At 74.4% G+C, this 55152-nt stretch carries 52 protein-coding genes and 1 pseudogene (2 of these 53 only partly in view); 24 read left to right on the top strand and 29 right to left on the bottom strand.

Annotation, left to right across the window (positions count from 1 at the left end):
• Positions 1–475, top strand: partial view of an Lrp/AsnC family transcriptional regulator gene (locus ACWEO5_RS01595; protein ID WP_452159076.1) — the 3' portion only. Its footprint begins 8 nt before the window's first position; 475 of the gene's 483 nt are visible here — the last part of the coding sequence; its start codon lies beyond the left edge, outside the window; it ends in the stop codon at positions 473–475.
• 16 nt (positions 476–491) lie between these two features.
• On the opposite strand, the gene ACWEO5_RS01590 is transcribed toward ACWEO5_RS01595, so the two are convergent.
• Entirely contained in the window at positions 492–1454 is a 963-nt protein-coding gene (locus ACWEO5_RS01590) for a TrmB family transcriptional regulator (protein WP_452159074.1), read from the bottom strand.
• A 207-nt stretch (positions 1455–1661) separates the two neighbouring features.
• On the opposite strand from ACWEO5_RS01590, the gene ACWEO5_RS01585 reads away from it, so the two are divergent.
• Entirely contained in the window at positions 1662–2099 is a 438-nt protein-coding gene (locus ACWEO5_RS01585; RefSeq protein WP_452159072.1) for an ATP-binding protein, read from the top strand.
• A 208-nt stretch (positions 2100–2307) separates the two neighbouring features.
• Here the strand turns inward: ACWEO5_RS01585 and ACWEO5_RS01580 are convergent, their stop codons facing one another.
• Complete coding sequence (locus tag ACWEO5_RS01580; RefSeq protein ID WP_452159070.1) at positions 2308–3471, bottom strand: alpha-hydroxy-acid oxidizing protein; 1164 nt, start codon at positions 3469–3471, stop codon at positions 2308–2310.
• A gap of 165 nt (positions 3472–3636) precedes the next feature.
• Between ACWEO5_RS01580 and ACWEO5_RS01575 the strand changes: the two genes are divergently transcribed.
• Together ACWEO5_RS01575 and ACWEO5_RS01570 are read left to right on the top strand one after the other, a co-directional pair.
• Positions 3637–4581 carry a helix-turn-helix domain-containing protein gene (locus tag ACWEO5_RS01575; RefSeq protein WP_452159068.1) on the top strand — a complete coding sequence of 315 codons (945 nt, stop codon included), beginning with the start codon at positions 3637–3639 and terminating at the stop codon, positions 4579–4581.
• A 483-nt stretch (positions 4582–5064) separates the two neighbouring features.
• Complete coding sequence (locus tag ACWEO5_RS01570) at positions 5065–6840, top strand: protein kinase domain-containing protein (protein ID WP_452159066.1); 1776 nt, start codon at positions 5065–5067, stop codon at positions 6838–6840.
• A gap of 54 nt (positions 6841–6894) precedes the next feature.
• Here ACWEO5_RS01570 and ACWEO5_RS01565 read toward each other — a convergent pair whose 3' ends face one another.
• Complete coding sequence (locus ACWEO5_RS01565) at positions 6895–8109, bottom strand: hypothetical protein (RefSeq protein ID WP_452159064.1); 1215 nt, start codon at positions 8107–8109, stop codon at positions 6895–6897.
• 74 nt (positions 8110–8183) lie between these two features.
• Positions 8184–8714 (bottom strand): SigE family RNA polymerase sigma factor, encoded by a 531-nt coding sequence (locus ACWEO5_RS01560; RefSeq protein ID WP_452159062.1) that lies wholly within the window; start codon positions 8712–8714, stop codon positions 8184–8186.
• A gap of 111 nt (positions 8715–8825) precedes the next feature.
• Between ACWEO5_RS01560 and ACWEO5_RS01555 the strand changes: the two genes are divergently transcribed.
• A complete protein-coding gene (locus tag ACWEO5_RS01555) occupies positions 8826–10889 on the top strand; it encodes an MDR family MFS transporter (RefSeq protein ID WP_452159060.1) in 2064 nt (687 codons plus the stop codon).
• Positions 10890–11042: 153 nt separating this feature from the next.
• The gene (locus tag ACWEO5_RS01550; protein WP_452159058.1) at positions 11043–12035 is read left to right on the top strand and encodes a YdcF family protein; all 993 of its coding nucleotides are present in this window, start codon (positions 11043–11045) and stop codon (positions 12033–12035) included.
• On the opposite strand, the gene ACWEO5_RS01545 is transcribed toward ACWEO5_RS01550, so the two are convergent.
• The 4 genes from ACWEO5_RS01545 to ACWEO5_RS01530 form a co-directional block, all read right to left on the bottom strand.
• Positions 12032–12757 carry a class I SAM-dependent methyltransferase gene (locus tag ACWEO5_RS01545; RefSeq protein WP_452159056.1) on the bottom strand — a complete coding sequence of 242 codons (726 nt, stop codon included), beginning with the start codon at positions 12755–12757 and terminating at the stop codon, positions 12032–12034. The two genes, ACWEO5_RS01550 and ACWEO5_RS01545, sit on opposite strands and share 4 nt — an antisense overlap.
• A gap of 58 nt (positions 12758–12815) precedes the next feature.
• Positions 12816–13631 (bottom strand): helix-turn-helix domain-containing protein, encoded by an 816-nt coding sequence (locus tag ACWEO5_RS01540; RefSeq protein WP_452159054.1) that lies wholly within the window; start codon positions 13629–13631, stop codon positions 12816–12818.
• 288 nt (positions 13632–13919) lie between these two features.
• The gene (locus ACWEO5_RS01535) at positions 13920–14864 is read right to left on the bottom strand and encodes an ROK family protein (protein ID WP_452159052.1); all 945 of its coding nucleotides are present in this window, start codon (positions 14862–14864) and stop codon (positions 13920–13922) included.
• Positions 14865–15039: 175 nt separating this feature from the next.
• Positions 15040–15258: a hypothetical protein gene (locus ACWEO5_RS01530; RefSeq protein WP_452159050.1), complete on the bottom strand. Its 219-nt coding sequence runs from the start codon at positions 15256–15258 to the stop codon at positions 15040–15042.
• A 703-nt stretch (positions 15259–15961) separates the two neighbouring features.
• On the opposite strand from ACWEO5_RS01530, the gene ACWEO5_RS01525 reads away from it, so the two are divergent.
• Entirely contained in the window at positions 15962–16243 is a 282-nt protein-coding gene (locus tag ACWEO5_RS01525) for a helix-turn-helix domain-containing protein (RefSeq protein ID WP_452159086.1), read from the top strand.
• Between the two features lie 193 nt (positions 16244–16436).
• On the opposite strand, the gene ACWEO5_RS01520 is transcribed toward ACWEO5_RS01525, so the two are convergent.
• Positions 16437–17369: a 1-phosphofructokinase family hexose kinase gene (locus ACWEO5_RS01520; protein WP_452159048.1), complete on the bottom strand. Its 933-nt coding sequence runs from the start codon at positions 17367–17369 to the stop codon at positions 16437–16439.
• 278 nt (positions 17370–17647) lie between these two features.
• Here ACWEO5_RS01520 and ACWEO5_RS01515 point away from each other — a divergent pair, with 278 nt between their 5' ends.
• A complete protein-coding gene (locus ACWEO5_RS01515) occupies positions 17648–18496 on the top strand; it encodes an EamA family transporter (protein ID WP_452159046.1) in 849 nt (282 codons plus the stop codon).
• A gap of 58 nt (positions 18497–18554) precedes the next feature.
• Here ACWEO5_RS01515 and ACWEO5_RS01510 read toward each other — a convergent pair whose 3' ends face one another.
• The gene (locus ACWEO5_RS01510) at positions 18555–19970 is read right to left on the bottom strand and encodes an aminotransferase-like domain-containing protein (RefSeq protein WP_452159044.1); all 1416 of its coding nucleotides are present in this window, start codon (positions 19968–19970) and stop codon (positions 18555–18557) included.
• Between the two features lie 44 nt (positions 19971–20014).
• On the opposite strand from ACWEO5_RS01510, the gene ACWEO5_RS01505 reads away from it, so the two are divergent.
• Positions 20015–21094 carry a DMT family transporter gene (locus ACWEO5_RS01505; RefSeq protein ID WP_452159042.1) on the top strand — a complete coding sequence of 360 codons (1080 nt, stop codon included), beginning with the start codon at positions 20015–20017 and terminating at the stop codon, positions 21092–21094.
• Between the two features lie 276 nt (positions 21095–21370).
• Here ACWEO5_RS01505 and ACWEO5_RS01500 read toward each other — a convergent pair whose 3' ends face one another.
• Positions 21371–21862: a hypothetical protein gene (locus tag ACWEO5_RS01500; protein ID WP_344550780.1), complete on the bottom strand. Its 492-nt coding sequence runs from the start codon at positions 21860–21862 to the stop codon at positions 21371–21373.
• Positions 21863–22005: 143 nt separating this feature from the next.
• On the opposite strand from ACWEO5_RS01500, the gene ACWEO5_RS01495 reads away from it, so the two are divergent.
• Positions 22006–23346: an MFS transporter gene (locus ACWEO5_RS01495; RefSeq protein WP_452159040.1), complete on the top strand. Its 1341-nt coding sequence runs from the start codon at positions 22006–22008 to the stop codon at positions 23344–23346.
• Here the strand turns inward: ACWEO5_RS01495 and ACWEO5_RS01490 are convergent.
• Positions 23340–24428, bottom strand: coding sequence for a sugar ABC transporter substrate-binding protein (locus ACWEO5_RS01490; protein ID WP_452159038.1), 1089 nt, complete (start codon positions 24426–24428; stop codon positions 23340–23342). The genes ACWEO5_RS01495 and ACWEO5_RS01490 overlap by 7 nt on opposite strands.
• 160 nt (positions 24429–24588) lie before the next feature.
• Positions 24589–25587, bottom strand: coding sequence for an EamA family transporter (locus ACWEO5_RS01485; protein ID WP_452159036.1), 999 nt, complete (start codon positions 25585–25587; stop codon positions 24589–24591).
• A 253-nt stretch (positions 25588–25840) separates the two neighbouring features.
• On the opposite strand from ACWEO5_RS01485, the pseudogene ACWEO5_RS01480 reads away from it, so the two are divergent.
• Positions 25841–27292 (top strand): annotated as a pseudogene (locus ACWEO5_RS01480) (lipase maturation factor family protein); the annotation flags it as partial.
• A gap of 377 nt (positions 27293–27669) precedes the next feature.
• Positions 27670–29694 carry a hypothetical protein gene (locus ACWEO5_RS01475; RefSeq protein WP_452159034.1) on the top strand — a complete coding sequence of 675 codons (2025 nt, stop codon included), beginning with the start codon at positions 27670–27672 and terminating at the stop codon, positions 29692–29694.
• 75 nt (positions 29695–29769) lie between these two features.
• On the opposite strand, the gene ACWEO5_RS01470 is transcribed toward ACWEO5_RS01475, so the two are convergent.
• A complete protein-coding gene (locus ACWEO5_RS01470; protein WP_344550786.1) occupies positions 29770–30231 on the bottom strand; it encodes a nucleoside deaminase in 462 nt (153 codons plus the stop codon).
• Between the two features lie 119 nt (positions 30232–30350).
• On the opposite strand from ACWEO5_RS01470, the gene ACWEO5_RS01465 reads away from it, so the two are divergent.
• Entirely contained in the window at positions 30351–31232 is an 882-nt protein-coding gene (locus ACWEO5_RS01465; RefSeq protein WP_452159031.1) for an EI24 domain-containing protein, read from the top strand.
• 65 nt (positions 31233–31297) lie between these two features.
• Positions 31298–31465 (top strand): hypothetical protein, encoded by a 168-nt coding sequence (locus ACWEO5_RS01460; RefSeq protein WP_452159029.1) that lies wholly within the window; start codon positions 31298–31300, stop codon positions 31463–31465.
• Positions 31466–31537: 72 nt separating this feature from the next.
• Here ACWEO5_RS01460 and ACWEO5_RS01455 read toward each other — a convergent pair whose 3' ends face one another.
• Positions 31538–31795 carry a Prokaryotic metallothionein gene (locus ACWEO5_RS01455; RefSeq protein WP_344550789.1) on the bottom strand — a complete coding sequence of 86 codons (258 nt, stop codon included), beginning with the start codon at positions 31793–31795 and terminating at the stop codon, positions 31538–31540.
• Positions 31796–31991: 196 nt separating this feature from the next.
• Between ACWEO5_RS01455 and ACWEO5_RS01450 the strand changes: the two genes are divergently transcribed.
• The gene (locus ACWEO5_RS01450; RefSeq protein ID WP_452159027.1) at positions 31992–32342 is read left to right on the top strand and encodes an antibiotic biosynthesis monooxygenase family protein; all 351 of its coding nucleotides are present in this window, start codon (positions 31992–31994) and stop codon (positions 32340–32342) included.
• A gap of 15 nt (positions 32343–32357) precedes the next feature.
• Here ACWEO5_RS01450 and ACWEO5_RS01445 read toward each other — a convergent pair whose 3' ends face one another.
• Together ACWEO5_RS01445 and ACWEO5_RS01440 are read right to left on the bottom strand one after the other, a co-directional pair.
• Entirely contained in the window at positions 32358–33281 is a 924-nt protein-coding gene (locus tag ACWEO5_RS01445; RefSeq protein WP_452159025.1) for a hypothetical protein, read from the bottom strand.
• Between the two features lie 113 nt (positions 33282–33394).
• On the bottom strand, positions 33395–33865 hold the full coding sequence (locus tag ACWEO5_RS01440; RefSeq protein ID WP_344550792.1) for an Lrp/AsnC family transcriptional regulator: 471 nt from the start codon (positions 33863–33865) through the stop codon (positions 33395–33397).
• Positions 33866–33989: 124 nt separating this feature from the next.
• Here ACWEO5_RS01440 and ACWEO5_RS01435 point away from each other — a divergent pair, with 124 nt between their 5' ends.
• Positions 33990–34607 (top strand): LysE family translocator, encoded by a 618-nt coding sequence (locus tag ACWEO5_RS01435; RefSeq protein WP_452159022.1) that lies wholly within the window; start codon positions 33990–33992, stop codon positions 34605–34607.
• A 100-nt stretch (positions 34608–34707) separates the two neighbouring features.
• Here ACWEO5_RS01435 and ACWEO5_RS01430 read toward each other — a convergent pair whose 3' ends face one another.
• Positions 34708–36006: a PucR family transcriptional regulator gene (locus tag ACWEO5_RS01430; RefSeq protein ID WP_452159020.1), complete on the bottom strand. Its 1299-nt coding sequence runs from the start codon at positions 36004–36006 to the stop codon at positions 34708–34710.
• A 159-nt stretch (positions 36007–36165) separates the two neighbouring features.
• Between ACWEO5_RS01430 and ACWEO5_RS01425 the strand changes: the two genes are divergently transcribed.
• A complete protein-coding gene (locus ACWEO5_RS01425) occupies positions 36166–37497 on the top strand; it encodes a lipase family protein (protein ID WP_452159018.1) in 1332 nt (443 codons plus the stop codon).
• Between the two features lie 93 nt (positions 37498–37590).
• Here the strand turns inward: ACWEO5_RS01425 and ACWEO5_RS01420 are convergent, their stop codons facing one another.
• Positions 37591–38022 (bottom strand): winged helix-turn-helix transcriptional regulator, encoded by a 432-nt coding sequence (locus ACWEO5_RS01420; RefSeq protein WP_452159016.1) that lies wholly within the window; start codon positions 38020–38022, stop codon positions 37591–37593.
• 103 nt (positions 38023–38125) lie between these two features.
• Here ACWEO5_RS01420 and ACWEO5_RS01415 point away from each other — a divergent pair, with 103 nt between their 5' ends.
• Positions 38126–38722: a flavodoxin family protein gene (locus tag ACWEO5_RS01415; RefSeq protein ID WP_452159014.1), complete on the top strand. Its 597-nt coding sequence runs from the start codon at positions 38126–38128 to the stop codon at positions 38720–38722.
• A 122-nt stretch (positions 38723–38844) separates the two neighbouring features.
• On the opposite strand, the gene ACWEO5_RS01410 is transcribed toward ACWEO5_RS01415, so the two are convergent.
• A complete protein-coding gene (locus tag ACWEO5_RS01410) occupies positions 38845–39444 on the bottom strand; it encodes an HdeD family acid-resistance protein (RefSeq protein WP_452159012.1) in 600 nt (199 codons plus the stop codon).
• A 174-nt stretch (positions 39445–39618) separates the two neighbouring features.
• Here ACWEO5_RS01410 and ACWEO5_RS01405 point away from each other — a divergent pair, with 174 nt between their 5' ends.
• Positions 39619–41442, top strand: coding sequence for an NAD-binding protein (locus tag ACWEO5_RS01405; RefSeq protein ID WP_452159010.1), 1824 nt, complete (start codon positions 39619–39621; stop codon positions 41440–41442).
• A 424-nt stretch (positions 41443–41866) separates the two neighbouring features.
• Here ACWEO5_RS01405 and ACWEO5_RS01400 read toward each other — a convergent pair whose 3' ends face one another.
• From ACWEO5_RS01400 to ACWEO5_RS01365, 8 genes are all read right to left on the bottom strand, one after another.
• Positions 41867–42643 (bottom strand): enoyl-CoA hydratase, encoded by a 777-nt coding sequence (locus ACWEO5_RS01400; protein WP_344550799.1) that lies wholly within the window; start codon positions 42641–42643, stop codon positions 41867–41869.
• Positions 42644–42740: 97 nt separating this feature from the next.
• Positions 42741–43811, bottom strand: coding sequence for an enoyl-CoA hydratase/isomerase family protein (locus ACWEO5_RS01395; protein WP_452159008.1), 1071 nt, complete (start codon positions 43809–43811; stop codon positions 42741–42743).
• Positions 43812–43930: 119 nt separating this feature from the next.
• Positions 43931–44110, bottom strand: a complete 180-nt coding sequence (locus ACWEO5_RS01390) for a hypothetical protein (RefSeq protein WP_452159006.1) — start codon at positions 44108–44110, stop codon at positions 43931–43933.
• Between the two features lie 222 nt (positions 44111–44332).
• Positions 44333–45550 carry a fumarylacetoacetase gene (gene fahA, locus ACWEO5_RS01385; protein WP_452159004.1) on the bottom strand — a complete coding sequence of 406 codons (1218 nt, stop codon included), beginning with the start codon at positions 45548–45550 and terminating at the stop codon, positions 44333–44335.
• Positions 45547–46359 carry a hypothetical protein gene (locus ACWEO5_RS01380; RefSeq protein WP_452159002.1) on the bottom strand — a complete coding sequence of 271 codons (813 nt, stop codon included), beginning with the start codon at positions 46357–46359 and terminating at the stop codon, positions 45547–45549. Before ACWEO5_RS01380 ends, fahA begins: the two co-directional genes overlap by 4 nt.
• The gene (locus ACWEO5_RS01375) at positions 46338–47525 is read right to left on the bottom strand and encodes a cupin domain-containing protein (RefSeq protein WP_452159000.1); all 1188 of its coding nucleotides are present in this window, start codon (positions 47523–47525) and stop codon (positions 46338–46340) included. The genes ACWEO5_RS01380 and ACWEO5_RS01375 overlap by 22 nt, the downstream gene beginning before the upstream one ends.
• A gap of 34 nt (positions 47526–47559) precedes the next feature.
• Positions 47560–48771, bottom strand: a complete 1212-nt coding sequence (gene hppD, locus ACWEO5_RS01370) for a 4-hydroxyphenylpyruvate dioxygenase (RefSeq protein WP_344550805.1) — start codon at positions 48769–48771, stop codon at positions 47560–47562.
• A gap of 133 nt (positions 48772–48904) precedes the next feature.
• Positions 48905–50227 carry a phosphoribosyltransferase family protein gene (locus ACWEO5_RS01365; RefSeq protein ID WP_452158997.1) on the bottom strand — a complete coding sequence of 441 codons (1323 nt, stop codon included), beginning with the start codon at positions 50225–50227 and terminating at the stop codon, positions 48905–48907.
• Between the two features lie 141 nt (positions 50228–50368).
• Here ACWEO5_RS01365 and ACWEO5_RS01360 point away from each other — a divergent pair, with 141 nt between their 5' ends.
• Entirely contained in the window at positions 50369–50812 is a 444-nt protein-coding gene (locus tag ACWEO5_RS01360; RefSeq protein ID WP_452158995.1) for an SPW repeat protein, read from the top strand.
• A 170-nt stretch (positions 50813–50982) separates the two neighbouring features.
• Here the strand turns inward: ACWEO5_RS01360 and ACWEO5_RS01355 are convergent, their stop codons facing one another.
• A complete protein-coding gene (locus ACWEO5_RS01355; protein ID WP_452158993.1) occupies positions 50983–52425 on the bottom strand; it encodes a class II fumarate hydratase in 1443 nt (480 codons plus the stop codon).
• Between the two features lie 195 nt (positions 52426–52620).
• On the opposite strand from ACWEO5_RS01355, the gene ACWEO5_RS01350 reads away from it, so the two are divergent.
• The 4 genes from ACWEO5_RS01350 to ACWEO5_RS01335 form a co-directional block, all read left to right on the top strand.
• A complete protein-coding gene (locus ACWEO5_RS01350) occupies positions 52621–53793 on the top strand; it encodes an acyl-CoA dehydrogenase family protein (protein ID WP_452158991.1) in 1173 nt (390 codons plus the stop codon).
• A gap of 48 nt (positions 53794–53841) precedes the next feature.
• Positions 53842–54198, top strand: a complete 357-nt coding sequence (locus ACWEO5_RS01345) for a hypothetical protein (RefSeq protein WP_452158989.1) — start codon at positions 53842–53844, stop codon at positions 54196–54198.
• Between the two features lie 205 nt (positions 54199–54403).
• Positions 54404–54859, top strand: coding sequence for a hypothetical protein (locus tag ACWEO5_RS01340; protein WP_452158987.1), 456 nt, complete (start codon positions 54404–54406; stop codon positions 54857–54859).
• Between the two features lie 72 nt (positions 54860–54931).
• On the top strand, positions 54932–55152 hold the start of the coding sequence (locus tag ACWEO5_RS01335) for a multidrug effflux MFS transporter (RefSeq protein WP_452158985.1). It continues 1042 nt past the right edge of the window; 221 of the gene's 1263 nt are visible here — the first part of the coding sequence; it begins with the start codon at positions 54932–54934; the stop codon falls past the right edge of the window.

The raw sequence follows: 55152 nt of genomic DNA, 5'->3' as shown, positions 1-55152 counted from the left end.
CATTCCACGGGGCCGCGCGGCGGGGCTCGACGCGGTCGACCGGGCGATCGTCCGGGAGCTGCTGGCCGACGCCCGGACGCCCAACAACGCGCTGGCGGAACGGGTCGGCGTCGCGCCGTCCACCTGCCTGGCCCGGGTGCGGGCGCTGCGCGAGCGCGGGGTGATCGCCGGCTACCACGCGGAGGTGGACCTGCCCTCGGTCGGGCTGGCGCTGCAGGCGATGATCTCGGTGCGGCTGCGGGCGCACACCCGGGAGCAGAACGGCAGCTTCCGGGCCGCCGCGCCGCACCTGCCGGGCGTGCTGGCGGTGTTCCACATGGCGGGCAGCGACGACTACCTGCTGCACGTGGCGGTGGCCGACCCGGAGGCGCTGCGCTGCTTCGTGGTCGACCACCTGACGGCCCACCCGGCGGTCGCGCAGACCCGCACCAACCTGGTCTTCGAGCGCGTCCCGGGCGGCGGCCCGGAGATCTGACCTGCCGTCAACCCTCCTACAGCCAACCGCGCTTGGCGGCCTGCAGCCCGGCCTGGAAGCGGGTCCGGGCGTTCAACTCGCCCATCAGCTGGGCGATCCGGCGGGTCATGGTGCGCTGGGTGATGCCCAGGCTGCGGGCGATCGCCGCGTCCTTCGCGCCCGCCGCCATCATGGCGAGCAACTCGCGGTCCTTGTCGTCGAGTTCGTCACGCGGCCGGTCCGCGGCCAGCGGGGTGGCGCGCTCCCACAGCAGGTCGAAGCAGGTGATCAGGGCGGTCAGCAGCGGGGAGGGGCGGATCCACAGCGCGGCGGTGGACTCGGTGGCCTCGAAGCTCAGCGGGATCATCGCGCAGCGCCGGTCCGCGACCAGCATCTTCATCCGCACCGAGGGCAGGCTGCGGGCCTGCTCCCCGGCGTCCACGCAGCGCAGCACGAACTCCCGCTTGTCGGCGCTCTCCAGGCCCGGCGCGTCGTACAGCACCCGGCACTCCACGCCCCGGGCGAGCAGCTGGAACTCGATCGGGTTGTCGGTCGGGCTGTCGAAGTACGGCGGGCAGTCGATCGCCAGGATCTCCTGCTGGGCGCCGAGTTGGAGCTGTTCGGCGCGGTGCCGCAACGCGTCCTGGCCCTCGACCAGTTCGACGAGTTCGCTGGAGACGGACGGTCCGAGGTCGGCGTACGTGACCGCCAGTTCCCTTACCCGCAGCCGTAGTTGGTCGAGCTCCTGTTGGCGCCGGGTGGCCAGCGCGTCCACCGCGACCTCCGGCGGGGCGGCGGTGTACCTGGTCGGGCTGCCGGCCAGCCTGGTCACCAGGCCGGCCGCCACCAGGCGGTGCAGGGCGGTGCGCAGTGCCCCGGGGGCGGCGTCCACCGAGTCGGCGAGGCGGGCGGAGGTGGAGCGCGGGGCGGCCAGCACCCGCAGGTACAGGGCGCTCTCCAGCGGGCCGAGGCCGAGGGGCTCCAGCAGGTCGTCGGACATGATCCCCAGGATATGGCGGGCGTTGGCGAGTTGTGGCCACTGTCCAGCATCCGCCGCCGCAGTTCAGGGCGTTCGGCCTTACCGTACTGAGTATCGGTAATCTGTCCGGTTCACTCGGACGGGGCAGGGCTGCCGAGCCCCGACGCGGCCGGACAATGGTGCCCTTCCGCTCCCACCCGGTCGCCCCCGTTCGTGAAGGGACCGACCATGGCTGTCGCGGACCCACCCCAGACCGTGCGCTACCGCCTGAGCCTGGCGACCGTACCCGCGTCCGTGCCCGAGGCGCGCCGCGGCGTGCGGGCCGAACTGGCCGCCCGCGGACTGGACGCGGACCACCCGCTGACCGACACGGTGCTGCTGGTGGTGAGCGAACTGGTCACCAACGCGGTCCGCCACGCCGCCCCCCGCTCGCCCCGCACCACGCTTCAACTCGACTTCAGTGAGCGGGAGTTGACCGTCCGGGTGCACGACCGCCACCCGCACTGCCCGCAGCGCCGCGAGGTCCCGCACGAGGACGGCAGCGGTGGCTGGGGCCTGGCCCTGGTGCACGAACTGGCCGCGCTGGCGGGCGGGGCGGCGGAGACCGTCGCGGACGAGGACGGCGGCGGCAAGACCATGCTGGTGCGGCTCCCGCTGGAGTGCTGAGCGCGCGGCGCCGAAGGCTGGCGCGGGGCCGGCGCCGCGTCCCGGCGGACGCCGGTTGGGAAGACGATCGTCGGACGACCCCGCAGCCTCCACTCTGCTGCACGCCCAGAGTTATTGCAAGTAAGTCGCAATAAGGCGGGCCGCCGGGCCCGTCGGGCGCGACGCACCCGGTCGGCGCCCGGTAGGCGCCCGGCGGCCCCGGCGGCGCTCAGCAGCTTCGCAGTGCGCCCGGCGCGCGCAGGCTCTCCAGCGACGGGTACCCGTCCACCGCCATCAGCAGGTCCGTCTCCGCCAGCAGCGAGCGCAGCACGTGCACCACCCCCGCCTCGCCGCCCAGCGCCAGCCCGTACACGTACGGCCGGCCCACGCCGACCGCCGTCGCGCCCAGCGCCAGCGCCTTCACCGCGTCCGCGCCGCTGCGCACGCCCGAGTCGAACAGCACCGGCAGGCCGTCCGCCGCCTCGACCACCTCGGCCAGCGACGCCAGCGCGGGCAGCCCGCCGTTCGCCTGCCGCCCGCCGTGGTTCGAGCAGTAGATCCCGTCCACGCCCGCGTCCTTCGCCCGGCGCACGTCCTCCGGGTGGCACAGGCCCTTCAACACGATCGGCAGGCTGGTCAGCGAACGCAGCCACGGCAGGTCGTCCCAGGTCAGCGGGTTGCCGAAGATCTGCACCCAGTCCATCACCGCACCGCGCGGGTCCCCGTCCGGGTCCTGCAGCCGGGCCCGGAACACCGGGTCGGAGGTGTAGTTCGCCAGGCAGTGGCCGCGCAGCTGCGGGAAGCTGCCACTGCCCAGGTCGCGCGGCCGCCAGCCGGTCACCCAGGTGTCCAGGGTGACCACGATCGCCTTGAACCCGGCCGCCTCGGCCCGGTGCACCAGCGACTCGGCCAGCGCCCGGTCGGTCGGCGTGTACAGCTGGAAGAACCCGGGCGTGCCGCCCAGCTCCGCCGCCACCGCCTCCATCGGGTCCACCGACAGCGTGGACGCCACCATCGGCACCCCCGTGCGGGCCGCCGCCCGGGCCGTCGCCAGGTCCCCGTGCCCGTCCGGCGCGCACAGCCCCACCACCCCCACCGGGGCCAGGAACAGCGGCGAGGCCAGCTCCAGCCCGAACAGCTCCACCCGCAGGTCCCGCTCCTTCGCGCCGACCAGCATCCGCGGCACCAGCCCCCACCGCTCGAACGCCGCGGCGTTCGCCCGCTGGGTGTGCTCGTCACCCGCCCCGCCCGCCACGTACGACCACAGCTCCGGCGCCAGCGCGTGCCGCGCCCGCTCGGCCAGGCCCTCGTACGTCATGGGGAACTTCGGGGCGACGCCGAACAGCGCCTCGAAATAGACCTCGTTCTGGTAGTCGCCGAACTGGGGGGACATGCGCGCTCCTCGGTGGACCGGGTGGGGTGGGGCCACGTTCCAACGGTTACCCGCGGGTAGTCAAGGGTTGGCCGCCCGCCGCCGCCGCGCCCTTTCCCCGGCGCGGTCGATCGCCCTCCCGGTGGAAGATCAACCGGAGGTAGCCTGGCAGCGGATGTGGTGACCATGCGAGCGAACGAACCCCAGACGTCCGGGACGGCGATCCCCGAGGTCCCGTTCACCGCGCCACCCGGCGGACCGGTCGGCGTCGAAGTCATGACCCTCGCCGAACTCCGCACCCGCCGCGCCGCCGCGACGGCCGCCGCGGGCGACTTCCACCGGCCCCAGCGCCCCGCCTTCCATCACCTGCTCACCCTCGACCGCGGCACCCTGCACCACACCGTCGACTTCACCACGCACACCGTCCGACCCGGCAGCTGGCTGTGGGTCCGGCCCGGACAGGTCCAGCAGTGGGGCGAACTCGGCGACGCCGACGGCACCCTGGTCCTGTTCGAACCCGGCTTCCCCGACCCCGCGACGGTCGCCGCCGCCCGCCTCGACGACCCCTTCGCCGCCGCCGTCCTGCACGCCGACGGGCCGGAACGCGAAGCGCTGCGGCACGCGCTGCGGCACCTCCACCGCGAGTACGCCTCCGGCGCGGACCTGCCCGCCGAGATCCACCACGCCCTGCTGCGCCACCTGCTCGCCGCGCTCCTGCTGCGCCTCGCCAACCCGCCCGCGCCGTGCGGCAGCGCCGCGACCGAACCCGGCGAGACCTACCGGCGCTTCCGGCAGGCCGTCGAGCACCACTTCACCCGCACCCGCCGGGTCGAGGACTACGCGAAGTTCCTCGGCTACTCCCCGCGCACCCTCTCCCGGGCGACCCTCGCCGCCGCGGGCGTCGGCGCCAAGGAGTTCGTCGACCGCCGCGTCGTCCTGGAAGCCAAACGCCTGCTCGCCCACAGCGAGAGCTCCGCCGCCCGCATCGCCGACCACCTCGGCTTCGCCGACGCCGCGAACTTCGCCAAGTTCTTCCACCAGCGGACCGGCACCACGCCGATCGCCTTCCGCACGGCGGTGCGAGGGGCGGTGGGGGAGTCGCCTGCGGCGGGCTTGAGAGTGGGGGGTTGAGGGGGGCGGTGCGGAGGGCGGTGGGGGAGTTGCCTGCGGCGGCCTTGAGGGTGGGGGGTTGAGGGGGGCGGTGCGGGTGGTGGTGGGGAGTCGCCTGCGGCGGGCTTGGGGGTGGGGGGGGTTGAGGGGGGCGGTGCGGAGGGCGGTGGGGGAGTCGCCTGCGGCGGGCTCAGGGGAGGGGAGTTGGAGGAAGGTAGGGCAGTCGCCTGCGGCTGGCTGGCTGGCTGGGGCGGGGAGTTGGGGGAAGGCAGGGAGTCGCCTGCGATGGGCTGCGGGGGTGGGGGCGGGGTGGTGGTCGGGGGTGGGGGGACGGGTGGGTTCGGGCGTGTTGTAGGTGCGTAACTGTCCGGTTCCGATCCGGTCCGGAAAAGGTGGACTCGTGCCGTTCGGGGCGGGAGAAGCCCTAGGGTTCCCGTGAAGATCCCGTGCGTGGTGTCGGGAAATTTCCTGATGGTTCGGCAAGCAGCCTAGGAGCGCGGCACGTTGGAGACTCTCGGCGATGGCGATCCGCACGCGATCGGGCCCTACCGGTTGTTGGGGCGGCTGGGGGCCGGCGGGATGGGGGAGGTGTTCCTCGGGCGGACGGCGGGCGGGCGGACGGTGGCGGTGAAGACGGTCCGTCAGGAGTTCGCCGCGGACCGGGAGTTCCGGCAGCGGTTCCGGCAGGAGGTGGACGCGGCGCGGCGGGTCGGCGGGCGGTGGACCGCGCCGGTGCTGGACGCCGACACGGAGGGGGCGCAGCCGTGGGTGGCCACCGGGTACGTCGCGGGGCCCTCGTTGACGGACGCGGTGCAGCGTTTCGGCGCGCTGCCGCCGGACACCGTGCGGGCGCTGGGCATCGGTCTGGCCGACGCGCTGGAGGCGGTGCACGAACTGGGGCTGGTCCACCGGGACGTCAAGCCGTCGAACGTGCTGCTGGCGCTGGACGGGCCGCGGCTGATCGACTTCGGCATCGCCCGGGCACTGGACGCGACCTCCGCGCTGACCAGGTCGGGGTACGTGGTGGGTTCGCCGGGGTTCATGTCACCGGAGCAGGCCAAGGGCCGCCCCTCGGGCCCGGCGGGTGACGTGTTCGGGTTCGGCGCGGTGCTGGTCTTCGCCGCGACCGGGCGGGCCCCGTTCGGCGAGCAGGACAGCGCGGCCGGGCTGCTCTACCGGATCGTCCACGAGGAGCCGGAACTCGGCGGCCTGGACGGCGACCTGCTCGCCCTGGTGCGCGACTGCCTGGACAAGGAGCCGGAGCGTCGGCCGTCCCCGGCGGCCCTCCGGGAGCGGCTGGAGCGCAGCGCGGCGGGGCTGACCCGGCTCGGCGACCGGGGCTGGCTGCCCGGCGCGGTGTCCGAGGAGGTGGCGCGGATGGCCGTCGCGCTGCTGGACCTGGAGTCGCGGCCCGTCACGGAGCCGCCCGCGCCGCCCGCGCCGACCGTGCTCGCCGCCCCGCCGCAGGCCCCGCCGACGGTTCCCCCGACCGCCCCCCACCAGGCGCCCCCGTCGTACGGCCCGCCCGCGGACCCGTACGTGTCCCAGACCCCGCCGGGCGCGTACCCGGCCCCGAACCCGTACGTCTCCCAGACCCCGCCGGGCGCGTACCCGGCCCCGAACCCGTACGTCTCCCAGACGCCGCCGGGCGCGTACCCGTACCCCGCCGTCATCGTGCAGCAGCCGCCCAGGCGGCGGACGGCGCCGCTGATCGCCACCGGGGTGGTCGCGGCGGTGCTGGCGGGGCTGGGCGTGTGGGCCGCGACGGGCGGGCTGGGCGGCGACGAGGAGGCAGCGGGCGGGCCGTCCGGCAGCCCGGCGGCGGTCACCAGCCCGGGCGCCGGGAAGTCCCCGGGGCCGGACGCCTCGGCCACCCCGGCCGGGCGGAAGAGCGATCCGCCCCCCTCGCCCTCGCCCTCGCCCGAAGCCGAGGACGGGGACGCCGTCGCGGACGCGTTCCTGGGCACCTTCGAGGGAACGGCCGCCTCCTCGAACGGGCTGCGGCTCGTCATGCGGTTCACCGTCCACCAGGGCGCGGTCGGTGACCCGGTCGCCTACGTGGAGACCGACGGCGGCCTCGGCACCGGCCAGGTGATGTGCACCAACGAGGCGTCCCTGGTGTCCGCCACCAAGACCCGGCTGGTCGCCCGCACCGTGACCGGGACGGTCAGCGCGGGCTGCGACCCGATCGGCGGGGACGCGGTCCTCACCCCCAACAAGGACGGCTCCCTGCACTTCGTCCAGCAGGGTTTCTCCGGCGACATGGAGCGCAACGACTGAGCCGCGGGCCCGGCCGGGCCGCCGACGGGGGCGGCCCGGCGGCCGGGGCGCGGTTCAGATCGTGCCCCAGACCGGGGCGGAGACCAGGGCGGACAGCTGGTCGGTGGTGAGCACGGGGTCGCCGGGCCGCTCGCCGTCGCGCCCGGTGGTGGAGTTCCAGAGCCGGAGGCTCACCTCGGTGCCGTCGGGGAGCAGGGCGTTGGCGAGGTAGCCGCCGTCGGCGGTGCGCTGGGCGCCGCCGAGGGGGACGGTGCTGCTGACCAGGGTGCCGTCGGGACGGCGGTCGGGGCTGCGGTGCATGGTGGAGAAGGTGAGCTGCGGGTCGGTCGGGTAGCTGCGCCGCCAGCCGGGGGTGACGCTGAGCAGCAGGACGCTGGTGCGGCCGTTCGCGGTGACGTCGACCCGGATCCGGCCGGGCAGGTCGGTGCCGGTGCGGCTGGTGTCCAGCTGGACGCCCTGGACGCCGTTCAGCAGCGGGGTCAGGGCGGAGAGCATCCGGTCGCCGGCCGGGGCGGGCCGGGCCGGCGGCCGGGAGGGGGCGGTGCCCAGCGTGCCGAACACCCACTGCCACTGCGGGGCGGTCACGATCTCGGTCAACTTGGCCTTGTCCAGCGGCAGTTCCTTGACGGTCGGGTCGGCGGAGACCTCGTCGACCTGCACCAGGCGGCCGTTGGCGAGGGTGTACGCCACGCTCAGGCTGTGGTCGTCGCTGCCGGGCCCGCCGTAGCCGGTGGTCAGCAGGTGCGAGCCGTCGGGGCGGGTGGCGGGGTCGCAGGTGGCGCTGCCCGGGACGACCGGCTCGTAGCACAGCAGGCGCTGGGCGTCGGTGGTGACCGGGGTGGCCACCAGGTCGATGGCGAGCAGGAGTTGGACCCGGCCGCCGTGGCCGTCGTCGTAGCCGAGGTACGCCTGCGGGACCTGTCCGGGCGTGTTCGGGTCGGGCGCGCGGCCCTGCCCGTCGCTGACGGTGCCGCCGGCGGGCAGCAGCGAGGTCAGGGTGTCCAGCATGAACGCGTCGTCGACCCGGGGCGGCGTCGCGGCCGGGGCCTGGGCGGACGGCTTCGGGCGGTCGGGCAGCAGGGCCGGGACCACCCCGGCGGCGGCGACCAGGGCCACTGCCGAGGCGACGCCGATCCGGCGGCGCAGCACGCGGCGGCGGCCGCGCCGCTCGGCGCCCAGGGCGAACTCGTCGGCGGACACGGCGGGCGCCAGTTCGGCGCCGGCCCGCAGGACGCGGGCGAAGTCTTCTTCTTCGGAAGGCGAAGGCATGGCGGGGCTCCGTGACGTGCGGTGCGGGAGGTTCGGGAAGGCGGGGAGGGCCGAGAAGGGCGGGAGGGCCGGGCTCAGGGGCGGGCGAGGTCGTCGAACTGGTCGCCCAGCCGGGTGCGCAGCCGCGCCAGGGCCCGGGAGGCGCGCGACCGGACGGCGCTGGGGGTCAGCCGCAGCGCGGCGGCGGTCTCCTCGACGCCGAGGTCCTCCCAGTAGCGCAGCACGAGCACGGCCCGGTCCTGCTGCGGGAGTTCGGCGAGCACGCCGAGCAGGGCGACGCGCAGCGCCGGGTCGTCCCCGGGGCCGGGGGCCTCGGCGAAGGTGTCGGTGACGTGCTCGCTGCTGCTGCGCCGGCGCCGGTGGCTGAGGAAGGTGTTGACCAGGACGGTGCGGGCGTACCCGGCCGGGTTCTCCATCCGGGAGATCCGGCGCCAGCTCCCGTACAGCTTGCCGAGCGCTTCCTGGGCGAGGTCCTCGGCGAGGTGGGCGTCACCGCCGGTCAGCAGGTAGGCGGTGCGCACCAGGTGGCGGGCCTGGGAGACCGCGAATTCCCGGAACTCCGGGGGGCCGCCGTCGGTGCCGCGGGTCGTCGTCGAGCTGTCCATGCCCCTCTAACGCGGCATGGTCGGGTTCTTGTCGCACCATCGGCTGATCATGGATTCTCCCGCCGGGGTGTCGGGCCGGGACAAACCAGGACGAAGTGTGACGATGCCAGGGTGACCACCTCCAGCGAAGTCAGCCAGGCAGCGCCGCCCGTCCTCGACCGGCGGCAGCGGAACGTCGTGTTCGGCACCATCATGCTGGGCATGCTGCTGGCCGCACTCGACCAGACCATCGTCGGCACCGCGCTGCCCACCATCGTGGCCGACCTCGGCGGGGCCTCCCACATGTCCTGGGTGGTGACCTCCTACCTGCTCGCGGAGACCGTCACCACCGCGCTGGTCGGCAAGATGGGCGACCTGTTCGGCCGCAAGGTGGTCTTCCAGGTCTCCGCGATCGTCTTCATCGTCGGCTCCTTCCTGTGCGGCCTGTCCACCAACATGCTGCTGCTGATCATCTGGCGGGCGGTCCAGGGCGTCGGCGCGGGCGGTCTGATGGTCACCTCGATGGCGTTGATCGCCGACGTCATCCCGCTGCGCGAACGCGGCAAGTACCAGGGCGCGATCGGCGCGGTCTTCGGCGTGGCCACCGTGGTCGGCCCGCTGCTCGGCGGCCTGTTCACCGACCACCTGTCCTGGCGCTGGGCGTTCTACGTGAACGTGCCGATCGCGATCGTGGTGGTCATCGCCGCCGCCCGGAACATCCCCGTGGTCAAGTCCGGCGTCCGGCCCGTCATCGACTACCTGGGCATCACCCTGGTCGCGATCGGCGCCAGCGCCCTGATCCTGGCCACCAGTTGGGGCGGCAACGAGTACGCCTGGGGCTCGGCCGTGATCATCGGCCTGTTCGCGGCCGGCGTCGTCGCGCTCGCCCTGTTCTGCTGGGTCGAGACCCGGGCCGCCCAACCCACCCTGCCGATGCGGCTGTTCCGCAACCAGGTGTTCACCGTCTGCTCGATCCTCAGCTTCATCGTCGGCTTCGCCATGCTCGGCGCGCTGACCTTCCTGCCGACCTTCCTGCAGTACGTCGACGGCGACTCGGCGACCGTCTCCGGCGTGCGCACCCTGCCGATGGTGCTCGGCCTGCTGATCGCCTCGATCTTCTCCGGCAACGTGGTCTCCAAGACCGGCAAGTACCGGCTCTTCCCGATCATCGGCTCGGTGGTGATGGGCGTCGGCCTGTACCTGCTCTCCCTGCTGGACGTCGGCACCAGCGCCTGGCTGGCCAGCCTCTACATGTTCGTGCTCGGCACCGGCATCGGCCTGTCCATGCAGGTGCTCACCATCGCCGTGCAGAACACCGTCGACTACTCCGACCTGGGCACCGCCACCTCCGGCGTCACCTTCTTCCGCACCCTCGGCTCCTCGTTCGGCACCGCCGTCTTCGGCACCATCTACACCAACTCGCTGAAGACCAACCTGACCGCGGGCGTCGCCCGGGCCGCCCAGGCCACCGGCGCCGACCCGCAGCAGCTGGCCGCCGCCGCGCAGAGCCCGCACGGCGTCCACGAACTCCCGCCCGAGCAGGCCGCGCCGGTCATCCAGGCGTACGCCGACTCGCTGCACACCGTCTTCCTGTGGACCGTCCCGGTCGCCCTGGTCGGCTTCGTGGTCGCGCTCTTCCTCAAGCAGGTCAAGCTCCGCGACTCCGCCCGGGCCAGCTCCTCCGACATGGGCGACGGCTTCGCCCAGCCCTCCTCCGGCGACTCCTCCAGGCTCCTCGAACTCGCCGTCGCCAAACTCCTCGGCAACGCCGGACTCGACACCGCCCGACAGGTCGTCAACACCTCCGGCACCCGGCTCGACGTGGCCGGCAGCTGGGCCGTCATGCAGGTCGAACTGTTCACCCGCACCGTCGGCCACGCCAGCCTCAACCTGATCGCCGCCCGCCGCCGGATCCCCCCGGAGGTCCTCCAGCCGGTCTTCGACCGGATGGTCGTCGAAGGCTTCCTGGAGGCCCACAACGGCTTCTACCAGCACACCGAGGCCGGACAGCGGGAAGCCGCGACCATCACCCGGGCCTGGTCCGACTGGCTCAACCGCCGCCTGGAGGAGGACCGCGGCCGCCCGCGCAGCGCCGAACTGCGCGCCGCCGCCGACGCCATCGCCAAGCGCATGATCGCCGAGGACCTCGCCGAGGGCCTGCCCGAGAAGGGCGGCGTGCTCTCCGGCCGCCGCTGAGGCCCGCTGAGGCCCGCCGGGGGCACCGGGGGCGCCGGGGGCGCCGGGGGGCAGCCCCGCCGGCCCCGCCGACCACCACTGACGTACCGTCACCCGCCCCGCCCCGCGCGCTGGACCGCGACGGGGCGGGGTCCGTGTGCCTAGGCTTCCCCCATGCTCCTGTACGCCCTCGCGCTCGTCTTCCTGCTGCTCTTCGGCGTCGGCGTACTCCGCGACCGGCGCCGCTTCGGCAACGCCGTCTGCCTCGGACTCTCCGTCGCCCTGCTCACCCTCGCCCTGCTCGCCACCCTGCACCGGGCCGACTCGGCCGCCGCCGAGGCCGTCCTGATCGTCGTGGTCCTCACCCCCGCGCTGGGCAGCCTGGTGCTGGCCGGGCTGCTCATCGCCAACGGCCTCAAGATGCTCCGCAAGGAGGGCCGCAGCCTCGGCAACCTGCTCGCCCTGCTCTCCGGCCTCGGCATCCTGACCGTGTTCGCCCTGCTGCTGGCCGCCACCCGGGCCGACTCCGAGGCGCTGGTGGTGATCGCCCGCACCGTCTTCGTGGTCGCCTGCTACCTGTCCTTCCTCTTCGCCTGCTTCGTCGGCTACGCCTACCTGTACGGCCGCCTCACCCCGCGCGAGGACGTCGACTACGTCGTGGTCCTCGGCACCGGCCTGGTCGACGGCAGCAAGGTCCCGCCGCTGCTCGCCAGCCGCCTGGAGCGCGGCCGCGCCCTGTACGAGCGGCAGGTCGCCCGCGGCCGCTCCCCGCTGCTGATCGCCTCCGGCGGCAAGGGCACCGACGAGCAGCTCCCCGAGTCCCACGCGATGGCCGACTACCTGGTCGAACGCGGCTTCCCCGCCGACCGGATCCTCCGCGAGGACCGCTCCCGCACCACCGAGGAGAACCTCCGCTTCAGCCACGCGATCATGGCCGCCGCCGACCCCGAATACCGCTGCGTCGTCGTCACCAACAACTTCCACGCCTTCCGCGCCGCCGTCTTCGCCCGCCGCGAGGGCGTCAACGGCCACGTCGTCGGCTCGCCCACCGCCGCCTACTTCTGGCCCAGCGCGACCATCCGCGAGTTCGTCGCCGTGATCGTCACCTACCGCTGGGTCAACCTCGCGGTGGGCGCGCTGCTGGTGCTCGAATCGCTCAGCTTCTAGTGCCGGGCCGCCTTGCGGAGTTCGAGCATCGACACCGGCAGCCACGGCCCGCCGTACCAGTACGCCGGGCCGAGGTCGCGGACGGTGCCGGCGCCCAGGTGCGCGGCGTAGCGGCGGGCCATCGGGGAGATGTCCGCGATCAGCAGCCGGCCGCCCGGGCGCAGCACCCGCAGCGCCTCGTCCACGGCGCGCAGCCGGGCGGCCGGGGTGGGGATGTTGTGGATCACCAGGGCGGACGTGACCAGGTCGAAGTCCGCATCGGGGAACGGCAGTTCGGTGATGTCGGCGGTGTGCACCTCGACCCGGTCCCGGACGCCGGCCGCGACGGCGTTGGCCAGCGTCGCGTCCGGGGTGTTGCCGCTCTGGTCCTTCGACGCCCACAGGTCCACCCCCACCGCCCGCCCGCGCGGCAGCCGCCGCGCCGTCCCGACCAGCACCATGCCCCGGCCGCACCCCAGGTCCAGCGTCCGCTCGTCGCCGCGCAGCCCCAGTGCGTCCAACTCCCGCTCCCACACCCGGAACTTGCCGTGCAGCGTGGTGTGCAGGTACACCCCCGCCTGCACCAGCAGCCCCGCCCCCAGCGCGGCCACCGCCCGCCGGCCGCGGAACGGACGGGCGGCGGCCGCCAGCGCGCAGGCCGCGCCGAGGGCGGAGGTCGAGGCGACGAAACCGGGCGCGTCGACGCCGTACCGGGACAGGGACGTGAACAGGTTCTCGGTCATGCCCGCAGTCTCGCCGCCCGGTCGGGCCGGGTCTTGGACGAATGTTCCCCGGCCGTCGTCAGCGCAGGTAGCCGGGCAGCGACCAGGCGGCCTCGTCCACCGACAGCCACGGCTCGCGCGCCACCGCGGACGGCGTCACCCGGGCGAACTCCGCGACCTCCCGGTGCAGGTGGGACTGGTCCGCGTAGCCGGCCTCCGCCGCGACCGCCGCCGGGTGACCGCCCGCCGCCAACCGGTGCGCCGCGTGGTCGAACCGCACCAGCCGGGCCGCCCGCTTCGGCGCGATCCCCAACTGAGCCCGGAACCGCGACCACAACCGCTTGCGGCTCCACCCCACCTCCGCCGCCAGCCCCGCCACCAGCGCCGCACCGTGCGAACGCACCAACTCTCGCCAGACGTACGCCACTTCCGGATCCACCCGGCGGCCCTCCGCGCGGCGGGCGGCCAACTCCGCCGCCACCAGGGCGAACCGCTCCTCCCAGGAGGTCGCCGCCCGCAACCGCTCCTCCCACCGGACGGCCTCCCGCCCCCACACCGCGTCCCACCCGACCAGCGGGCCGCCCGCCGCCGCGAACCCCTCCAGCACCGCGTGCGCCACCACCGGCGACAGCCGCACCTGCAGGCACCGCACGTCCCGCCCGCCGCCCCGCAGGCCCCCCGCCCCCAGCCCGAGCACCGCGCTGCCGCGGACCGGCCGCCCGCCGCCCGCGACGGTCAACGGCTCGTCCCCCAGGTCGATCGCCAACGTCACCGCCGGGAACGGCACCACCCCCAACTCCGCCACCCCCCGCGCCCGGAACCCGGCCATCGCCACCCCGGGCAGCCGCGAGCGCCGCGACGGGGTCGCGATCTCCCACGGGGGCGGCTGCTGCACGCTTCCAGCCTAGTGCCGCGTCAGGCAGCCTTCGCCCGTCGCGACTCCCCCAGCCCCAAGGGGGGCTGGGAGGTGCCCCCTCGGCACGCACTCTCGCCGCACCGGCCGAAAACCCGAGTACATCCAGTACGAGGGCTTCCGGCCGGCACGCCGACAGCACGCACCGGACGCCGCTCCTTCCCGGCAAAGGCTGCCTGACGCGGCACTAGGCAGGGGGAGGGGAGGCGACCAGGGGCGCACGAGTGCGCGCGTTCAGGGGCTCGGGGAACGGCGGGAGCCCCCGGCCTGTCAACCGCGCAGGGCCGCTGCCGCCGCACCGATCAGGCCGGCGTCGGGGCCGAAGCGGGCGGAGTGGAGGTGCAGGCCGCGGGTGAAGGGAAGGCCGGCGTAGTGGGTGAGGTGACGGGCGAGGGGGTCGAAGAGGAGGGGGCCGGACTGGGCGACGCCGCCGCCGATGACGACGGCCTGGAGTTCGACCAGGGCGGCGGTACCGGCGATCGCGGCGGCCAGGGCCCGCGCGGCGAGGTCGAACGCGGCGAGGGCGGCGCCGTCGCCGGTGCGGGCGGCGTCGGCGACGGCGCGGGCGGTGAGCGGGCTGCCCCCGGCGGGGCGCCAGCCGGCCGCGCGGGCGTGCCGGACGATCGCGGGGCCGCTGGCCAGCCCCTCCAGGCAGCCGCGGCCGCCGCACGGGCAGGGCTCGCCGTCCCACTGGACGCTGACGTGGCCGATGTGCCCGGCGTTGCCGCTCGGGCCGGGGTGCACCCGGCCGTCCAGGACCAGGCCGCCGCCGACGCCGGTGGAGACGACCATGCACAGCGCGTCGCGGTACCCGGCGGCGGCGCCCAGCCAGTGCTCGGCCTCGGCGAGCGCCACCCCGTCGCCGAGCAGGCGCACCGGCAGCGCGGTGCACCCGGCGATCCGCCGGACCAGCGGGAAGCCGCGCCAGGACGGGATGTTGACCGGGGAGACGGTGCCCGCCGCGGTGTCGACCGGCCCCGCGCTGCCCACGCCGACCGCCGCGACGCCCGGCCAGGCCGGGTGCCCGGCGAGCTCCTCCAGCACCCGGGCGACGCCCGCGAACACCGCCTCGGCGTCGCCGTCCGCGGCCGTCGGGCCCTCGGAGCGGGCCAGGAGCTCGCCGGTGCCGGTGACGATCGCACCGGCGGTCTTCGTCCCGCCGAGGTCGACGGCGGCCACCAGGGCGGAGGGGGACGGGGGCGGAACGGCGGCCATGGCGCAGAGCTCCTGACATGTCCGACTCGGGGTGACTTGTCGGACTGGCCAGGCTACCGGAAGCCGCAGGTCGACGGCCGGGAGCGGGGCGGGAGCGGCCGGGTGCGGCCGGGTGCGGGCCGGGTGCGGGCCGGGGGCGGGCGGGTGCGAGCCGGATCGGGGTGGTGCGCCCGCCCTAGCGGGAATCCGGCCGTCGGCCGCGGCGACGGGGGTCGAGCGCGTCGCGCAGGGCGTGCAGGTCGGTGAGGGTGACCTGTTCGGCGAACCGGGCCAGGAGGCGGCGCAGGCTCCGCTCGTCCCGGTCGCGGACGGCTTCGGCGAGGGCGGCCACCAGTGAGGTCCGCTCCTGCGGGTCCGGTGCGCGCCCTCGACCTGCGGTGCTCGGCTCTTCCACCGGTTGCCCTCCCGTCCGTGCTGCTGCCCGTGGCCCGGGCCGGGCGCCCGGGCATCCCGTCCCGTGTCCTGCGGAGCGCAGAGTACCTGTCTCTCGAACACCGGAAAATCTATCGTGGCTGGAGTAGACATTGGCTCGAAGTGGAGTTAGCTTTTCTCTTGTAAGCGCAGTGAAGAGATGGCCCGGCAGACATGAACTGCCGGGAAGAGTCGAGAAGTTCGCAGGTCGGCACGGTTGTGGGGTCCTGAAGCCAGTGTGTGTGCAGTGAGGCGACAGGGCCGGCGACCGGGCCGGGTGGCCCGCAGTGATCAGGGGCTGCCGTCGAGCAGTACCAGCAGTTCGCAAGGCAAGTCCACGAAGAGGATGAACGGAGGGACAGAGCGCCATCAGGATCGCCCGGCCCGTGATGCCTTTCACCCGGGCGGACACCGCAGACCCCCTTTGAGTACGAGGACGGTGGTTTCCGGTCACGCATACGCGATCCCCGCAGCTCCCCCACTCCGGGGCAGTGCGGAACAAGGAACCCGGCCAAGGCCGGTAGATGGTGTTGTACACCCTTCGGGGCCCCGGAGCCGTCACGGCGCCGGGGCCCCTCGACGCGTTCTCCGGAACCAAGAGAGGTGCAGTGACTACGACGACCGACCAGCCCCACACCCCGGACCCAGGCAGCTCGTTCGACGACGACGACTACCCCGCCTACACCATGGGCCGTGCCGCCGAGATGACCGGCACCACCGCAGGCTTCCTGCGCTCCCTCGGCGACCAGGGCCTCATCACCCCGCTGCGCTCGGAGGGCGGCCACCGCCGCTACTCCCGCTACCAGTTGCGCATCGCGATGCGCGCCCGCGACCTCGTCGACCAGGGCACCGCCATCGACGCGGCCTGTCGCATCATCATCCTTGAGGACCAACTCGAAGAAGCCCTGCGCATCAACGAGCAACTGCGCAGCCGCCAGGCCGGCCCGGAATCCGCCGCCGGTACCTGACCCCGCACCCGCCGCCCGCCGGACAGGCCCGCGGTGAGCGCCGGTCGCTCACCGCACCCGGTCCGCCGGGCGGAGGAGAGCGCCGGCCCGCCGGCCCCGGTCGACCGGGGCCGTGGGCGCGGGCGCTGGTCGTCGTGGTGGTCACCGGCGCACCGTGCCGGACGGGGGCGACGGCGCAGGGGGGCGGGAAGGCTCAGAGGGTGAGGGGGGTCAGGCCGCCGATCCGGACGGCGGTGAGGGTGGCGCGCAGGTGGCGGTAGGCGGCCGCGTCGAAGTGGCCGGCCCGGGGGTGCAGGACGGTGGCGGCGGAGAGGGCGACCGCGTCGGGGAGGACGGCAGGCCACCCCGCGTTGCCGGAGAGTCCGGCGGCGAGGGCGGCGACCACCGAGTCGCCCGCGCCGGTGGGGTTGCCGGTGACCGCGGCGGGCGGGGTGCAGCGCCAGGCGCCCTGGCGGTCGACGGCGAGCAGGCCGTCCGGGCCGAGCGAGGCGAGCACCGATTCGGCGCCGCGGCGGATCAGCACCCGGGCGGCGTCCCGGGGGTCGGGCAGGCCGGTGGCGGCGGTGAGTTCGGCACCGTTCGGCTTGATCACGGTGGGGCGGGCCGGGAGCGCGGCGAGCAGCGCCGGGCCGTCCGCGTCGAGCACCACGGGAAGGTGGAACTGCCGTCCCAGTGCGACGAGTTGACCGTAGCCGTCGGCGGGTGCGCCGGGCGGGAGGCTGCCGGCGAGGACCAGGACGGCGGCCTGCGGCAGCTGCCGGGCGGTCTCGCCGAGCAGGGCGTCCCACTCGGCGGCGGCCAGCGCCGGGCCGGGCTCGTTGAGGACGGTGGCGTCGGAGCCGTCCGCGACGGTGACCGTCCGCCGGGTGTCGCCGCCGATCGGCACCTCGACGTGGTCCAGCCCGGCGGCGGCCAGATCGGCGCGGACGGCGTCCCCGGTGGGGCCGCCGAGCGGCAGCACGCAGCGGACGGGCCGCCCCAGCGCGGCCAGCACCCGGGCCACGTTGACACCCTTGCCGCCCGCCTGGGCGGCCACCCCGGTGACCCGGTGGCTGGTGCGGGGGCGGAAACCGGGGACGGCGTAGGTGACGTCCAGCGCCGGATTCGGCGTGACGGTGAGGATCACGGCGGACGCCCCCCAGGTGTTCGCTGCTGCGCGTCGGACCGGTCGACCGCATTCGGATGAACGAAGTTGCGTGATCATACCGGCTTTCGTGCAGCTTCGAGCAAACTTGGGGGATTTGTGAACGTCCGGGAAGGGGGGCGGGGCGGTGCCCGGTGCCGACCGGTGGAACGTCGGGCGACGGGGTGGCGAACGTTCGGGGGGCGGGGTTGCCGGGGGGTCGAGAGCCGCTAAGTTGGCTGTACATCTTTCGGTGATCGATCCGGTGGGAGGGGAATCCGGTGACCCAGGGCGCCGTTCCGGTCGTGGTGCTGGCCGCCGCGCTGCTGCACGCCGTGTGGAACGCGCTGGTGCACGGGGTGCGGGACCGGACGGCCGGGCTCGCGCAGATGAACCTGGTGTTCGTGGCCTTCGGCGCGGTGTTCGCGCTGTTCGTCCCGCCGCCCGGAACGGCCGCCCTGCCCTACCTGCTGGCCTCCGCCGCGCTGCAGACCGGCTACCAACTGCTACTGGCCCGCGCCTACGGGCTCGGCGACTTCGGGCAGATGTACCCGATCGCCCGGGGCACCTCCCCGGCGGTGGTCGCCCTGCTCGCCGCCACCGTCCTGCACCGCCCGCTGCCCGCCGGGCAGGTCGCCGCCGTCGCCGTCATCTCGCTCGGCCTGGCCGGGCTCACCCTGGTCGGCGGCCGCCCGGGCCGGGCCCAACTCCCGGCGATCGCAGCCGCCCTGGGAAACGGCGTGCTGATCGCCGGGTACACCGTGGTGGACGCGGGCGGAGTCCGGGCCGCCGACTCCGCCGCCGGGTACATCGCCTGGATGTTCCTGCTGCAGGGTGCGGCCGTGTTCGCGGCGGTGGCCGCCGTCCGCCGCCGCGACCTGTGGCCCGCCCTGCGCGAGGGCCGCGCCGTCGGACTCGGCGGCGGCCTGATGTCGCTCGCCGCGTACGGGCTGGTGGTCTGGGCGCAGACCGTCGGCGACCTGCCGACCATCGCCGCGCTGCGCGAGACCTCCATCGTGATCGCCGCCCTGATCGGCACCCTGGTGCTGCGCGAACGCCTCGGCGGCCTGCGACTGGCGGCCAGCGCGACCGTGCTGGCCGGTATCGCACTGCTGGAGTTCGCCCACTGAGCGGGAGTTGATGGCGCGCCCGGTAATGGCCGCCAGGGGGCTGTGAATTGACGGCATGTCAGGAAAGTGAATCCAGCGCGTCGCCCAAGCGGTGCGCTGCGGCCGCGAGTTGGGCGGGAGTCTCGGCGGCGGCCAGGCTGACCCGGGCCCGGGGCGCGGGCTCGGCGGTGAAGTAGTTCGGGCCGGGGGAGAGGGCGACGCCGTGCCGCAGCGCGGCCGCGGTGAAGGCCGCCGGGTCGGCCCCGGCGGGCAGCGGCAGCCACAGGTGGAAGCCGCCGCGCGGCAGCCGGGGCGGCAGCAGTGCGGGCGCGTGCCGGGCCAGGGCGGCGGCGAACAGCTGCCGCCGCTCGGTCAACTCCCTCGCCAGCGTGCGCAGATGACGCGGCCAGTCGGCGGAGGTGACCAACTCCAGGGCGGCCTCCTGGAGCGGGCGCGGCACGAAGAACGAATCCACCGCCTGGACGGAGCGCAGCCGGGCCAGCGCCGGACCCCGGGCCACCAGCGCGCCCACCCGCAGGCTCGGCGAGGCCGCCTTGGTCAGCGAACGGACGTGCACCACCGTGCCGTCGGGGTCGTCCGAGGCCAGCGGCGGCGGCAGTTCGCCCGCGTCGGTGTGCGCCAGCAGCCGGGCGAAGTCGTCCTCCACCACGAACGCCCCCGCCCGCCGGGCCGCCGCCAGCACCGCCCGCCGCCGCTCGGCCGGCAGGACGGCGCCGGTCGGGTTCTGGAACAGCGGCTGGCAGACGAACAGCCGGGCCCCCGAGGCCGCGAACGCCTCGGCCAGCCGCTCCGGAAGCACCCCGTCCGCGTCCACCGGCACCGGCACCGGCCGCAGGCCCGCCGCCCGGGCGATCGCCAACAGGCCCGGATAGGTGGGGGATTCGACCAACACCGGCGCGCCCGGCGGGGCCAGCGAACGCAACGCGCAGGTCAGCGCGCTCTGCCCGCCCGCGGTGACCAGCACCTCCGCCGCCGTCACCCCGCCGCCCAACTCGCGGGCGAACCAGCCGCGCAACTCCGGCAGCCCCTCCAGCGGCGGCCGCCCCCACGCGCCCGGACGGCGGGCGGCCCGGGCCAGCGCAGCCGCCAGCGCCCGCTCCGGCAGCAGCGAGGAGTGCGGGTAGCCGCTGTTCAGGTCGACCACCTCCGGCGGGGCCAGGGCGAGCGCCGCCAGCACCCCCGAGGCGTCCACCACCCGGGCGGGCGGCGCCCCCGCCTCCGCGCTGAGCGCCACCTCCTGCCAGGAGAAGTCACCCCGTACCGCGGCCGCCGGACGCGGCTCGGCCCGGAAGACCCCCGCCCCCGGCCGGGACACCACCACGCCCTCCGCGACCAGCTCCCGGATCGCCCGCGACACCGAGACCGGGCTGACCCGGTAGCGCTCCACCAGCTCCCTGCTACTGGGGATCCGCTCACCCGGCGAGTAGCGCAACACCGTCCTGCGCAGCGCGTCCGTCAGTTCCTGCAAGCTCATCGACGGCCCTTCCGGCGGGCGGGCGGCAACTGCTACCGTCCTGTATGTCAGCACAGAATAGCGCTACTGAACTCCGCCCGATAGCGGTCGGACCGCTCGGGCCGCTCGGCGGCACCGCGCAGGCCGCCCTCGGGGTGCTCTCCTTCTCGTTCAGCTTCCCCGCCACCGCCTGGGCCCTCGAAGGCTTCGGCCCCTGGACGGTCACCGGCCTGCGCGGCGTCCTCGCCGCGCTGCTGGCCGGCAGCTGCCTGCTCGCCACCGGCGCCCGCGTTCCGCCCCGGTCCAGCTGGCCCGCGCTGGCCGCCGTCGCGGTGGGCTGCGCGGTCGGCTTCCCGCTGCTGTCCACGCTCGCGCTGCGACTCTCCTCCACCGCGCACTCCGCCGTGGTGATCGGCCTCCTCCCGCTGGCCACCGCCGCGGTCGGCGCGCTGCGCGCCGGGGCGCGGCCACCACGGGCGTTCTGGCTCGCCGCGACGGCCGGGGCGGCCGTCGTCCTCGCCTTCACCGTCCAGCAGAGCGGCGGCGCGGGCCTGACCACCGCCGACCTGTACCTGTTCGGCGCGCTGCTGCTCTGCGCGTTCGGCTACGCGGAAGGCGGACGCCTGGCCCGCGACCTGCCCGGCTGGCAGGTGATCGCCTGGGGCGTGGTCGCCGCGCTCCCCGTCACCGCCCTCACCGGCGCACTCGCCCTCACCACCGAACCCGTGCACTGGAACTGGCACGGCCTCACCGGCCTCGCCTACCTGGCCGCCGTCTCGCAGTTCGGCGGCTTCGTGGTCTGGTACCGGGGCATGGCCGCGATCGGCGTCCCCCGCGCCAGCCAACTCCAGCTCGCCCAACCCCTGCTCACGCTCTGCTGGGCCGTCCTGCTGCTCGCGGAGACCCTGCCCGTCACGGCGGTTCCTGCGGCGTTGGGGGTCGTTGGTTGCATCGTGGTCACTCAGCGGGCGGGGCGGCCAGCCAGTAGTAGAGGTGTTCTCCGGCGGTGGCGGCGCGGCGGGCCAGCGGGGTCAGGGCGGGGAGGGCGTCGAGGGCCGGGGCGGGTGGGGTGCGGCCGTGGGGGCGCAGGGCGAGGAGGGTGCGGGCGGGGGTGGTGGCGAGCAGGTCGCGGGTGGCGGCGGTGAGTTGGTGGGCCCAGGGGCCGGTGGTCCAGGGGTCGCCGGGGATCTCGAAGCAGTGCGGCCGTCCGGCGGAGGGCCAGACGGTGCGGTCGACCAGGTCGGCGTCGGGGCGGGTGCGGACCAGTTCGTCCAGGAGTTCCAGGACGTCGCCCGGGTCGGCGTCGGCGGGGTGCAGGACCTCGAAGGCGGCGGCCGGGTCGTGCAGGGCGGGGCCGGCGTCGAAGGCGGCCCGGACGGCCTCCGGGCCGGGGGCGCGGAAGAAGGCGTACCCGAGGGGGCTCATCCGGTCAGGGCGCAGTAGAGGTGCTGGCCGTCCTTCTGCGCGCGGCGGGCCAGGACGCCCAACTGGTGGATCAGCCGCATGAGTTCGATCCGCTCGACGTTCTTCACCTCGTCGGTGCGGCCCCACTGGGTGGTGAGCTGGGGCAGCCGCCTGCGTTCGATGCCGGCCAGCGCGTCGCGGGTCTCGTCGGAGAGTTCGACCACCCAGGGGCCGGTCATCCAGGGGTCGTCCAGGTCGACGGCGGTGCTCGGCGCCTCGGGGTGCCAGGGCTGGAGGCCGGTCGGCCACACCGAGCGGTCCGGGCCGTCCTTGACCGGGGACTCCCCGCCGCGCAGCGCGGCGACCAGGTGCGGCAACACCACGGTCGGGTCGATGCCCCGGGCCTGCACGGACTCGAAGGACTCGGCGGGCGGGCGGGTCCCGAGCTTCATCACCTGGTGCACGGCCGCCTCGTCGGCGGCCCGGAAGTAGTCGGTCCGCAGGTCCATGTCGCACGCTCCCCATCGCTCGGCAAGGCGCCCAGTGCACCACAGTACGCGCCGGGGCGGGTACCCGGTCGCCGTCCTGTGATCTGCCTCCCACGTGTCAACGGGGTGTTCCGCCAAGGAAGTTCGCGCACTAGCTTTCGTCCGTGAGCCCGTCGCCGCTGCCGCCCTCCGCCGGAACCGCCGGAACCGCCGGCCGCCGTCCGGCGAACCGGCCGCTGCGCGTCCTGCTGGGCGCGTCCGTGCTGGCCAACACCGGTGACGGCGTGCTGCGGACGGGCCTGCTGCTGGTGGTGGCGCACCTGACCAGCTCGGTGGACACCTCCTCGCTGGTGATGGCGGTGACCACGGTGCCGTGGCTGCTGTTCGGGATCCCCGCCGGGATGCTGGCCGACCGGGTCAGCCGGAAGGCGGCGATGGTGGCCGCGGACGGGGCGCGGGCGGTGCTGATCCTGGCGATCGGGACGGCCGCCTGGGCGGGGGCGTTGTCGCTGCCGCTGCTGCTGGCCCTGGCGTTCCTGGTGGGCGTGGCCGAGACGGTGTTCAACACCAGTGGCGAGACCGTGCTGCCGACCGTCGTCCCCGCCGCGGAGCTGACCCGGGCCAACGGGCAGCTCGCCACCACCGTCCGGGTCACCGGCCAGTTCGCCGCCCCGGCACTGGCGGGCTGGCTGACCGCGCTGGCCGCCCCCGTGACCTTCCTGGTCGCCGGGGCGGGCTACCTCGGCTCGATGCTCCGGCTCACCGCCCTGCCGCGCGACGTCGGCCGCGTCCCGCCGCCGGTGCGGCCGGTGCCGAAGGTCGAGCGGGTGCGGCTGTGGACCGGGCTGGTGTTCCTGGCCCGGCACCGGGCGATCCGGATGATCACCCTCGCCGGGGTGCTCACCACGCTCGCCAACACGTCCTTCCTGGCGCTGTTCGTGGTGTACGCGACCACCGGGCCGCTGCACCTCGGCGACGCGGGCTACGGGGTGCTGCTCAGCTCGGTCGGCGTCGGCACCGCGATCGGCTCGCTCGCCGCGCACCGGGCCGAACGCCGGTTCGGTAGCGTGCCGGTGCTGTGCGCGACCCGGCTGGGCTGGGGGCTGGTGTTCGTCGCGCCGGTGTTCCTGCGCGGGGTGCCGCTGTTCGCCGCGATGACCGCGGGCAGTTGCCTGGGCGGCATGTGGGGCGTGCTCACGGTGTCGCTCCGGCAGCGGTTGACGCCGCCGCGGGTGCGCGGCGCGGTCGGTGGCGCCTACCGGGCGGTGATCATGAGCGCGATGCCGGCCGGTGCGGGCGCGGGCCTGCTGCTGCAGCGGGCGCTCGGCACGTCCGGCACCTTCCTGCTGTTCGGCGCCGCGATGGTGGTGCTGGCCGTCCCGGTCTGGCGGGCCGTCACCGCCGGGCAGCCGGAGGACGGGCCGGACGGGCCGGTGGGGTCGGAGGAGGAGCGGGCGGGGCGGCACCCCCGCACAAGGAGCCGCGCCGCCCGCTCCGGTCAGTAGGTGCCGGGGATCCCGGCGTCCCTGCACGCCTTCGCGAACTGCGGGGTGCAGACCTCGTCGGCCTTGTAGAGGCCGCCCTGGATGACCGTCTCGACGACCTTGGCCTTGGTGACGACGATCGGGGTGAGCAGCATCGAGGGGATCTGCAGTCCGTTCGAGTCGGTCATGGTGGAGGCCACCGAGGTGATGTCGATGCCCTTCACCAGGTAGACCGCCATGCTGGCGGCCGCGTCGGCCTCCGGCTGGTACGGCTTGTAGATGGTGTACGCCTGCTCGCCGGTGAGGATCCGGCGGACCGCGTCCAGCGAGGCGTCCTGCCCGCCGACCGGCACGTCGGTGCGGCCGGCCTTGTGCAGCGCGTCGATGATCGCGCCGGCCATGCCGTCGTTCGCCGAGTACACGCCCTGGAAGCCGTTCTTGCCGAGCTTGGAGATCGCATCGTCGATCTTCGCGGCGGCGACCTCCGGCTTCCACTCGCCGGACTGCTCGTAGGCGATCCGCCTGACCGAGGTGTCCAGCGCCTTGTGCGCACCGGCCTTGAAGGAGGCCGCGTTGGGGTCGGTCTCGGCGCCGTTGATCATCACGATGTCGGCGTTGGCGGCCTGCTTGCCCATCGCCTCCAGCAGCGCCTGGCCCTGGAGTTCGCCGGTGCGCTCGTTGTCGAAGGAGATGTAGGCGGCGACCGGGCCCGAGGCGAGCCGGTCGTACGCGATGACCTTGACGCCCTTGCTGTTGGCGTCCTCCACCCACGGCGCGGTGACGGCGGCGTTCACCGGGTCGAGCAGGATCACCTTGACCCCGCGCGAGAGCAGCGCGTCGAACTGCTCCTTCTGCACCTTCTCGTCGCCGTCGGCGTTGGCGTAGTCGAGGGTGCACTTGGTGCACAGGCCCTCCACGGACGCCTGGATCAGCGGCTTGTCGAAGGCTTCGTAGCGGGTGGACGAGGAGCGCTCGGGCAACAGCAGTCCGATGGACTGGTTGCCCTTGGACGACGAGGGCTTGTCGTCCCCGCAGGCGGCGAGCGACATCGCCATCGACACGGCGGCCGTGCCGATGACGAGTCGACGCGTCATCGAGTTCATGGTGGGTGGTGCCTCCCTGACGGCGCCGTGTCCCTACGGCGAGGTGAGGGGAGTCAAGCTCACCCACCAGTTGTCGTCAAGAAGTAAATCATTGCTCTGAGGGAATCGACCAAGTCGTTACCTTCTTGAATGCATAACGGGAGATTCGCTCACGGACCATTCAGTGTTCGCTACGCGCCACCAGGAACACCCCGCCGACCACGATCGCGCCGCCCAGCAAGATCGGCCAGGTCAGCGCCTCGGAGAGGAAGATCCATCCGAGGAATACCGCGACCACCGGATTGACGTACGCATAGGTCGCCACCAGTGGAAGCGGAGCGCGCTGCAACAGCCAGGCGTAAGACGTGAACGCGACAATGGAGCCGAACAGCACCAGGTACACCAGTCCGGCCCACGACCCCGCGGAGACCGCGCCCGGATCGAAGTCGCCCGGCTCACCCCGCGCGACCGACAGCACCAGCGCGCCCACCGCGCCCGCCAGCATCTCGTACACGCTCGCCACGAACGGGTCGGCCGGCATCGGCAGCCGGCCGGCCAGCACCGAGCCCAGCGCCCACACCACCGCCGCGGCCACCACCAGCAGCAGGCCCGACAGTCCGACCTCGCCGGTCAGGCCCGGCGCGGTCAGCACCAGCAGGCCGACCAGGCCGACCAGCACACCCGCCAGCGTCGCCCCGCCGGTCCGGGTCCCGAACGCCCGGCGCAGCAGCACCACCCACAGCGGCACGCTCGCCACCATCAGCGCCGCCAGGCCCGAGGGAACGGTGCGTTCGGCCAGCACCACCAGGCCGTTGCCGCCGACCAGCAGCAGTACGCCCACCAGGAAGGCGGAGCCCAACTGACGCCGGGTCACCCGCAGCGCTCCCCAGCCGTGACGGACCGTCAAGCCGACGCCGAGCAGCAGCGCCGCCGCGCCGAAGCGGAGCGCGCCCGACAGCAGCGGCGGCATCGTCTCCACCACCACCCGGATCGCCAGGTAGGTCGACCCCCACACCACGTACACGATGCCGAGCGCCGCCCAGACCGCCGCCCCGAGCCCGCCGGCCGGAGCCGGCTTCGCCCGCACGGAAGGGGCGTCGGGGGCGGCGTCGACCGGGCCCGCCGGCGGCGGACGGTCGGGGTCGGCGTCGGCGGGGGATTGCGGAGAGGTCGCGGACATGGGCGTCTCCTCGTCTTGGTGCTGACAGGGTGCGTTCGGCGGAATGACACCACACTCCGTTCGCCCACGGCAGGCAGTTTCACCACTCGGTACGGGCACCGAGGGCACTACGCGCGAACGCCCGCCGCCGCACGCCGGACAGGGCCGACCGGATGAACCGGCGCACCACCGCGACCCCAGCCGCCCCGCCCCGGCCGCGCCGGATGGTAGGGATGGGGGCGGCCGGAGCGCAGCCGATCGGAGGAGCGGCCGCATGGCATGGTTCGCCGCCCCCGAGTACCGGCTCGCCCGGGAGTTGTTCCTGCGCCTGCTCGCCCTCGTCTACGCCTGCGGATTCCTCGCCGCCGCCCGGCAGTTCCGCGCCCTGCTCGGCAGCCGCGGCATGCTCCCGATCCCGCGCTTCCTGGCCCGCGTCCCGTTCCGCCGCGCCCCCAGCCTGTTCCACGGGCACTACAGCGACCGCCTCTACGCCGCCCTCGCGCACACCGGCCTGCTGCTGTCGCTCGCCCTGCTCGCCGGGGTGGCGAACCTGCTCCCGCTCGGCGCCGCGACGGCCCTGTGGGCGCTGCCCTGGCTGCTCTACCTGTCGATCGTCAACACCGGTCAGACCTGGTACGCCTTCGGATGGGAGTCCCTGCTGCTGGAGGCCGGGGCGCTCGCCGTGTTCCTCGGCAACGACCGCATCGCCCCGCCGCTGCCCGTCCTGCTGCTGCTGCGCTGGGTGCTGTTCCGGGTCGAGTTCGGCGCCGGACTGATCAAGTGGCGCGGCGACGAGTGCTGGCGCAAGCTCACCTGCCTCTACCACCACCACGAGACCCAGCCCATGCCCGGCCCGCTCAGCTGGTTCTTCCACCACCTGCCCCGACCGCTGCACAAGGCCGAGGCCGCCGCCAACCACGTCGTCCAACTCGCCGTTCCCTTCTGCCTGTTCCTCCCGCAGCCGATCGCCTCCGCCGCCGCCCTGCTGATGGTCGTCACCCAGCTCTGGCTGATCGCCTCCGGCAACTTCGCCTGGCTCAACTGGCTCACCGTCGCCCTCGCGCTGTCCGTCCTCGACACCGGCACCCTGCGCCGCGTCCTGCCGATCGGCCCCGACCCCGCCCACGCACCCCAACCCCTCTGGCACCAACTGCTGGTGGCCGGGTACGCCCTGCTGGTCCTGGCCCGCTCCTGGCAGCCGCTGCGCAACCTGATCTCCCCGCGCCAGCAGATGAACCGCTCCTGGGACCGCCTCCACCTGGTCAACAGCTACGGCGCGTTCGGCTCGGTCAACCGCGTCCGGTACGAGATCGTCCTCGAAGGCACCCGCGACGTTCACGGCACGGACGGCTGGCAGGAGTACGAATTCCACGGCAAGCCCGGCGAACTGCGGCGGCTGCCACGCCAGTTCGCGCCCTACCACCTGCGCCTCGACTGGCTGATGTGGTTCGCCGCGATCTCCCCGGCCTACGCCCGCCCCTGGTTCCGCCCGCTGCTCGCCCGCCTGCTCGTCAACGACCCCGACACCCTGCGCCTGCTGCGCCGCAACCCCTTCCCCGACACCCTGCGCCTGCTGCGCCGCAACCCCTTCCCCGACACCCCGCCCGCCCTCGTCCGCGCCGAGCTCTACCACTACCGCTTCACCTACGGCCCCGAACTCCGCGCCACCGGCGCCTGGTGGCACCGCCGCCACGTCCGCACCTACCAGCGGCCCGTCGGCCTCGCCGAACTCGGACCGCACGCCCCGCCGGAGACCCCCTCGCCCGCCCGCCCGACCGCACGCCTCGCCGCCCGCCCGACCGCACGCCCCGCCGGGCCGGACCCCGAAGGAGCCCGGAGGACGCCGATGACCCCACCCAACTCCCGCCCCCCACCCGGGCGGGGCGTACTGTCGGTGCCACTCCCTACCCTACGGACCGTGCGGACGGCCCCCGCGCCCCCGCCCGCGGCCCACCGCGGCCGGCGGATCCCGGGGAGGTCCGGTGCGTGCGAGCCTCGAACGCACACCCGTATTCTGGCCTCCCGCGACGCCACCGCCGCCGCAAACACCCCACCCGCCCCGCCAGCCCTTCTGCCCGCCAAACGCCACGAACCGGACTTCACATGACAGTGCGCACCCTGAACGACGCCGACGACACCGCGTCCGCGACCGCGTCCGCGACGGACGGCGAGACCCGCCAGAGCACCCGTGAGGAACTCGGCCGCTTCGCCGACCAGGGCGGATTCGCCCTCACCGCCGACGCCAACCCCTGGCTGGAGGCCGCCGAGACGCTCACCGGCCCCGAGGACGCCCGCGCGGCCTCCACCGTCCTCGCCGAACTCCGCAGCCGCGACACCCGCGCCGTCGGCCAGGCCGCCAACGCCATCGCCGCCAAGGCCGGCCTCGACATCCCCGACACCCTCGGCGGCCTCACCACCCTCCTCGACCTCCTCCAGCGCGTCCACGCCACCACCACGACGCTGCGCACCGAGGCGTACGAGAAGGACCTCGCCGAACTCGCCGCCGCCACCGGCACCGGCACCTACCGCAAGGAGACCGGCGCCAAGCTCGGCTGGAACCGCCGCCGCCAGCTCCGCGGCCAGGCCCGCGCCCTCGCCGCCCCCGGCACCCGCCCCGGTCGCGCCGACCTGCACGCCGCGCTCGTCGCCGCCGAGGCCGCCCACCGCGACTGGAGCGCCCTCGCCGACGGCTCCTCCCGCCCCTCCGTCCCCGTCGACGGCACCCTGCTCACCGAGACCGCCAACGTCGTCGACTCCCTCGCCGACGCCGTCCGCTCCCTCGCCCGCCTCCTCCCCGAGCGCGCCCTCGACTCCCTCCCGCTCGCCGAACTCGCCGAACTCGTCGACCGCCTGGCCGCCGACGAAGGCACCCTCTACCGGCTCTCCGCACTGCGCCAACTGCGCCTGGAACTCGCCGAGCAGGGACTCACGGAGCTGCTGGAGGAGCTGAACGAGCGGCAGGCCGACAAGGACGCTGCGCTCGCCGCGTACGACCGGCACGTCGCCGCGAAGGCCGCGCTGGCGGCGGGCCCGCGACAGGCCGCGGAAGCGGAGATCGAGACTGCGGCCGCTGTCGAGACCGCTGAGCCGGTGGCCGAGGTCGAGGCCGTCGAGGTGACCGAGGCTGAGGCTGCGGTCGAGGATCCGGTTGTTGAGGTGGCGGCCGTCGAGGCCGAGACCGAGGCCGAGGAGCCTGTCGCCGAGGTCGAGGCGGTCGTGGAGGCGGAGGCTGAGGTTCCCGTCGAGGAGCTGGTGACCGAGCGGGAGCCTGAGGTGGCTGCTGAGGTTGAGGCGGCTGCGGAGGCGGAGGCTGTCGGGACCGAGGTCGAGCTGGAGGCCGTTGAGGCTGAGGCTGAGCCGGTGGCCGAGGTTGAGGCCGTTGAGGTGACCGAGGCTGAGGCTGCGGTCGAGGAGCCGGTTGTTGAGGTGGCGGCCGTCGAGGCCGAGACCGAGGCCGAGGAGCCTGTCGCCGAGGTCGAGGCGGTCGTGGAGGCGGAGGCTGAGGTTCCCGTCGAGGAGCTGGTGACCGAGCGGGAGCCTGAGGTGGCTGCTGAGGTTGAGGCGGCTGCGGAGGCGGAGGCTGTCGTGGCCGAGGTCGAGCCGGAGGCTGTTGAGGCTGCTGTCGAGCCCGAGGTGGTTGTCGAGGAGCCGGTGGCCGAGCCGGAGCCGGAGGTGGCCGCCGAGGCCGAGGCCGGGGTTGAGGCTGTCGTCGAGGAGCCGGTGGCTGAGGTCGAGGTGGCCGAGCCGGAGGCGGAGGCTGTCGTGGCCGAAGTCGAGCCGGTGGCCGTTGAGGCTGAGGCTGCTGTCGAGCCCGAGGTGGTTGTCGAGGAGCTGGTGATCGAGCCGGAGCCCGCGGTGGCCGTCGAGGTCGAGCCGGTGGTCGAGGAGCCGGAGGCTGTTGCGGTGGTGGCGGCCGGGGCGGTCAAGCCCGGGTTGGTGCCGGGGAAGCCGATCACCGGGTACTCCGCGGAGGAACTGGTTGCGTTGGTGGCCTGGTTGGACGCGGACGGTGAGAAGCGCAGTGACGACGAGTTGCTGCGGGCGGCGATGAAGGAGCTCGGGTTCGCCCGGCTCGGGCCGCGGATCAAGGAGGCGCTGGGCGCGGCGGTGGCCGCCGTTCGCGCCTGACGTTCCGTCAGGGGCCTTGTTCCCGCCCGCCGTTGGCGTTTCGTGCGCAGCGGCGGGCGGTGGCGTTCCGGGGGGTCACTCGCCGATGTCCTCGTACCAGAGGTCGGGGCGGGCGGCGACGAACTCGGTCATCAGGCGTACGCAGCGCGGGTCGTCGAGCAGGGTGATGCCGGTGCCGTGGGCGGCGAGCCAGTCGTGGCCGCCGGTGAAGGTGGTGGACTCACCGATCACCACGTGTCCGATGCCGAACTGGCGGACCAGGCCCGAGCAGTACCAGCACGGGGAGAGGGTGGTGACCATCACGGTGTCCCGGTAGCCGCGCAGCCGGCCGGCGGCCCGGAAGGCGGAGGTCTCCGCGTGCATGGACGGGTCGCCGTCCTGGACGCGGCGGTTGTGGCCGCGTCCGAGCAGTTCGCCGTCCAGTCGGAACAGCGCCGCTCCGATCGGGACGCCGCCCTCGGCGAGCCCGGCCTCCGCCTCCGCCACCGCGACGTCCAGCCAGGCCCGTGCCCGCTCCGCCGTCACCCGTGTGTCCATTCGGCCACCTCCTGCGTCCACTCTTCCCGTCCGGCGGCCGTCCCGCTCCCCGCCGCGCGGGCGGGCGTCGGGTTCGGGTCGGTGTCCGGCGGACTTGGCGTTTCCTTTAAGGTGCGGGGATGCGAGATTTCGGGGCGGGACTGCGGTTCCTGTTCGACGGGCAGCGTTGGGTGGCGCGGCACGGGCGGTGGTGGGGGTTCGGGATGATCCCGGCGCTGATCGCCCTGGCCGGGTACGTGGCGGCGCTGGTGGTGCTGGTCGTGTACGCGGGGGACCTGGCCCAGTGGGCGACGCCGTTCGCGGACGGGTGGAGCGAGCTGTGGCGGAACGCGGTGCGGGTGGTCGTCGCGGTGGCGGCGGTCGGCGCGGGCGGGCTGCTGGCGGTGCTGACGTTCACGGCGGTGACGCTGCTGATCGGCGAGCCGTTCTACGAGTCGCTGTCGGCGAAGGTCGAGGCCACCGAGGGCGGCGGCCCGCCGGAGCCGGACGTGCCGCTGTGGCGGGAGCTGTGGGTGGCGTCGCGGGACAGCGTCGCGGTGCTGCTGCGGGCGGCGGCGTTCGGGCTCGTGCTGTTCCTGTGCGGGTTCCTCCCGGTGCTGGGGCAGACGGTGGTTCCGGTGCTGGCGCTGTGCGTGTCCGGGTACTACCTGACCGCGGAGCTGACCGGGACGCCGCTGCAGAAGCGCGGCCTGCCGCAGAAGGAGCGGCTGCGGCTGCTGCGCTCCCGGCTGCCGATGACGCTCGGGTTCGGGACGGGGCTGACGCTGCTGTTCCTGGTGCCGGGGCTGACGGTGCTGGCGATGCCGGGCGCGGTGGCCGGTGCGACGCTGCTGGCCCGGGAGCTCGCCCCGTACGAGCCCGGTGGTGCGGACGGCGGCGCGGACGGGGGAGCCGACGGCGGCGCGGACGAGGGGGAGGGCGGGTGGCCCGGGGCGGACCCGGACCCGTTCCGCAAGGGGCCCGGCGTGAACCCGTACGCCGTCGACCCGCGGACCGGATGATCACCCCCAGTGCCGCACGCCACGGCGGTTTGACGTAGCGTCACCGGCTGCGCGATAACGCCCCCATGGCGTTATCCGCGGACGCCGCTCCGCGCGGCATCGATCTCGGCGACCTCGACGCGTACCTGGGCGGCGCGGTGGAGGGGATCGTCCGGTACTCCACGCCGATCGTCCGGTTCCGCCGTACCGTCGCCGTCGACCACCGGGTCCGCGCCCTGCCGTTCACGTTCTGACGACGACGGGGGCGACGACGAGGGCGGCCACCGCGCGCGACGGTGACCGCCCCGGTCGGCCGGGAACCGGGCTCAGGACGGGTGGCTGCCCACCGTGTCGTGGATGTCGGCGCCCATCACGCTGTTGGCGCGGGCGCAGTGGGCGCCGCAGAAGAAGCGTCCGGCGACCTCCACGCCGTGGCCGACGATGCGGACGGTGCACTGCTCGCAGCGCGGGGCGAGCTTCTCCATCGCGCACTCGAAGCTGTCGAAGACGTACGTGTCACCGGTGATCGTCTTGATTTCGAAGGACAGCCAGTAGTCGTTCTGGCACACCACGCAGACCGCCATGTCGGGCTCCTCTCGCCGTACGGGTCCACCGCCGAGTCTTGGGCCGGGACGGGCGGACGGCAATCGGCGGCGGTCCGAACGGACCGGGGCGGGCGCGGTCGGGCGGGGAGGGAGGCGGTCGGGCGCGGGCGGACGAAAAACCGGGAGCCGTCCGATAATGGTCAGCAGGGTCCGGTGTTCAGCCGAGGAGGCCGAGATGATCATCCGAATCTGGGAGGCGCAGGTCGCCCCGCACCGGGCCGAGGACTTCTGCGCCAGACTCGCCTCGACCGTGCTGCCCGGCCTGGGCCGCTGGGACGGCTTCCTCGGCGGCGAACTGCTCCGGGCCTGCTCCGCCGAGGACCACCGGGTGCAGATGATCACCCGCTGGCGCGACGAGGAGGCGCTGCGCGCCTACGCCGGGCCGATGTGGCGGATCCGGCCGGTCTGGTCGGAGGGCGAGCTGCACGAACTGGAGCACCCGCCGACGGTGGTGCACTTCCACTCGCTGCGCCGCCTGGACGCCGCCCCCGGCCTGCCCGTCGGCCAGCCCGCGGCGGCGGGCTGACCGACGGGCCGGGGGTCAGCTGAGGGCGCCCCTGGTGTCGGCCTTGATGCCGAGCGCGGCCAGCCACTGCTGGCAGTTCTCGCAGGGGACGCGCTTGGCCCAGGAACGGACGTCGCGGCCGCGCGCGTCCATCGCGACGATCCAGCTGTCGGGGAAGGCCACCGGGAGGGTGCGGAAGGCCGCCACCACCTGGTCCTCGGTGGTGAAGCCCCGGGCGTGGACGAACTGGTCGAGCGCGTGCACCTCGGCGCAGTTGCCCACCGACCAGTTCTCCAGCCGGTCCACCCGGTGGCTGACCACCGCGTACGTGAGGTTGAGCAGGCCGCTGCCGTCGTTGCGCCCCCGGTAGACCTGCCCGCCGGCCACCAGGATGGCCCGCACCACCGCGTGCGTCCCCTGCGGGGCCGGCTCGCGCAGGGCCTTGGCCAGTTCGTCGGCCAGGATCTCCGGATTGGTGCGCTGGACGGGCGGGGCGGGCGCCTGCTGCGGCGCGGGCTGCTGGGCGGCCAGCCGGGCCGCGTCCCGGGCCTGGAGCCGGGCGACCAGCACCCGCCGCAGGTCGGCGACGGCGGTGAAGGCGACCTGCCCGGCGCCCTGCCCCCAGTCGGCCAGCGCCCGCCGGGCCTGCCGCCCGGGCAGCCGCTCGTGGCCCGCCGTCAGCCGGGCGATCTCCCGCAGCACCTCCTGCACCAGCCCGGTCAGCGTGAACGCGGACTCCCCGGTCAGCGGGCGGCCGCGCTCCAGTTCGAGCAGCGCCCGCCGCAGGACGCCCGCCAGCGCCTCCAGTTCGGCCAGTGCCTGGGCGTCGTCGGGCGTCTGGAGGGCCGGTCCGCGCAAGTAGGCGGTCTGCGGGCCGGTCAGGCCGGTCAGCACGGCGTCCGCCGTTTCGGCGGGGCTGGGTACGGGATCGCGGTACACGGCAACCTCCCTGTTCTTCATGGGAGTTGCGACCGTACCGGGCGCCGGGGCGGTTCGCGGTGGAGATCACCGGAATCCGATCCGTCAATCGGACCGGACGCGGTCGCCCGAAGCGCGGCGGGGGCTCACCGCGCTCAGCCGCGCGCCGCCGGTTCCACCGGGATGCCCGCGTCGGCCTTCACCTGCTTCATGGTCAGGTGCGAGTGCACCTGGGCGATGCCCGGCAGCCCCGAGAGCACGTCGGTGACGAACCGCTCGTACGCGGCGAGATCGGCGACCGCGATCCGCAGCAGGTAGTCCGGATCGCCGAACAGCCGGTGCGCCTCCACCACCTCCGGCAGCTCCGCCACCCGCCGCTCGAACTCGCTGACGGTCGCCCGGTCCTCGTGCCGCATCACCACCGTCACGAACGGCTGGAAGCCGCGCCCGACCGCCCCCGGGTCCAGCCGGGCCCGGTAACCGCGGATCACCCCCTGCTCCTCCAGGTGGCGCACCCGGCGCAGGCACGGCGACGGGGTCAGGCCCACCCGCTCGGCCAGCTCGGCGTTGCTGATCCGGCCGTCCTGCTGGAGCTCGTGGAGGATTCTGCGGTCGAGGCGGTCCATGGCGCAACATTCTGCCAGAGCACCCCCTTGACCAGCGAAAACGGGACATCGGCTGCCAACCGTGGACCGCTAGCGTCCAGGGGTTGGGATTTTCCCCCCGTTCCCGCCGTCCCCCGAAGGTGCCATGGACCCGCACGCCCTGCTGCTCTTCCTCGGCGTCGACGTGCTGCTGGTCTGCACGCCCGGCCCCGACTGGCTGTACATCGTCGCCCGCGGCCTCGGCCAGGGCCGCCGCGCCGCGCTCACCGCCGTCACCGGCGTCTGCGCGGGCTACGCCGTCCACACCCTGCTCTCCGCCGCCGGCCTGGCCGCCGCGCTGCGGGCGGTGCCCGCGCTGCTCCCCGCGCTGCGCCTGGCCGGCGCGGGCTACCTGACCCTCCTCGCCGTCGGCATGCTGCTCGCCCTCCGCCGCGGCGGAACCGGCCGGGCCGTCACCGCGGCCGGGCCCCAGCCCGCCCGGACGGTGCTCCGCCAGTCCCTGCTCACCGCGCTGCTCAACCCGAAGGGCCTGCTGCTCTACCTCTCCCTCGTCCCGCAGTTCGTCACCCCGGACGCCGCACTCCCCGTCGGCGCCCAGGTCGCGGCCCTCGGCGCGGTCAACGTCCTGTGCTGCGCCGCCGTCTACTCGGCCGTCGCCGTGGGCGCGGCCCGCCTCGGCAGCACCCCGCGAGCGGCCCGCCGCCTCTCCGCGGTCTCGGCGGTCCTGCTGCTGGCGGTCGCGGGCGTCACCGCGGCCGCGTGAAGGCAGGCGCTTCGGGAGAAACCAGGGACTCGGGGAACGGCGGGTCCGTGCTGCTGCGTGCGGTAACGGAACCGGAAGCCGATGCGCGCTCCGTGCGCCGTCAGCAGGCCCGGGCTCGCCGTTCCCCGAGCCCCTGGGCGCGCATCTCGTGCGCCGCGAGCGCTGCGCGGAGGGTGAGGAGGTCGGGGCCGCGGACGGCGTCGAGGCCGGTGAGGTCGGCGGTGCGGCGCAGGCGGTAGTCGACGGTGTTGGGGTGCACCTGGAGGGTGGCCGCGGTGCGGCGGCGGTCGAGGCCGCAGGTGAGGAACGTCCTTAGGGTGTCGAGGAGTTCGGGGCGGGCGGCGAGGGGGTTGAGCAGGGCGGCGAGGGCGTCGCGGGCCGGGCCGGGGCGGCTGAGCTGGTAGTCGACCAGGACGTCGTCGAGCAGGTGGGGGCCGGGGCCGCGGCCGGTGGCCTCGGCGACCCGGCGGATCTCGGTGGCGAGCCGGACCGCGTCGGCGACCTCGCCGGGGGCGGCGGTGGCGGTGCCGGCGGTGAGTTCGGCGCCGCAGGCGCGGGCGAGCCGGTCGAGCAGGGCGGTGAGGGCGGCGCGGTCCGGGGCCGGGTCGGGGGAGTCGTCGGGGAGCAGGACGGGCCCGCCGTCGGCGGCCAGCGCGGCCAGCGGGACGCCGTCCGTGCGGCGTTCCAACTCGGCGCGCAGGCGCCGGAGTTTGCGGCGGGCGACGACCGAGCGGTTGACACCGGGGCGGGACTCGTCGGGGTGCGGGCCGATGGCGAGGGAGAGCACCAGGTAGCGGGCGGGGAGCCGGATCCCGGCCCGGTCGGCGGCGGCGCGCGGGTCGCCGCCCTCCAGCAGCCGGGAGAGCAGCGCCTGCCGGGAGACCTGTTCGTCGCCGAGCGCGGCCTGCCGTTCCTGCACGTACCCGGCGGCGACCGCGCAGCTGACCACTCGCAGGTAGCCGAGCAGGCGGTCCTGGGCGAGGGTGACGTCGGGCAGGTCGGCGGGGGAGGCTTCGGCCAGGACGCGGGCCGCGCAGAGCTGGGCGCCCAGGTGGTAGGCGCCGACCACCGACTCCAGCGGGACGCCCTCGTCGGCGCGGCGGGCCGAGGACTCGCGGATCCGGGCGAGTTCGGCCTCGCCGGGCAGCACGCCGGTGCGCAGTACTTCGACGAACGCCCGGATGCCGCGCTCGACCTGGCGGGTGATCTCGCCGCGGAGCTGTTCGGGGGGCAGCGCGTGGTAGGCCGGGAGCCGGTCCAGCAGTCGGAGCATCACCTCGGTGGCCAGCGCGGGGGCCAGCGCGAGCAGCCGCAGGTGGACCGGGCGGCCGCCGAACCTGGGTCCGTCCTCGGCGAGTTCGGGCGCGGGTCGGACGGGCTCGGCGTTGGGTTCGGTCACAATCCACCTCGCGAATCTCTGTGCGGCGGCCTGGCGACGGGGCCGGGCGGTGCGGCCATCATGGTTCCCCGGAGGTTACCTACCCGTAGGTAACTCCCGCGATCCCCCACCTTGTTCAGGACGCGCGCCCCCACCCCCCAGTCAGAGACGGGAACCGCCATGAACCGAGCCGCCCGGCTGATCGCCACCGCCCTCGCCGCCGCCGCGGTCGCCACCGCCGCCCCCGTGGTCACCGCCGCCACCGCCGCCGCGGCGAGCGCCGCCGACCCGTTCTACGCGTACGACGGCACCGCCCCGCTGTCCTCGTACGCGCCCGGCACCGTGCTCAAGACCCGCACCCTCTCGTACCACCTGCTCGGCCTGGCCACCCCCGTGCGGGCCGTCCAGCTGCTGTTCCGCACCACCGACGCGCAGGGGCGCCCCAGCGCGGGCGTCACCACCGTGGTGCGCGGGCTGGGCGGCGACGGCAGCCGGGCCGTTTCGTACCAGTCCTTCTACGACTCGCTGAACCCCGCCGACGCCCCCTCCCGGGCGGTCGCCGGGGACGTCAGCCTGGGCGGCGCGATCGCCAACGCGGAGGCGCTGTTCGTCGTCCCGTTCGTGCTCCAGGGCTACGACGTGGTCATCCCCGACACCGAGGGGCAGAGCGCCGACTTCGCGGCCGGGCCCGAGTACGGCACCACCACGCTGGACTCGATCCGGGCCGCCTCCGCCTCGCCCGCCACCGGCCTGGACGCGGACGCCCGGTTCGGCATGATCGGCTACTCCGGTGGCGCGATCGCCACCAACTGGGCCGCCGCGCTCGCCCCCTCCTACGCCCCCGACGTCAACCGCCGGCTGGTCGGCTTCGCCGAGGGTGGCCTGCTGGTCGACCCCGCGCACAACCTGAAGTACGTGGCCGGGGGCGCGGTGTGGCCCGGCGTCATCCCGATGGCGATCACCGGCGTGGCCCGCGCCTACGGCTTCGACCTGCAGCCCTACCTGAGCGACTACGGCAAGCAGGTGTTCGCGAAGACCCAGGACGCCTCGATCGTCAACGCGCTCGCCCAGTACCCCGGCCTGACCTGGCAGAAGCTCGCCAAGCCCGCCTACGCCGACCCGAACTCGATCCCCGAGTACCTGGCCGCCGTCAACAAGGTCAACCTGGGCTCCGCCGCCACCCCCACCGTCCCCGGCTACATCGCCCAGGGCGACGGCGGCGTCCTGGAGGGCACCTTCAGCAACCTCCCCGGCATCGGCACCGGCGACGGCGTGATGGTCGCCGGGGACGTCCGCGCGCTGGCCCGACAGTACTGCGCCACCGGCAACGGCAGCATCAAGTACCAGCAGTACGACCTGCTCAGCCACCTCGGCACGGCCGTCCCGTGGGCGCCCACCGCCGTGCTCTACCTGAACGACCGCTTCGCCGGGAAGGCCGCCCCCTCCGACTGCGGCCGCATCCCGTCCGGGAACTCGCTCGCCCCCGAACGCCCGGTCGCACCCGGGAAGTAGCCCCGGTCCGCTCGGCCCCGGTCCGTCCGGCCCCGGGCCCGCCCGGGGTCGGACGGACTCCCGCCGGGGCGGTCCCGGGCGCGGTGGCGGTGGTCAGTCCGCCGCGCGGGTGTCGTAGGCGGCCTGGGCGGCCAGGACGTCCGGCATCCGGTTCTCCACCAGGTGGATCAGGTCGAGCAGCCGGACCACCACCTCCGACCCCAGGGGGGTGAGCCGGTACTCCACGTGGGGCGGGTTGACCCGCCGGTCCTCCCGGGACACCAGTCCGTCGCGCTCCAGGGCCTGGAGGGTCTGGGAGAGCATCTTCTCGCTCACCCCGTCCACCCGGCGGCGCAGTTCGTTGAAGCGCAAGGCGTCCTCGCGCAGCGCGCCCAGGGTCAGGCCGCCCCAGCGGCCGGTGACGTGCTCCAGCGTGGTGCGCGAGGGACAGGTACGGGCGAAGACGTCGAAAGCATCCACGGCCTCGGCGGAGTCGGTGCCCCCGTCCGAGCCCGCCGCCGGGACCGGTTCGGTTCTCTGCGTCATACCGACACCTTACCAAGCGGCAGCACTTTCTCAGAGTTTGCACTTTCTAAAAAACAGTGCTGTGCTGGGGTCATCGTCCAGCAGGTTCCTTCTGAGGAGACCCATGTCCCAGCCCGTCATCGCCATCGCCTACCACTCCGGCTACGGCCACACCGTCCTGCTCGCCGAGGCCGTCCGGGAGGGCGCCACCGAAGCCGGCGCGGACGCGCGCCTGATCGCGGTGGACACCATCACCGAACAGCAGTGGGCGGAACTGGACGCGGCCGACGCCATCGTCTTCGGCTCGCCCACCTACATGGGCACCGCCTCGGGCGCCTTCCACGCCTTCGCCGAAGCCTCCTCCAAGCGGTGGGCCACCAAGTCCTGGCAGGACAAGCTGGCGGCCGGTTTCACCAACTCCGGCTCCATGTCCGGCGACAAGCTGGGCACGCTCCAGTACTTCTCGATACTCGCCGCCCAGCACGGCATGACCTGGGTGAGCCTGGGGCTGCACCCGGGCTGGAACACCGCGACCGCCTCCGAGTTCGACCTCAACCGGCTGGGCTTCTACCTGGGCGCCGGCGCCCAGACCGACGTGGACGCGGGGCCCGAGGGAGTCCACAAGGCAGACCTCGCCACCGCCGCGCACCTGGGCCGCCGGGTGGCGGCCGCCGCCCGGGTGACCGTGGCGGGCCGCACCGCGCTGGCCGCCGCAGCCTGACCGGAACACGGCGGCCGGAACCCGGACCGGGTTCCGGCCGCCGACCGCCTTCCAGGACCACCTCGACCGGCACGGCGTCCCGCGCCCGCGTTCCCGGCGGGCCCCCGCGCGGGGGTGCGGGCTCAGAGGTCGTGCGGGTACTGCTTGGCGCCGCTGCGGATCCGCAGCGCCGCGACCACCTCGGTGATGCCGATCAGCAGCAGGCCGCAGGCCGCCAGGACCGCCAGCGCGGTGATCGAGTGGGCCGGCCAGACCATCAGCACGATGCCCGCGGCCACGCTCAGGCCGCCGACGAAACCCTGCCAGCCGCGGGCCGGCATCATCGGGTCCGAGGCCACCGCCGCCAGGTGCGTGATGCCGCGGAACAGCCAGCCGATGCCGATCCACAGCGCCAGCAGCAGCACCGACTGGGCCGCCGAGCGGAAGCACAGCAGGCCCAGCAGCACGCAGATCGCCCCGCTGACGAACGCCAGCACCCGCAGCGCCGTCGACGCGTGCGTGCCGAACGCCCCGACCAGCTGCACCACGCCGATCACCAGCAGGTACAGGCCGAACAGCACGCCGACCACCCACAGCGTCTGCTTCGGCCACACCAGTACGACGATCCCCAGCGCCAGCGAGACCAGCCCGCCCGCCAGCACCGCCTGCCAGGCCAGCCGGGCCAGCTGCTGGAACGGCCCGGGCAGGTCGTCACGCGAATCGATCCGGTACGGGGCGCTCATGGTTCCTCCGCGGAACTGGACGGAACGGACACGACACCTCCAGCCTCCGCGCCCCACCACCCCCGGGGCGCGGCGGGATCCGCCGGACGGACGAACCGCACGCCCCGTTCGCCCCCCGATCCGCTACCGTCCGTTCACCCGTCCGCGCCGACCGGCCGTCTACCATCTGACGGTATGACGGACCAGGGGCGGGGGAGCCCGGAGGACGGGACGGTGCCGGACGGCGCGGACGCGGGTGGCGGGCCGGACGGGCCGGGCGGCGGGCACTACATCGTCTGCGGCGGCAACTCGCTCGCGTACCGGCTGATCCTGGAACTCACCGAGCAGTACGAGGTCCCGGTGGTCGCCGTGGTCCCCGACCGCTCCCGCGAGCACGGGCCGGCCATCGCCCGGATACCCGGCGTCCGGGCCGTGCTGGAGCACTCCACCGTCACCGGCGAGGCGCTCGGCGCGGCCGGGGTCGAGCACGCCCGCGGCATCGCGCTGATGGACGGCACCGACCAGGAGAACATCCACGCCGCGCTCGCCGCCGAGAACCGCAACCCCGGCGTCCGGATCGTGCTGCGGATCTTCAACCAGCGGCTCGGCGAGCACCTGGAGAAGCTGCTCCCCAACTGCGCCGCGCTCTCCGGCTCCGCCACCGCCGCCCCCGCCTTCGCCAACGGCGCGCTCAGCCGCCCGCACACCGTCGAGGTCGGCGGCCGGCACCTGTACGTCGCCCACGACGGCGACATCCGGCCCGACCAGATCTGCCTGGTCGCCGACCGGATCGACCGGCAGGACCTCAGCCGGCTGCGGCTGCTCCCCGGGACGGGCGGCCGCGCCGCCGACTTCATCCGGATCGCCGAGTTCCTCGGCGGCGGCGAGGAGATCGTCCCGCGCGGCCGCCCGCTCCCGGGACCCGCGTCCGAACCCGGCGGCCTGGCCGCGCTGCAGACCCTCGACGTCGAACCGCCGCTGCGCCAGCCGTGGCGCAAGCGGCTCAAGTGGTGGCTGCTGGACGGGCTCAAGCACTTCACCAACACCCGGCTGCGGATGATCCTGATCACCGCGTTCGCGGCGATCCTGCTCGGCGGCCTGGTGCTGGCCCGGCACAGCACCCACCCCGGCGGCTTCGGCTGGACGGTGTACTTCACGCTGCTCGACGCGGCCGGCGCCGTCCAGCCCGACGTGCCGGGGCAGCAGGTGCTCGGCGACTCCTGGGCCCGGGCCGCCCAGGTGCTGATCACCTTCTGCGGGATCACCTTCGTCCCGGTCGCCACCGCCATCGTGGTCGAGGCGCTGGCCAGCGGCCGCCGCGGCGTCCCGCGCCCGCCCGGGGCCCGCACCCGCGACCACGTGATCGTGGTCGGCCTCGGCAACGTCGGCACCCGGGTCGCCACCCTGGTGCACGGCACCGGGCTGCCGGTGGTCTGCCTGGAGCGCGACCCGCAGGCCCGCGGCATCGCCGCCGCCCGCGCCCTCGGCATCCCCGTCCTGATCGGCGAGGGCCCGCTGGAGGCCCAGCTCAAGCAGGCCCGGGTCAAGCACGCCCGGGCCGTGGTCGCGGTCACCTCCGACGACGCCGCCAACCTGGAAGCCGCGCTGGAGGCCCGCGCCGTCCGCCCCGAGGTCCGGATCGTGGTGCGGCTGTTCGACGACGACTTCGCCCACCACGTGTACGCCACCCTCGGCAACGTCGCCTCCCGCTCGGTCTCCTACCTGGCCGCCCCCGCCTTCGCCGCCGCGCTGATGGGCCGCGAGGTGCTCGGCACCCTCTCGGTCTTCCGGCACGTGCTGCTGATCGCCGAACTCACCGTCGAGGAGGGCTCCGGCCTGGACGGCCGCAACACCGGCGACCTGGAGGGCCCCGGCGGCGTCCGGGTGCTCGCCGTCCGACTGCACCGCCGCCCGCAGGACTACCAGTGGAACTTCGCCGACCGCTCCCGGCGCCTGGTCCCCGGCGACCGGATCGTGATCGCCGCCACCCGGGCCGGACTCGCGCGGGTCATCCAGTGACGGCCCGGTTCCGGCCGAGCAGTCGGCGCCCCGGCGGGAACCGCTACCGGCCGGGGCGGCGGGGCGGACGGCGCTCCGGGAGGGCTGGCGCTCCGGGAGGGCTGGCGCTCCGGGAGGGCAGGCGGCCGACCGCCCTGCTGGAGGCCGGCCGGGAAGCCGGACGGGACCTGCCGGACGCGGCGGTGGCAACGGCCCGGCGCACCGCCCCGATCGGCAGCTCGGTGGCCGAACTGCCGTCCCTCGTCGCCGGGTTCGGCGCTCCGGCGCTCAACCCCGGTGAGCCGTGGGCCGATCGGGTGCCGGCCGACCTCGCCGACGCCCCGGACGAAACCGACCGGCGGGCCCTGCTCGCGCACGCGCTGACCGCCACCGGCGGCGAGCCGACCGCGAAGTGGCTGCCGGCCGGGGCGGGGCGTCAGCGGGCTCAGCCGTTGGTGAAGGCGGCCGGGCGCTTCTCGGCGAAGGCCGCCATGCCCTCCTTCTGGTCGGCGGTGGCGAAGGCGGCGTGGAACAGGCGGCGTTCGAAGCGGACGCCCTCGGCGAGGGTGGTCTCGAAGGCCCGGTTGACGGACTCCTTCATCATCACGGCGGCGGGCAGCGACATCGCGGCGACGGCCTCCGCGACGGCGAGGGCCTCCGGGAGGAGCTGCTCGGCGGGGACGACGCGCGAGACCAGGCCGGAGCGCTCGGCCTCCTCGGCGCCCATCATCCGGCCGGTCAGGCACAGGTCCATCGCCTTGGCCTTGCCGATGGCGCGGGTCAGCCGCTGCGAGCCGCCGATGCCGGGGATGACGCCGAGCTTGATCTCGGGCTGGCCGAACTTCGCGGTGTCGGCGGCGATCAGGACGTCGCAGAGCATCGCCAACTCGCAGCCGCCGCCCAGCGCGTAGCCCGCGACCGCGGCGACCACCGGCTTGCGCAGCCGGCCCAGCTCGTCCCAGGGGCCGAGCCAGTCGTCGAGGTAGACGGCGGGGAAGCGGTTGTCCTGCATCTCCTTGATGTCGGCGCCGGCCGCGAACGCCTTGGCCGAGCCGGTGACCACCAGCGCGCCGATCCCCGGGTCGCGGTCGAACTCCTTGGCGGCCGCCACGACCTCGGTCATCAGCCGGGTGTTGAGCGCGTTGAGCGCCTCGGGCCGGTTGAGGGTGATGATGCCGACCCGGCCCTTGCGGTCCACCAGGATCGTCTCGTACTCGGTCATCGCCGCTTCTTCCTCTCCACGCCGAGCGGAACCTCTGCCGCTGGATACGATCTCCGAACGCCGCCCCGGATGCCAGTCTCGACAGGCGAGACGATGGTCACCCCGCGCGCCCCAGGCCCAGGTCGCCGCCCTCGGGGGTCTCGAAGAAGCGGGCGACGTCGGCGGCGGTGACCTGCTCCAGCGCGGCGGGGTGCCAGTGCGGGTCGCGGTCCTTGTCGACGACCTGGGCGCGGATGCCCTCGACCAGGTCGTGGTGGGCCAGCGCGGCGCAGGAGATCCGGTACTCCTGGTCCAGGGTGGCGGCCAGCGTGGGCAGTTCGCGGGCCCGGCGCAGCGCGGCCAGGGTCACCTTGAGCATGGTGGGGGACTTGCCGAGCAGCTGTTCGGCGGCGTCCTTCGCGGCGGGCAGGCCGGTGGCGCGCAGCCGTTCCAGGATCTCCTCGACGCTGTCGGCGGCGTAGCAGTGGTCGATCCACCCGCGCTGGGCGGCGAGTTCGGAGGCCGGGGCGGGGGCGGCGAGCGCGGCGACGGCGGCGGCCGGGTCCTGGCCCGCGGTGAGCCGGGCGGTGAGGTCGGGCAGCGCGGCGGAGGGCAGGTAGTGGTCGGCGAAGCCGCAGTGCAGGGCGTCGCCGGCGGTCATGGTGGCGGCGGCGAGGCCGACGTGGGTGCCGAGTTCGCCGGGGGCGCGGGCCAGCAGGCGGCTGCCGCCGACGTCCGGGACCAGGCCGATCCGGGTCTCCGGCATGGCGACGGCGGAGCGTTCGGTGACGATCCGGACGCCCGCGTGCCCGGAGAGGCCGACGCCGCCGCCCATGGTGATGCCGTCCATCAGCGCGACGTACGGCTTGGGGTAGCGGGAGATCAGTTCGTTGAGCGGGTACTCGACCCGGAAGAACGCCCGGGTGCCCGCGCCGCCGAGCTTGGCGTCGTCGTGCACGGCGCGGATGTCGGCGCCCGCGCACAGGCCGCGCCCGCCCGCGCCGGTGAGCAGGACGGCGGTCACCGCGTCGTCCCCGGCCCAGTCGTCGAGGGCGGTGCGGACGGTCTCCAGCATGGCGCGGGTGAGGGAGTTCAGGGCGCGCGGCCGGTTGAGGGTGATCCGGCCGAGCGGGCCGCTCCGTTCGATCAGCACGTCCTGCTGGGTGCCCTGGCTGTCGGGGGTGTTCATGGCCGCCGCTCCCGTCCGTTCGGATCGTCCGGAGAGCTCTCCGGTACGAAGATCTTCCGGTGCACCGTACCGGGGCTGCCCGGCGGGTCGGCAGGCCCGGTACGGCGGCGGGGCTCCGCTCAGCAGGGGCGCAGCGGCATGGCGAGCAGGACGGGGGAGGCGGGGGCGAGCGGGCGCGGGGCGAAGCCGCACAGCTGCACGGGGTGCGGGACGAGCGGGAGCGCCTGGGCCTGCGGGACGGGCATCAGCAGGTTGGCGGCGGCGAGCGCGGCTCCGCAGACCAGGGTGCGCAGCTTCATCATCGGGATCCTCCGGGGAAGAGAGTCGTCCTCGAACGCGGGCGGCCGCCCCCTTCGGCGCCGGGCGTGGGCGGCCCGGCTCGGGGGGAGGACACCGGTTCGGTGTCGGGACAACTTCTAGTGGCGGAGGGGTTCGCGGCGGTGGAACCTCACCCGTTCGGCGGCGTGCTGCGGACGCGCCATTGACGGTTCGGGACCGTCGCGGGCGCGTCCGCCGGCGGGTCAACCGGTGATCGTTCCGGTGACCTCGCCGAACCCGACCCGCAAGCCCCCCGGCCCGGGGGCGGTCGCGGTGACGGACACCAGGTCGCCGTCCTCCAGGAAGGTGCGACGGGTGCCGTCGGGCAGCTCCAGCGGGTGCTCACCGTTCCAGGTGAGCTCGATCAGCGCGCCCCTGGTGTCCGGCTCGGCGCCGGAGACGGTGCCGGAGGCGTACAGGTCGCCGGTGCGCAGGCTCGCGCCGTTGGCGGTCAGGTGGGCGAGCTGCTGGGCGGCGGTCCAGTACATGGTGGCGAACGGCGGCCGGGAGACCGGGTGCCCGTTCAGCGAGACCTCCAGCGCCAGGTCCAGGCCCCAGGGCTCGGCCTTGCGGTCGTCCAGGTAGGGCAGCGGCTCCACGTCGCGCTCCGGCGGGGCGACCCGGGCGTGCCGCAGGGCGTCCAGCGGCACCACCCAGGGGGAGAGCGAGGTGGCGAAGGACTTGCCGAGGAACGGGCCGAGCGGCACGTACTCCCACGCCTGGATGTCGCGCGCGGACCAGTCGTTGAGCAGGCAGACGCCGAAGACGTGCTCCTCGAAGCCGTCCAGCCCGACCGGGTGGCCCATCGAGCTGGGCGTGCCGACCACGAAGGCGACCTCGGCCTCGATGTCCAGGCGGCGGGACGGGCCGAAGTCCGGCGCGGCGTCGGCGGGGGCCTTGCGCTGGCCGTGCGGGCGCACCACCGGGGTGCCGGAGACCACGACGGTGCCGGAGCGGCCGTGGTAGCCGATCGGCAGGTGCTTCCAGTTCGGGGTCAGCGGCTCCTGGCCCGGGCGGAAGATCTTCCCCAGGTTGGTGGCGTGGTGCTCGGAGGCGTAGAAGTCGACGTAGTCGGCGACCTCGAACGGCAGGTGCAGCCGGACGTCCGCCAGCGGCAGCAGGCAGGGCTCGACCGCCGCCCGGTGCGCCGGGTCGGTCAGCCAGGAGGTGAGCGCGGTGCGCACCGCCTGCCAGGTCGAACGGCCGGACGCCATCAGCGGGTTGAGGCTGTCCGCGTCCAGCAGCGCGGACGGCGCGCCGATCGCCCGGGCGGCCGCCCCGGCGTCCAGCACCGCGTCCCCGACCCGGACGCCGATCCGCCGCCGGCCGGGCCGGTCGGCGGCGGTGAACACGCCATAGGGGAGGTTGTGGACGCCGAACGGGGAGTCGGCGGGCAGGTCGAGCCAGGTGGTGGTGCTCACGGGGTCTCCAGGAGGCCGAGTCGGGCGAGGTCTTCCAGCGGCTCGGTGATGCTACAGGTGCCGAACGAGGTGAACGAGGCCCGGATTTCGGTCACTTGACGCTCCGTCAGGGACTCGACGGCGGTGGCCAGCCGGGCGCCGTCCCGCTCGGCGAGCAGTTCGACGGCCTGCGCACGGTCGGAACTCCCGGCCGCCAGCAGCAGGTTGAGGAAGCCGTGGTGCTCGTAGCCGGTGCCCAGGTCGGTGTGCCGCACCGCGTTGTGCAGCCCCGCCGTGCACTTGTACGGCAGGGACCGCTCGGCGCAGCCCAGCAGGAAGGCGGCCAACTCGGTCACCGACGGGAAGGCGGCGTAACCCAGGCCGCCGGTACGGTACTTGGCGCGGTAGCGGCTGCCGGCCAGGGCGTCCAGGCCGTCCTCCAGCCGCTCCGAGCGGGGCAGCTCGACGGCCGCCCCGACGCCCGCCGGCAGCAGCGCGTCCAGCTCCGCCACCGCCGCCCGGACGTCCTCGCCCGCCGCGTACTCGACGGTGGCGACCCGCAGGCCGTCCGCCGCCTTCAGCGCCTCGGCCAGCCGGCCCGGGCCGACCACCAGTCCGATGGCGAACTCCGGTTCCAGCGACCGTAGTTCGGCCAGCTTGTCGACGGGGGCGAGCAGCGGGCCGACCGCCGCCGCGGACCAGGCGGCGCGGTGCGCCCGGTGCGCGGGGACGGCCTCGGCCAGCGGCAGGTCGCCCGGCGGGAAGACCGCCGCGTCGTCGAACAGCCCCCGGTACAGCTCGGGTACGTTCATCGCCTCGCCCAGGTCCACGCGTAGTTCGGGTCCTCGCTGGCGGTGGCGGCCTCGCCGAGCTCCAGCGGGCGGAAGGTGTCCACCATCACCGCCAGCTCGTCGAAGAACTCCACGCCGATCGAGCGCTCGTAGGCGCCCGGTTGCGGGCCGTGGGTGTGGCCGCCCGGGTGCAGCGAGATCGACCCCTGTCCGATGCCGGAGCCCTTGCGGGCCTCGTAGTTGCCGCCGCAGTAGAACATCACCTCGTCGCTGTCCACGTTCGCGTGGTAGTACGGGACGGGGATCGACAGCGGGTGGTAGTCCACCTTGCGCGGCACGAAGTTGCAGATCACGAAGTTGTTGCCCTCGAACACCTGGTGGGCCGGCGGCGGCTGGTGCACCCGCCCGGTGATCGGCTCGTAGTCCGCGATGTTGAACGCGTACGGGTACAGGCAGCCGTCCCACCCCACCACGTCGAACGGGTGGTGGGGCACGGTGTACCGCGTCCCGGCCACGCCGCCCGGGCCGCGGTGCTTGACCAGCACGTCCACCTCGCCGCCCTCGACCAGCAGCGGGCCCGCGGGGCCGCGCAGGTCCCGCTCGCAGAACGGCGCGTGCTCAAGGAGCTGGCCGAACTTCGACAGGTAGCGGCGGGCCGGGGTGATGTGGCTGTTCGCCTCGATGCAGTACGCGCGCAGCGGCCCGTCCCCGGTCGGCACCCAGCGGTGGGTGGTGGCCCGGGGGATCAGCACGTAGTCGCCCTGCCCGACGTCCAGCGTCCCGAACACCGTCTCCAGCACGGCCGTTCCGGACTCCACGTACACGCACTCGTCGCCCAGCCCGTTGCGGTACAGCTCGCTGGGCGCGCCCGCCGCGACGTAGGAGATCCGGACGTCCGCGTTGCCGAGGACGAGCCGGCGGCCGGTGACCGGGTCCGCCGACTTCCACTCCTCGCCCGGGAACAGCTCGTGCAGCTTCAGGTGGCGGGGGAGCAGCGGGAGGTTGGCGGTGGTCGCCTGGCTCGGCAGCTCCCAGACCGAGGCGGCCGTCACCGCCGACGGGATGTGCCGGTGGTACAGCAGCGAGGAGTCCGAGGAGAAGCCCTCCTCGCCCATCAACTCCTCGTAGTACAGGCCGCCCTCGGGGGTGCGGTGCTGGGTGTGCCGCTTGGGCGGCACCGAGCCCAGCTGCCGGTAGTACGCCATCGCCCTGGTTCTCCCTGTCGTCCGTGCCTCGCCGTCAGAGGTTGCCGCGCCGGTCCTGCTCGCGCTCGATCGCCTCGAACAGGGCCTTGAAGTTGCCCTTGCCGAAGCCCAGCGAACCGTGCCGCTCGATGAACTCGTAGAAGACGGTCGGCCGGTCGCCGATCGGCTTGGTGAAGATCTGCAGCAGGTAGCCGTCCTCGTCGCGGTCCACCAGGATGCCGCGCGACTGCAGCTCCTCGATCGGCACCCGGACGTGGCCGATCCGCTCGCGCAGCTCCGGGTCCTCGTAGTACGAGTCCGGGGTGGACAGGAACTCCACGCCGCGCGAGCGCAGCACGTCCACCGTGGTCAGGATGTCGTTGGTGGCCAGCGCCATGTGCTGGCAGCCCGGGCCGGTGTAGAACTCCAGGTACTCGTCGATCTGCGACTTCTTCTTCGCCACGGCCGGCTCGTTCAGCGGGAACTTCACCCGGTGGTTGCCGCTCGCCACCACCTTCGACATCAGCGCCGAATAGTCGGTGGCGATGTCGTCGCCGACGAACTCCGCCATGTTCACGAAGCCCATCACCCGGTTGTAGAACGACACCCACTCGTCCATCCGGCCGAGCTCGACGTTGCCCACCGCGTGGTCCAGCGCCTGGAACAGCCGCTTCGGCGCGCCCTCCGGGCGGACCACCGTCGACTCGCGGGCGACGTAGCCCGGCAGGTACGGGCCGGTGTAGCGGGAGCGGTCGACCAGGGTGTGCCGGGTCTCGCCGTACGCGGCGATGGCCGCGCGGCGCACGGTGCCGTGCTCGTCCGTGACGTCGTTCGGCTCCTCCAGGATCGTGGCGCCCTGGGCGCGGGCGTGCGCGATGCACTTGTCCACGTCCGGTACCTCCATCGCCAGGTCGACCACGCCGTCGCCGTGCCGGCGGTGGTGGTCCAGCAGCGGGCTGTCCGGCGACACGCCGCCCTTGATCACGAAGCGGCAGGAGCCCGAGCGCAGCACGAACGCCTTGCGGTCCCGGCGGCCGGTCTCCGGGCCCGAGTACGCGACCAGCTCCATGCCGAACACGGACTGGTAGAACTGGGCCGTCTGGGTCGCGTTGCCGACCACGAAGACGACCGCGTCCTGAGCGGTCACCGGGAACGGGTCGGTCGAGGCGTCGTACTCCACCAGGCCCACCAGGGTGCGCAGCTGCTCGGCCGTCAGACCGGCCTGCAGCTCCTCGGGGGTCAGTTCAACAGCGGCGTCGGCGGTCATGGGGCATTCCTCCACGTCGAGGTCGGTTGCGCAGAGCTTGCTCCTGCTCGGGGAGGTGGGCAACAGGTCCGGATCCGGCTGCTCAATGTGTACAAGATGAGCAGTACCGGGGTGCTTCGACTGTACGGATTGCTCAACGTTCCGGGGTCCCGCCCCCTTCGCGGGCGGGGAACCAGCGGACGAACCAGTGCGCGGCCAGGTCGGCCACCGCCGCCAGCGCCCCCGGCTCCTCGAACAGGTGCCCGGCACCCGGGACGACCTGCAGCGCGCTCTCGCCGCGCAGCTCGGCCCGGGCCCGCCGGTTCAACTCCACCACCTCGGCGTCCGCGCCGCCCACGATCAGCAGCACCGGGGTGGTGACCAGCGGCAGGCGCGCCCGCGCCAGGTCCGGACGCCCCCCGCGCGCCACGACCGCCGCCGGGGCGGCCCCCGGCTCGGCCGCCGCCCACAGCGCCGCCGCCGCGCCGGTGCTCGCCCCGAACCAGCCGTACGGCAGGCCCGCCAGCGCGTGGTGCCGCCGCACCGCCGCCGTCGCCCCGGCCAGCCGGCCGCCCAGCAGCCCCGGGTCGAACACCTTCCACGGCTCCTCCGCCTCCCCGGGCGTCAGCAGGTCGAACAGCACCGTCGCCAGTCCGGCCCGCCGCAACCGCTCCGCCACCGCCCGGTTGCGCGGACTGCCCCGCCCCGAACCGCTGCCGTGCGCGAACAGCACCACGCCCAACGGGTCCGCCGGCACCGCGAGTTCGGCCGGACCGGCGGCCAGCGGCAGCTCGTACCCGGTGGTTCCCGGCTCGACCTCCGGCTCCCGGGGGAGCTCCAGCGCGGCCAGCACCTCGGCGTCCGTGGTCTGCCGGAAGTCCCGGTAGGACTCGCCGACCGCGCGGAAGCCCTCCGGCGTCCGCACCGCCAGGTACGCGTCCGCCGCGTCGCCCAGCCGCCCCGCCCAGTCGGGCGGAGCCACCGGCACCGCCAGCACCACCCGCGCGGCCCCGCGCGCCCGGACGATCCGGCAGGCCGCCAGCGCGGACGACCCGGTCGCCACCCCGTCGTCCACCACCAGCACCGTCCGCCCCGCCAGCGGCACCGGCGGCCGCTCCCGGCGGTAGGCCGCCGCCCGCCGGGCCAGCTCGGCCCGCTCGCGCGCCTCCACCGCGGCGAACGCCTCCGGCGTCACCCCCGCCGCGTCCACCACCTGCTGGTTGACCACCCGCGCGCCGTCCTCGCCGACCGCGCCCATCGCGACCTCCGGCTGCCCCGGGACGCCCACCTTGCGCACCACGCACACGTCCAGCTCCGCGCCCAGCGCGGCGGCCACCGGGGCCGCGACCGGGACGCCGCCGCGCGGCAGGGCGACCACGACCGCGCCGCGCAGCTCCGGAGCCGCGGCCAGCAGGGTCTCGGCGAGGCGGCGCCCCGCGTCCGTCCGGTCGGTGAAGTGCGCGGCGGTGACGTCCATGTCGAGAGCCTCTCCACCCTCCACGGTACGCGCCCCGGTAAGGAAAAAATAAGGACAAACCCGTGGGTAGCGTTACATACCGCCCGGGACGGGTAGCGACCAATTGGACCCGTACGTCCCGACTACGAGGAGGTGGTTCCGGTGTCGACCCACATGTCGTCGGGCATGGAACACCATCCGGACATCCTGGCCCTGCGTGAGCACGCGGAGCGCGTCACATCCACCACGGCCGGACAGGGCACCGAGGCCCTCGCCATCTGCGCCGGCCTCTTCCTGGCGATCTCCCCCTGGGTGGTCGGCTTCTCCGGCTTCACCGGCCTGACCATCAGCAACCTGGTGCTCGGCATCGCCTACGCCGTCCTGATGGCCGGCTACGGTTCCGCCTTCGGCCGCACCCACGCCCGCGCCTGGGCGTGCGTCGCGATCGGCGCCTGGACGATCATCGCCCCCTGGGCGGTCAACGGCGGCGCGCACGTCCGCCGGACCATCCTGACCAACGTCATCACCGGCGGAGTCATGACCTGCCTCGCGCTGGCCGCGGTCGGCATGGTCTTCGCGGGCATGACGGCGCGCCACAGCAGGTAGGAGGAACCAGGGGCTCGGGGAACGGCGAGTCCGTGCTGCTGACAGCTGGAGCCCGTCGAAGGTCCGTGCTGCTGCGTGCAGTGACGGAACCGGAAGCCGATGCGTGCTCCGGCAGTGCACCGTCAGCAGCCAGGGGCTCGCCGTGCCCCGAGCCCCTGGCGGTGCTCTCCCTATTCCGGGCGGGTCATCCGCAGGACGTCCAGGGCCTCGTCGAGTTGGGCCTCGGTGAGCAGGCCGCGGTCGACGTAGCCGCGGTCGAGGACCACCTGGCGGACGGTCTTGCGTTCGGCGAGGGACTGCTTGGCGACCTTCGCCGCTTCTTCGTAGCCGAGGTAGCGGTTGAGGGGGGTCACCACGGAGGGGGAGGACTCGGCGTACTCGCGGGCGCGCTCCGCGTTGGCGGTGGTGCCGGAGACGGCGCGGTCGGCGAGCAGGCGGGCTGAGGTGGTGAGCAGGCGGATCGACTCCAGGACGTTGCGGGCGATGACCGGGAGCATCACGTTGAGTTCGAAGTTGCCGCTCGCGCCGGCCACCGTGACGGTGGTGTCGTTGCCGATCACCTGGGCGGCGACCATCAGGACCACCTCGGGCAGGACGGGGTTGACCTTGCCGGGCATGATCGAGGAGCCGGGCTGGAGGTCGGGGAGGTTGATCTCGGCGAGGCCGGTCCGCGGGCCGGAGCCCATCCAGCGCAGGTCGTTGGCGATCTTGGTGAAGCCGACGGCGATCGTGCGGAGCTGGCCGCTGAGCTCGACCAGGCCGTCGCGGGCGCCCTGGGCCTCGAAGTGGTTGCGGGCCTCGGTGAGCGGGAGGCCGGTGGCGCGGGCGACCTCGGCGATGACGGCGGCGGAGAAGCCGGGCGGGGTGTTGATGCCGGTGCCCACGGCCGTTCCGCCGAGCGGGAGTTCGGCGACCCGGGGGAGCGTCGCCCGCAGCCGCTCGACGCCGTACCCGACCTGGGCCGCGTAGCCGCCGAACTCCTGGCCCAGGGTGACCGGGGTGGCGTCCATCAGGTGGGTGCGGCCGGACTTGACGACCGCCGCGAACTCGGCGGACTTGGCCGCCAGGGCCTGCGCCAGGTGCTCCAGGGCCGGGACCAGCTCGTGCAGGACGGCGCCGGTGGCCGCGACGTGGATCGAGGACGGGAAGACGTCGTTGGACGACTGCGAGGCGTTGACCTGGTCGTTGGGGTGGACCGGGCGGCCCAGCCGCTCGGCGGCCAGGGTGGCGATCACCTCGTTGGCGTTCATGTTGGACGAGGTGCCGGAGCCGGTCTGGAACACGTCGACCGGGAACTGGTCGTCCCAGCGGCCCTCGGCCACCTCCTCGGCGGCCGCGCGGATCGCCGCCGCGGTCTCCCCGTCCAGTACGCCCAACTCGGCGTTGACGGTGGCCGCCGCCGCCTTGATCCGGGCCAGCGCCGCGATGTGGGCGCGTTCCAGGCGCTGCCCGGACACCGGGAAGTTCTCCACCGCGCGCTGGGTCTGCGCCCGCCACTTGGCCGCCGCCGGGACGCGCACCTCGCCCATCGAGTCGTGCTCGGTCCGCCACTGCCGGTCCTGCTGTCCGTGCCGGTCCTGCTGTCCGTGCTGGTCTTGCTGTCCGTCCGCCATGGTCGGTACACCTCCTGGACCGGTCAGCCTTCCACGGGCGCCGGGCATTCCCGGTGCGCCGCCGCCGTGTGTCGCGGGCGGGCGTGGCGGCCGGGGCGCCCCCGTGGCGCCCTTGACCGGGCGGCGTACCGACGGGTAGGGACAGCGGTGGCACACCCGCCGCACACCCGCCCGCACCCTCCGAGGAGCCCACCCATGGCGACCGCCCCCGACCCGCTCGACCTGCTCGGCGTCGACGAACTGCTCACCGAGGACGAGCGGCTGGTCCGCGACAGCGTCCGCGCCTTCACCGACCGGCATGTCCGGCCGCAGCTCGCCGACTGGTACGAGCGGGGCACCTTCCCGGTGCGCGAACTCGCCCCGGAACTCGGCAGGTTGGGCGTCCTCGGGATGCACCTGGAGGGCTACGGCTGCACCGGCTCCACCGCCACCGAGTACGGGGTGGCGTGCATGGAGCTGGAGGCCGCCGACTCGGGGCTGCGCAGCTTCGTCTCGGTGCAGGGCTCGCTGGCGATGCGCTCGATCCACGCGTTCGGCTCGGAGGAGCAGAAGCTGCGCTGGCTCCCGGAGTTGGCCGCCGGGCGGGCCGTCGGCTGCTTCGGCCTGACCGAGCCGGAGGCGGGCTCCGACCCGGCCTCGATGCGCACCCGGGCCCGGCGGGACGGCACCGACTGGGTGCTGGACGGCGCCAAGGCGTGGATCACCAACGGCTCGGTCGCCGACGTCGCGGTGGTCTGGGCGGCCACCGAGGACGGCGTGCGCGGCTTCCTCGTCCCGCGCGGCACCCCCGGGTTCACCGCCCGGGACGTCCCCGGCAAGCTCTCCCTGCGCGCCTCGGTGACCAGTGAACTCGCCTTCGACGGCGTCCGGTTGCCCGCCGACGCGGTGCTGCCGCAGGCCCGCGGCCTGCGCGCCCCGCTGTCCTCGCTCGGCGAGGCCCGCTACGGCATCCTGTGGGGCACCGTCGGCGCCGCCCGGGACTGCTACCGGGCCGCCGTCGAGTACGCCCGCGACCGGGTCCAGTTCGGTCGGCCGATCGGCGCCTTCCAGCTCACCCAGGCCAAACTCGTCGAGATGGCGATGGAGTTGGAGAAGGCCTACCTGATCGCGGTGCGGATCGGCCGGCTCAAGGACGAGGGCCGCGCGCAGGCCGCGCACATCTCCTTCGGCAAGCTCAACAACGTCCGCGCCGCGCTGGAGATCGCCCGCACCGCCCGCACGGTCCTCGGCGCCAACGGCATCACCACCGCCTACCCGGCGCTGCGGCACGCCAACAACCTGGAGTCGGTGCTCACCTACGAGGGCACCGCCGAGATCCACACCCTGGTCCTCGGCGAGGCGATCACCGGCCAGCCCGCCTACCGCTGACGGAAAATCGCTGGTCGCGGCGGTGAACGGGCGGCCAGGATGGGCGGCATGACGATGCAGCGGACCGCAACGACCACCCTGTGGCGCCCCACCGGGCCCGAGGAGCTGGCGCTGGTCGAGGCGTCCGGCTGGCGGGCCTGGCCGCCCCGGCTGCCCGAGCAGCCGATCTTCTACCCGGTGCTCAACGAGGACTACGCGATCCGGATCGCCCGGGACTGGAACGTGCCCGCCTCCGGGGTCGGGTACGTCACCCGCTTCGAGGTGGGGACGGAGTTCCTGCGGCGCTACCCGGTGCGCCGGGCCGGCGGCGAGACCATCCTCGAACTATGGGTTCCCGCAGAGGAGTTGGCGGAGTTCAACCGGCACCTGGTGGGCGAGATCCAGGTGGTGCGCGAGTACCGCTGAGCCCGCCCCGCCCCGGGAGCCCGGTCCCCCCGGGGCGGGAGCCGGGTCCGCCCCGGGGTGGGGGACGGGTCCGCCGGAAGTCGGGGGGTCCGGGGGCCGGGTCCGACTTCCGGCGGACGGCGGTCGGTACCTGGTGCGCATGGATCCCGGCGGCGGGGGCGGCCACGATGGAAGGGACGGGACACGCGGGAGAGGGGCGAGGGCGATGAAGGGCGGACGGGCGGCGGTGGTGGTGCTGGGCGCAGCGGCCGCGGCGATGCTGCTGGTGATGGTGGCACCCGCGGCGGTGCAGCGGATGCAGGACCGGATGGACCACACCGCCCGCTACCCCAGCGGGGCCGCCGCCAAGGCCGACCGCGGCGGGCAGGCACCCGGCTGGCTGCCCGACTCCGCCACCGGGGTGGCCCTGCTGGGCTCCGACCGGCAGGGCGACCGGCTGATCCGCGCCACCCTGCCGGAGCGCGCGCTGCCCGCCGCCTGCACCGCCGGCGGCCCGCTCGGCAGCGTCCGCCTGCGGGCGCCCTGGTTCCCGGCCGACACCCCGCAGCGGGCCACCGCGCACTGCGGCCTGTACGACGTCGCGCTGGTCGGCGACCAGCTCTACGGCTGGCAGGACGCCGCCGTGGTCGCCGCCGACCGCGGCGCCGGCCCGGTGAACTGAGCGTCCGGCTTTCCCGCGGGCGGGCGGATGGGATAGGACGGTGCGCGTACCCCGCCACCCGTGAGGAGCCCCATGCCAGGCCCGACCGTCGGACCCGACGGCGACCAGACCGCCCCCCTCCGGCCGCCGGGGGTGGCCGCGGACACCCCGCAGGGCGCCCCCTTCGCCGCCGCCACCGTGATCACCCTGGGCTGCCTCGTCGCGCTCGGACCGTTCACCACCGACCTGTACCTGCCCGCACTGCCCGACCTGACCGCCGACCTGCACTCCACCGCACCCGCCGCCCAGCTCAC

This window comes from Kitasatospora sp. NPDC004272, from assembly GCF_053603035.1.
This window is presented reverse-complemented; position numbering and strand designations above follow the sequence as displayed.

Excerpts from the sequence above, each read along its gene's own strand:
- ACWEO5_RS01590 (WP_452159074.1), bottom strand. The coding sequence starts at position 1,454 with ATGTCCGACGACCTGCTGGAGCCCCTCGGCCTCGGCCCGCTGGAGAGC.
- ACWEO5_RS01585 (WP_452159072.1), top strand. The coding sequence starts at position 1,662 with ATGGCTGTCGCGGACCCACCCCAGACCGTGCGCTACCGCCTGAGCCTG.
- ACWEO5_RS01580 (WP_452159070.1), bottom strand. The coding sequence starts at position 3,471 with ATGTCCCCCCAGTTCGGCGACTACCAGAACGAGGTCTATTTCGAGGCG.
- ACWEO5_RS01575 (WP_452159068.1), top strand. The coding sequence starts at position 3,637 with ATGCGAGCGAACGAACCCCAGACGTCCGGGACGGCGATCCCCGAGGTC.
- ACWEO5_RS01565 (WP_452159064.1), bottom strand. The coding sequence starts at position 8,109 with ATGCCTTCGCCTTCCGAAGAAGAAGACTTCGCCCGCGTCCTGCGGGCC.
- ACWEO5_RS01560 (WP_452159062.1), bottom strand. The coding sequence starts at position 8,714 with ATGGACAGCTCGACGACGACCCGCGGCACCGACGGCGGCCCCCCGGAG.
- ACWEO5_RS01550 (WP_452159058.1), top strand. The coding sequence starts at position 11,043 with ATGCTCCTGTACGCCCTCGCGCTCGTCTTCCTGCTGCTCTTCGGCGTC.
- ACWEO5_RS01545 (WP_452159056.1), bottom strand. The coding sequence starts at position 12,757 with ATGACCGAGAACCTGTTCACGTCCCTGTCCCGGTACGGCGTCGACGCG.
- ACWEO5_RS01535 (WP_452159052.1), bottom strand. The coding sequence starts at position 14,864 with ATGGCCGCCGTTCCGCCCCCGTCCCCCTCCGCCCTGGTGGCCGCCGTC.
- ACWEO5_RS01525 (WP_452159086.1), top strand. The coding sequence starts at position 15,962 with ATGGGCCGTGCCGCCGAGATGACCGGCACCACCGCAGGCTTCCTGCGC.
- ACWEO5_RS01510 (WP_452159044.1), bottom strand. The coding sequence starts at position 19,970 with ATGAGCTTGCAGGAACTGACGGACGCGCTGCGCAGGACGGTGTTGCGC.
- ACWEO5_RS01505 (WP_452159042.1), top strand. The coding sequence starts at position 20,015 with ATGTCAGCACAGAATAGCGCTACTGAACTCCGCCCGATAGCGGTCGGA.
- ACWEO5_RS01500 (WP_344550780.1), bottom strand. The coding sequence starts at position 21,862 with ATGGACCTGCGGACCGACTACTTCCGGGCCGCCGACGAGGCGGCCGTG.
- ACWEO5_RS01490 (WP_452159038.1), bottom strand. The coding sequence starts at position 24,428 with ATGAACTCGATGACGCGTCGACTCGTCATCGGCACGGCCGCCGTGTCG.
- ACWEO5_RS01485 (WP_452159036.1), bottom strand. The coding sequence starts at position 25,587 with ATGTCCGCGACCTCTCCGCAATCCCCCGCCGACGCCGACCCCGACCGT.
- ACWEO5_RS01475 (WP_452159034.1), top strand. The coding sequence starts at position 27,670 with ATGACAGTGCGCACCCTGAACGACGCCGACGACACCGCGTCCGCGACC.
- ACWEO5_RS01470 (WP_344550786.1), bottom strand. The coding sequence starts at position 30,231 with ATGGACACACGGGTGACGGCGGAGCGGGCACGGGCCTGGCTGGACGTC.
- ACWEO5_RS01465 (WP_452159031.1), top strand. The coding sequence starts at position 30,351 with ATGCGAGATTTCGGGGCGGGACTGCGGTTCCTGTTCGACGGGCAGCGT.
- ACWEO5_RS01460 (WP_452159029.1), top strand. The coding sequence starts at position 31,298 with ATGGCGTTATCCGCGGACGCCGCTCCGCGCGGCATCGATCTCGGCGAC.
- ACWEO5_RS01455 (WP_344550789.1), bottom strand. The coding sequence starts at position 31,795 with ATGGCGGTCTGCGTGGTGTGCCAGAACGACTACTGGCTGTCCTTCGAA.
- ACWEO5_RS01450 (WP_452159027.1), top strand. The coding sequence starts at position 31,992 with ATGATCATCCGAATCTGGGAGGCGCAGGTCGCCCCGCACCGGGCCGAG.
- ACWEO5_RS01445 (WP_452159025.1), bottom strand. The coding sequence starts at position 33,281 with ATGAAGAACAGGGAGGTTGCCGTGTACCGCGATCCCGTACCCAGCCCC.
- ACWEO5_RS01440 (WP_344550792.1), bottom strand. The coding sequence starts at position 33,865 with ATGGACCGCCTCGACCGCAGAATCCTCCACGAGCTCCAGCAGGACGGC.
- ACWEO5_RS01435 (WP_452159022.1), top strand. The coding sequence starts at position 33,990 with ATGGACCCGCACGCCCTGCTGCTCTTCCTCGGCGTCGACGTGCTGCTG.
- ACWEO5_RS01425 (WP_452159018.1), top strand. The coding sequence starts at position 36,166 with ATGAACCGAGCCGCCCGGCTGATCGCCACCGCCCTCGCCGCCGCCGCG.
- ACWEO5_RS01420 (WP_452159016.1), bottom strand. The coding sequence starts at position 38,022 with ATGACGCAGAGAACCGAACCGGTCCCGGCGGCGGGCTCGGACGGGGGC.
- ACWEO5_RS01415 (WP_452159014.1), top strand. The coding sequence starts at position 38,126 with ATGTCCCAGCCCGTCATCGCCATCGCCTACCACTCCGGCTACGGCCAC.
- ACWEO5_RS01410 (WP_452159012.1), bottom strand. The coding sequence starts at position 39,444 with ATGAGCGCCCCGTACCGGATCGATTCGCGTGACGACCTGCCCGGGCCG.
- ACWEO5_RS01405 (WP_452159010.1), top strand. The coding sequence starts at position 39,619 with ATGACGGACCAGGGGCGGGGGAGCCCGGAGGACGGGACGGTGCCGGAC.
- ACWEO5_RS01400 (WP_344550799.1), bottom strand. The coding sequence starts at position 42,643 with ATGACCGAGTACGAGACGATCCTGGTGGACCGCAAGGGCCGGGTCGGC.
- ACWEO5_RS01395 (WP_452159008.1), bottom strand. The coding sequence starts at position 43,811 with ATGAACACCCCCGACAGCCAGGGCACCCAGCAGGACGTGCTGATCGAA.
- ACWEO5_RS01390 (WP_452159006.1), bottom strand. The coding sequence starts at position 44,110 with ATGAAGCTGCGCACCCTGGTCTGCGGAGCCGCGCTCGCCGCCGCCAAC.
- ACWEO5_RS01375 (WP_452159000.1), bottom strand. The coding sequence starts at position 47,525 with ATGGCGTACTACCGGCAGCTGGGCTCGGTGCCGCCCAAGCGGCACACC.
- hppD (WP_344550805.1), bottom strand. The coding sequence starts at position 48,771 with ATGACCGCCGACGCCGCTGTTGAACTGACCCCCGAGGAGCTGCAGGCC.
- ACWEO5_RS01365 (WP_452158997.1), bottom strand. The coding sequence starts at position 50,227 with ATGGACGTCACCGCCGCGCACTTCACCGACCGGACGGACGCGGGGCGC.
- ACWEO5_RS01355 (WP_452158993.1), bottom strand. The coding sequence starts at position 52,425 with ATGGCGGACGGACAGCAAGACCAGCACGGACAGCAGGACCGGCACGGA.
- ACWEO5_RS01350 (WP_452158991.1), top strand. The coding sequence starts at position 52,621 with ATGGCGACCGCCCCCGACCCGCTCGACCTGCTCGGCGTCGACGAACTG.
- ACWEO5_RS01345 (WP_452158989.1), top strand. The coding sequence starts at position 53,842 with ATGACGATGCAGCGGACCGCAACGACCACCCTGTGGCGCCCCACCGGG.
- ACWEO5_RS01340 (WP_452158987.1), top strand. The coding sequence starts at position 54,404 with ATGAAGGGCGGACGGGCGGCGGTGGTGGTGCTGGGCGCAGCGGCCGCG.